Here is a 43,828-nt window from a genome sequence, read left to right as displayed (position 1 = left end):
ATTCAATAAAAACTCTACTTTTAAGTGTTCATAACAAGGGGAAGATTACAGATGCTGCCCCCAAACAATCCCACTAATCATCAACAATAAAAAGTAAAATATCTTTTTCATACGTCTTTCGTCAACTATTTTTAGAATAACGCAATTTACTTTAGAATATTCTATCAACCATAATGTTTCTAATTTTCGTGAGATAAACTATCTTTGCAACCTGAAAATTTGATTAAGATGTCTTTAGAACAAGAAATAAATAAAAGAAAAACCTTTGGAATTATCGCCCATCCCGATGCTGGTAAAACAACTTTAACAGAGAAGTTATTACTTTTTGGAGGCGCAATTCAAGAAGCTGGTGCCGTAAAAAGTAACAAAATTAAAAAAGGAGCAACTTCCGATTTTATGGAAATTGAACGCCAACGTGGTATTTCGGTTGCTACTTCAGTTTTAGCATTCGAATATAAAGGAAAAAAGATTAATATCTTAGATACGCCTGGTCACAAGGATTTCGCCGAAGACACTTTCCGTACACTAACTGCCGTAGATTCTGCGATTGTGGTAATCGACGTTGCAAAAGGGGTTGAGGAACAAACAATCAAATTGGTAGAAGTTTGTCGTATGCGCAAAATTCCGATGTTGGTTTTCATTAACAAAATGGACCGCGAAGGAAAAGATGCGTTTGATTTAATGGACGAAGTAGAACAAAAACTAGACTTACAAGTTACACCACTTTCTTGGCCGATTGGTATTGGAGCAACTTTCAAAGGAATTTATAATATTTGGGAGAAAAACATCAATATTTTTTCTGGAGATAATAAACAAAAAATTTCTGAAACAACGAAAGTTGAGGATTTATCAAGTCCAGATTTAGACACATTAATTGGAACAACTTACGCCGAAAATCTTCGTAATGAGATTGATTTAATTGACGGAGTTTATCCAGAATTTGATATGCAAGAATATATGGACGGAAATTTACAACCTGTATTTTTCGGTTCTGCTCTTAATAATTTTGGTGTTCGCGAATTGTTAGACGCTTTCGTTGATATTGCACCAACTCCACAATCTAAAGAAACAGATTTGAGAATTGTCGAACCTTATGAAAATAAATTTTCTGGCTTCGTGTTCAAAATTCATGCGAATATGGATCCGAAACACCGCGACCGTTTAGCCTTTATCAAAATCGTTTCTGGTAAATTTGAACGTAATACCAACTATTTCCACGTTCGCCAAGGTAAAAACATAAAATTCGCTGCGCCAAATGCTTTCTTTGCTGATAAAAAAGAAGTGGTTGATGAATCGTTTGCGGGTGATATCGTTGGTTTACACGATACAGGAAACTTTAGAATTGGTGATACGTTGACAGAAGGTGAAAAATTTTCTTTCAAAGGAATTCCAGCTTTCTCCCCAGAACATTTCCGTTACATCAACAATGCTGATCCAATGAAAGCAAAACAATTGGAAAAAGGAATTGATCAATTAATGGACGAAGGTGTTGCGCAGTTATTTACATTAGAAATGAATAATCGTAAAGTTATCGGAACCGTTGGTGCACTGCAATATGAGGTTATCCAATATCGTTTGGAGCACGAATATGGTGCAAAAGCAACGTACGAACCTTTCTCTGTTCACAAAGCGTGTTGGGTAGAAGTTGAAGATGAAAAATCAGAAGAATTCTTAGAATTCAAACGTGTTAAACAACGTTATTTAGCAAGAGATAAATTCAATCAATTGGTATTTTTAGCAGATTCTGCTTTTACAATTCAAATGACGCAAGATAAATTTCCGTCAGTGAAATTACATTTTGTAAGTGAGTTTTAAATTTTGGTCAGATAATTGAATTAACCAACTGAAATATTTTTTAGAAAAAATCTAAATGAAAAAGATCATATTAAGTTTAACATTGATTTCAGCGTTTGCAGTAAATTCAAAAGCACAAGATTTGAAATCAATTTTTGGAACATTAAAAAAAGAAGTCGAAAAAGTAAACACTCAAACGACAACACAAAATAATTCAACAGTAAAAGTTGATTCAATAAAAGTTGTAAATGGTTCAACAGAATCTAAAACAATTTCTGCAGAATCCTTAACAAAGTTAAATGGTTTATCTAACGCAACTGTTGCCTCTGGATTGAAAGAAGCTTTGTCATTAGGATTAACGGACGGAATAAAATCATTGGGTCAAAAGAATGGTTTTTATAATAATTCAGTTGCAAAAATCTTGATGCCAGAAGAATTACAAAATGTAGAAAAAACTTTGCGTTCTTTAGGAATGGGAAGTTTGGCGGATAAAGGAATCAAATTATTGAATTCTGCTGCTGAAGATGCTGTTTCTGAAGCTGCTCCTATTTTCGTAAACGCTGTGACATCAATGACAATTACAGATGCGAAAGATATTTTATTAGGAGGAAATAATTCGGCTACCAATTATTTAAAACTAAAAACAACATCTGATTTAACAAAGGCTTTTCAACCAAAAGTGGAAGCGTCTTTAGGTAAAGTTAGTGCGGATAAAGTTTGGAATAATTTGATTACAAAATACAATACGTTAACTGGAAATCAAATTGATCCAAACCTGAATGCTTATGTAACACAACAAACAATAAATGGTGTGTTTAACATGGTTGCAGAAAAAGAAGAAGGAATTCGCGGGAATAAAGCTTTGCGTACAACATCGTTGTTACAACAGGTTTTCGGAGCGCAAGATAGTAAGAAGTAAAATACTTCTATTCAATCAAAAAAACTCGTTACAATTTGTAACGAGTCTTTTAGATGATAATTACTCTATAAAATAAGACCAAGGTATATCAAATCTTCCTCGTCTTTCTGCTACTTTAAGCTTTTCTCCTTCAAAACTTGAGTAATACTTTTTATAATCTACTTTTATCTCTTTTTCTATAAATGTATTGTTCCAATCTTCAATTATTAAATAATAACTACTACCTCCTTTACTATTTTTCTTAATTTTTTTCAAAATCTGAGTTTCATAAATTTGAGGAGTAGATTGATCATACTTACAATTAATGAATATAACAGAATAAATAGAAAATACTTCAATTAATATTATGATAAAAACATTATAAACAAAATTTTTCTTGTTGTAAATCAATATTTTAAATTGATTAAAATAATAGATTATTAAGATTAATAACGCTATAACACTCGAAGGAACCCATACATTTTTATAATCTAAGACATTGTAATCCATAGCAGTTCTAATGATTAATCCAAAACAAGATAACATAAAACCTATAGAAATTGTTGGAAGATTTGGTCTAATTTCAGGCTCAATTGAGATCAAACCTCGATAATATCTAACTAAAATGATGCAAAAAATAGGATAAACAAAAGATAAATAAATTAAAATTTCATTAAAAAACTGAAAAACTAATGTACTCAAACCTAAAATGCATCCAATAATATTAATTAATAAAGCCGTTCTTTTCAACGACTTTAAATCAGTAAATTTTTGTTCAATAATAACTAAATCTAAAAAATTCATAAAATCTAAAAATCCGCTCAATGAGCGGATTTTCTATTTGTAATAAAATATATCATTTCCTATTAAGCTTCACAAGAAGAACAAGAAACTAAGTTTGCAACTAATTCCTTAGAAACTGATTGTGAACGCTGATAGTACAATGTTTTTACACCTAATTGCCAAGCTTCGATCATCAAACGGTTAACTTCTTTCACAGGTAAATCTGGTGGAATATTTAGGTTTAATGACTGCGATTGATCTACATATTTTTGACGAATCGCTGCTTGTTGAACAATTTCTAATTGAGAAATTTCTTTGAATGTTTTGAACACATCTTTTTCCTCTTTTGTCAATTGTTCTAAATGTTGCACAGAGCCACCATTCAACATGATTTCGCGCCAAATATCTTCGTTATCAATTCCTTTTTCTTGTAATAATTTAGTCAAATATTTATTCTTACGCATAAAGTTTCCTTTCGATAAACCTGCTTTGTAATAATTTGAAGCAAACGGCTCAATTCCTGGAGAAGTTTGTCCTAAAATCGCAGAAGAAGACGTAGTTGGTGCAATTGCACAAGTTGTTGTATTACGACGTCCGTAGCCTTTTAAAACCTCTGGTTCACCATAAATACGAGCTAATTCTTCCGAAGCTTTATCTGCTTTAGATTGAATATGCTTGAAAATTTCTGTTGTACGTAATTTCGCTTCCATTCCTTCAAAAGGAATCATGTTGCGTTGTAAGTAAGAGTGCCACCCTAATACACCTAAACCTAATGCACGGTGACGTTTTGCAAAACGATTAGCTGATGCTAAATAATGATTTCCTTCTGTTTTTTCGATGAATTCTTGTAAAACTGCATCTAAAAAGAAAATTGCTAAACGTACTGCCTCAGTATCTTTCCATTCATCGTATAGCTCTAAGTTCATAGAAGATAAACAACAAATAAATGATTCATCAGCAGATGAAGGCAACATAATTTCTGAACAAAGATTAGAAGCATTAATTGACATTCCTAAATCTTTGTAAACCTGTGGTTTATTTTTATTTACGTTATCTGTAAAGAATAAATATGGTAATCCTTTTTCTTGACGTGATTCTAAAACTTTCGCCCAAATTTGACGTTTATCCGCATCTCCATCAATCATTTCTTGCATCCAATAATCTGGCACACAAACACCATAAAATAAATTCTGAATTGAACTTCCTATCGATTTAATTTTCAAAAATTCTTCGATATCATCATGATCAATATCCAAATAAGCCGCAAAAGCTCCACGACGTGTAGAACCTTGAGAAACCACATTCATCGCAGAATTGAACAATTCCATAAACGAAACAGCACCACTACTCTTTCCGTTATCTGTAATCGCCGCTCCACGCTCACGCAATTCACCAAAATAACCAGAAGTACCACCACCGATTTTAGTTTGCATAATAACTTCTCCTAATTTATGCGTAATTCCTTCAATACTATCTGGAATATGAACATTGAAACAAGAAATTGGTAAACCACGCTCTGTTCCCATATTTGCCCAAATTGGAGATGATAAACTCATCCAACCTCTTTCTATCATTTCTTTGAAAGATTCTTGCAATTCTGGTTTGTATAAACGTTTTGCAGCCGCAGCCGTGATACGATCTATAGCTCCTTCAACTGTTTCCCCTTTCAATAAATAACCTCTATTCAAAATTTGTTCAGATTCAGAGTTTTTCCACCATAATTTTGGTGCTTCACCGTCAAAAAATATATTTTGAATGTCGTCGTGTGGTATTGGATTGTCCATAGCTTTAGAATTTATAATGATGTGATATTGTTAAATAATTTTATTTATAGTTGTGTTTTTGATAAAAAGTTTTGGCGGTTTAAAATAAATCGTCTGCCGAAATACTTTTGTCATGTTTAGTATAATCTACTGGTCTTTTTGCGAAAAAATCGTCTAAACTACTCGCAAAAACTTCTTCCTCAAACCAAGCCATCGGTTTATACTGTTCTTGGGAAATATGAAATATTTTTTTGTATCCAATTTTAGCAATTGCTTCATCAATACGGTATTTCATATAGTTTAATAAATCTGCTTTTGAGTAATAACCAAATTCTCCTTTCTCGAAAATCCAATCTAACATCATTTCTTCTTGGTCAATATAACCACGAACAGCAGTTTCTACCCAATTTTGATCTAATTCCTCTGGTAATAAACCTTCTTCACGAATTTTATTAATCAAATAAATCCCAGCATTTGCGTGAATTTGCTCATCTGTAGATGTCCAAGCAATGATGTTTGCTGTATTTTTCATTAAACCATCAAAACGTGTAAATGCCAAAATATTTGCAAATTTCGAGAATAACGAACTATCTTCGATTACCAATGCAAAGAACAATAATTTCTCTACAATTGATTTGTTCTCGTCACGCATAATTTCTCCAACAAACGTATTATAACTTTTGAAAATTGGATTTTGTAAGGCTACATTAAACTCATCTAAATAACCATTTACCTCCAAAATACGCGAATACGCTTCACTATGTCTAAACTCACATTCTGCAAAAGTAGCACCTAATCCATTCAATTCTGGCTTTGGAAAATAATGATACAAATCTCCCCAGAATCCTTTTACCGTTACCTCTACTTGCGCAATTGATAAAATAGAACGTTTGTGAATTTCGCGTTTCGCATCATCTAAATTGGCATGATAGTCTTGGATATCTGAAGTAAAATCTACTTCTCCGTGTACCCAATATGCTTTTTGGATTGCTTCTGTAAAGGTTAAAATTTCAGGATATTCAAATGGTTTATAATTTACCCTTTTATCAAAAATAGACATAGTTTTTTGGACTTTTTAGATTAATAAACTTTGGTAAAAACGAATTCTTTCATCAAAATAAATGAAGTTGGTTCTTTTATTTTATTTAGAAATTTGAACCTCAATAGGGTTACATTTTCGTTTCAATTACTCATCGATTCTTTCAAAATTAAGATAAGATTTTACAATTAAAAATTTTGTAATCTTAAAAAATAAAAAGGTTATCAACAAGTTGTTAATTATTTGATTATTAATTAATTATTTTTGAATTTTTATTCGTTATAATTTAATAATTTTTATCAAAACAACAACTATAACTTGGATTAATTTTCTATAATTTAACAAAAAAATAGGCAAGCCTTGTTATAGACTTGCCTAAAGAATATGATTAAATTCTAAATTTTATCTTGCAATATTTACTGCACGTGTTTCACGAATTACAGTTACACGAACTTGACCTGGATAAGTCATTTCGTTTTGAATTTTATCCGAAATTAAGAACGATAATTCAGCTGCTTTTGTGTCATCAACTTTATCACTTTCTACAATCACACGCAACTCACGACCAGCTTGGATAGCGTATGCTTTTTCCACACCATCAAAGTTAAGAGCCGTAGCTTCTAAATCTTTCAGACGTTGCATATACGATTCCACAACTTGACGACGAGCCCCTGGACGAGCACCAGAAATTGCATCGGCAACTTGTATAAGTGGCGAAATTAAAGAAGTCATCTCTATTTCATCGTGGTGAGCTCCAATTGCATTAATTACGTCTGGATGTTCTCCATATTTCTCTGCCCATTGCATCCCCAAAATTGCGTGAGGCAATTCAGATTCTTGCTCCGGAACTTTACCAATATCGTGTAATAAACCTGCACGTTTCGCTAACTTAGGATTTAATCCTAATTCTGCAGCCAAGGTTCCTGCCAAATTTGCCACCTCGCGAGAGTGTTGTAACAGGTTTTGACCATAAGAAGAACGATATTTCATTCGTCCAACAATACGAACCAAATCTTTGTGTAAACCGTGAATTCCCAAATCTAAAATTGTTTTCTTACCAACTTCGATAATTTCATCCTCAATTTGTTTTGTTGTTTTTGCCACAACTTCCTCAATACGTGCTGGGTGAATACGCCCATCCGTTACTAAACGGTGCAAAGATAAACGAGCAATTTCACGACGAACAGGATCAAAACATGAAAGAATAATCGCTTCTGGCGTATCATCAACAATCACTTCAACTCCTGTAGCAGCTTCTATTGCACGAATATTACGTCCTTCACGACCAATGATACGTCCTTTGATTTCATCAGATTCAATGTTAAACACAGAAACTGCATTCTCTATCGCTTGCTCTGTTCCGATTCGTTGAATAGAAGAAATCACAATTTTACGCGCTTCATTTTTCGCATCCAATTCAGCCTCTTCCATAATTTCTTGGATATGAGCTTGTGCTTTCGTTCTTGCTTCGTCTTTCAAGACTTCAATCAATTCAGCACGTGCTTCATCAGCAGAATAGTTTGAAATTTTCTCAAGGATTTCTACTTGTTTTTTGTGCATCGTATCCACTTCTTTTTGCTTAATGTTAAGCTTCTCTGTACGTGCTTGTATATTTCCTTTCTCAGATTTAATCTGATCTTTTTGTTTCTGAATTTCTGCTAAGTCCGTTTTGATTCTCTCTTCACGTTCTTTTACTTTAAGCTCAGCATCAGCTACTTTTCTTTCACGTTGATTAACAACTTCTTCGTGTTTAGATTTTAATTCTAAAAATTTTTCTTTGGCTTGAAAAATTTTCTCTTTTTTAATGGCTTCACCATCTTTCTCAGCATCATTAATCAAATTTTGTGCTTTGCGAGTTGCTTCGTCAATCAGTTCTTGATTCTGTTTATCAACTGATTTTTTTGATAAGAAATATCCCACCGCTGCACCTATGATTAATGTAACAATTGCAATAATTATTGTCATAATTGGGTCCATAGATTATGTAATGTTTATATATAAAAAAACCTACATTAGTAAAGTATGTTTTGAGTTAACTCCTGTAAACAGGATTTGAGTTAGTCCGTCAGTCAAGTATCCGCTGTCAAATAAATGAACCTAAAAGGTTGCGGCCCGCTTTCCGAACGGTGTTCACTCGGTAACAAAACTAGTGTTGAGTTAACCAAAATAGCTAGAACTAATGTAGGAATATTGTTTAGTGGACAGTTTCACAACTGTCAGAACTTCTCTTATTTTGCGATTGACTGATCAATCAATTCTAATAACTTCGAAATGCGCTCTGTTGTCATTTCTTCGTTATCTTTCACTTGCTTTTTCAGCTTTGCTTCACGTAAAGCTAACTGAATTGTCACCATTGCAAGCGCGTCTTGTTTGTCAGAAACAGCGTACTTTTGTTCAAATTGTTTCAAAATACCATTTATTTCTTCTGCACAAGAAAGTAACATTTCTTCCTCGTCAGAATTAATCGTCATTGGGTAATGACGTGAAGCAATTTTTATCTCAATTCGTTGAGTTGACATTCTTTTATTAATTATTAGTTTTAATTTGAGCGATGCACGTATCGACTTCTTTTATTAATTTGTTCATTCTTTGCTTCATCATTTGTTTGTACTCCTGATTTCCGCTCATTGCATTAACGACTTTTAATCGTTTTACTTCCTCATTTAAATTTAAGTTATTCGCTTGCGAATCTCTCAATTTATTTTTCAATCGGGCATTTTCTTCTTTTAGAGAATTGATTTCATTTTGCAATTTTTCCAATTCTTGTATCGAGTTTTCAGCGCCCTTCAATATATCTTTATAATTCCCTAGTTGGCCTAAAACACTTAAAACTTTGTTTTCAAGTTCATTAAATTTTACCATTTTTTCCATCTCCTGAGAATTTCAATTATTCTAGCTTCTATTGCAAAAATAGTATTTTTTTACTTCTAATCAATACAATAACCTAAATATTATCAGTTTTTTCTTATTCATTTGACAAATAGAGATTTACTTACATTTTTTGTTTCGTTTCTCTATTCTTCACTACTTTCACAACATACTTGATACTAAAAAACAAAAACAATACCGAAAGAATAGTTGGCAGAAATTGACAGAAAATAATCAAAATTGATTTGAAATAATACATTCCATCTTTCCAACTTTGTTTTAACTCATATCCTAAGTTGATTTCTCTATAAGCTTTCAAATCAGTTTGTGGTAAAATATTCGTTACAACTCGTGGTTCTTCTGATAATTGATACGCAATAGTCGCATAAGAAGTAGCATCATTTATCAACGCTTTATTCACTTTATTTTCGATTTGTTTCGAGATTTTCATTGCTTTATTGTTTTCATTTTTCAACTCATTTTCATATTTCTCAAAGGTCATTTCTTCATTATTAATCAAAATATGATCGATAATAATTCCTTTCTCCACTGCAAATTTGACATGCTCACGCAATTTATTTGACGGAACTTTCAATTCAATCAAATAAGAACGTTGAATTTTGTCTATTTTCTTAACGCTTTCTTCAGATAATTCAACTATATCCAAAGTTTCTTTGAAAAGTCTTTATTTTAGTGGGTTGTTTACTCATTTTATAGCAGTTAGTACAACATAAGTACAACAATTGGAAAAGTATGTTTTAAGTCTTTGTTGAGATTAGATTTTGAGCCATCAAAAACGAAAATTTAACATTTGATCTGGGCTTAAAAATGCGAAATTCGAGCATATATAACGATTTTATTTAGCTGAGCAGTACGGTTCATCAACTGATATTCTGCTAATTTGGAACAATAATAGTCCCTTGATGCTTTGGCATATCCATTTTGAAGCAACAATTCATTCAAACATTCGCCTGATTCCAGGATGACATAACCTAATTGCCTATGATAAAAATCGTAGGCATTTTTTATTTCAGTGAGTATGGTTATTCAATCTCAAATACTCAAAACGTTGGTTAAGTAATTTCTTGCCTCCCATCCCAACTCGATCAACAAACTAGCAGGAAGATGCGTTTTTTCTTCATCTATTTTTAATTTTCTATTCTTTCGGATTTCTGGTGCGTCTATTCCGTATAATCGAATTTCTTTTTCTTCTTTCGAAAAAGCGTGTTTCACAACCTTAGTATCTGCATCTTTGATTTCCAATACATTATAAAATGTTTCCAGGTAACAAGGTTCTTTAGCACTGTATTTCATTGTATTGCAATTAGTTACATATTGTCTATACAAATTTAATTATTCAACTTTGTAATAGTATTATTCTCAAATGTTTAACTAATAAATTTAAAGTTATGGCAAGACAAAAAGGACTAATGAAGTACATCGGAACCATTGGAGATGTACGTCATTTTAAAATTAAAGGACAACCTGGCTTTTATGCTGGTATGGTTGGTGGTCCAACTGCTCAGCAGGTGAAATCTGCACCTGAGTTTGAACGTACTCGTGAAAATATGAATGAGTTTGGTGGTTGTGCAAGAACTGGAAAATCGTTGCGTACCGCTCTTTCTCAAGTCATGAGTAAAATGGCAGATAGTCAAGTTACAGGTCGATTGACTTCAGTTATGAAGAAAATCAACTTAGAAGATGGTACAGAAGCCAGAGGTTATCGTAAAGTTGAAGTTTCTACTCAACGCCAATATTTAATTGGTTTTGAGTTTGACAAAAAGCTTTCGATTAATGGTGTTTTTAATGCGCCTTATGATGTTGAACATAATGTAGATAGAAACGAAGCGGAATTTATTGTTGCAGCATTTAATCCTGCTGAACTGATTTCTGCTCCTGCTGGTACTACACACTTTCGTTTAATTAATGCATTGGCTGTTTTATCGGATTTCTCGTTCAATCCTACAACTGGAAATTATGAGCCTGACGATGCTATTAATAATGAATTAAATGTTGTTGAATACTCGGCTTATATTCCGTTAAATGCTCCGTATACCGGAAGTACGATTTCGGCAGCTTTACCAGGTGCGCCAACTTTAGCAAACAATGTTACGGTTGTGCAATGTATCGGTATTGAATTTTTTCAAGAAGTCAACGGAAATTATTATCCTTTCGCCTCTGGAAACTGTCTGAAAATCGAAGATGCTTTTTAAGCGGTTAGGTTGGTTAAGGAGTCTTTTCGATTTGAAAAGGCTCTTTTTTGTTTGATTTAAAATGATTGATTATGCGTGTTAAAATTGTTCGTGTGGCACAAGGAAAACAAAGTACGTTGAGCCATTTATATATTGATGGAATCTTTCAATGTTATTTGTTAGAAGATAAAATACGAGCCGATAAAATACCTAAGCAAACTGCAATACCTACGGGTGATTTTAAATTGATTGTCAATTCTTGGGGAGGTATGAATACCAAGTATAAAAATCTAATGGGTAAAGTTCACGAAGGTATGATTGAAATTGATCAGCTTCCGAATTTTGATTATGTATATATCCATATCGGAAATACGTATTTACAAACTGCAGGATGTCCGTTGACTGGGTTTGGTTTTGAATTGATCAATGGTGATTATCAAGTTACCCATAGTCGTAAAGCTTATGATATGGTATATCCTAAACTTTTGAAGATTGCCAAAAGCAAAGAAAATCAAATTCGAATCGAGAATAATTTTCAATTCTAAAATCAGAAGCTATGGAAAATGAATTGGTTTTAAATGTCCTTTTCGGTTCAGTTTCAAGTTTATTATTGGCAGTGGTTGCCTACTTTATTAAGCAATTACACGCTGATTTTAAAAAAATGGAAAAGGATATTACAGAAGTAAAAACGATGGCTTTATTAATCAAAACTGAATTTAAAAACAGTTATGATTTACTCAGTCAGCGTGTAGAATATTTAGAATCAAGAATTACAACTCTTGAAATGTTGAATCTTAAAAATAAACGTGATGAAAAAGGATAGTTTAAATTTAGTTGAGCGTGTAACCAATGAAACACCAAAATGGTTTAAAATCGTTCGTAATGTTGGATTAGCTTTAACTGCGATTAGCGGTACTATCTTAGCTGCTCCGGTTGTCCTTCCGGCAACGGTTATTACAGTTGCAGGATATTTGGCTTTAGGTGGTGCAATCGCCAGTGCTGTTGCTCAAACTGCTGTAAAGATTGATGAAGCAGATAATGATCCAAATAAAAAATAGTCTTATAAGACCTTGATAGGACTTTCAGGACTTTTTGAAATCTCATCTTAATAGGTGAGATTTTTTTATGCGTGATAACTGCACCCAATTATCTATAGAGGTGGAATATGTACGCTTTATGTCCTAATCTAAGTTGGAATATTGTCGAAAAAGATGAATCAAAATTATAAAATCGAGGAAGTGGTTTTGGTTCAAATTCAAAATTATCTTCAAAAGAAAAAAGAGAAAAAAAGAAAGTCATTCTTTCAGGATTGGGGGTTCTAAAGGCAAGGTTTACGAGCAAAATACTACCCGAATGGGTGGAGATTTTGTGAGAAACCCGAAGGGCTTGACCTTGACGTAAAACGACCACTAACTAACTTTGCTATCTTTTTTGTGAATTTTGGTGTGTCTATTCCGGAAAGAACGCACTGGGGCAATATGCGCATGTGAAGAAAAGCAATCCAATATCAAAATAAGGTGACGAGGGATTGTAGCGGAACATCCCTTTAGGGTGTTTTGCTACACCGAGCCAATTGGTGTGGGCTAATAAGCTATCAAGCAGCACAAAAGTGAGGGGTTACGGAACACGTTAGTGTGTATTACCGAACGATGTGCTGCGACTAGCGGTTTAGCGCAATACACCAATGAACCTTACTTAAAACTTTTGCTTTTTCTGAATCTGCAACCGCTTTCTTGGGTGGCGGGGTGCGTGGAATAATTAGAAATTATGAATGATGAATTATTGGAAATGCGTTGTGGTAAATGGAATAGCGTTCGGCACTTATGATACACATCTATTCATTATCACTTTTTTGCTTGATCAAAAAAGTAATCAAAAAAATCAAGACTTAGATTTTCGTCGGTCAATCATCATCTCTCGCCACTAAAATGCTCGATCATTCGCTATCGCTCAGCGATCATTTTTACGTTTCACTCAATGTATTGACACTCGTCTGCTAATCGAAATGCCATTTATTTAGCCTTGTTTTTTTGGTGGGTTTGAATGATGGTTATTGTAAAGAGATGAAGTTGCGCATTATTGGAGTAAATTATACACGAAGCTTCTCCTCTTAATCTCAAATGCCTAACGAGCATTTTTGTGTGTAACGAAAAGCCGTTCAAAAATAGGCTTGACTGAAAGGAAAGCTTATTTTAGGCTTGGTTTTGCGGAGTTGGGTGAATGAAGCGGAACGCAGTGAAATGAAAGTAAATTTTTTGCTTACTGAAATGGAACGAAGTGAAGCTAAATGAACCTAACGGAGTAAATCGTTGCATAAAAATGATTGTGGCAATACTGCTACTTCAACAAGGGCAAAAAACGACATGAGATACTCTCTGCTTCGGACAGGTAAAGGAAGGGGCTATTTTACATAATATGATTATAGTGGGCTTGTCCCCGAAGCCCGCTAGGCGACTATAATGCCATGTTATGTAAAAATAGCTTTGGTGGGCGGCTGGAGTCGAGTTGTGAGTTTTGAGTGATGAGTTTTGAGTTTTTTTGCTTTTGTTGGCAATTATAGTGATTAGTAGTTAGTAAATAGTGATTAGTAGTTAGTAAATAGTAAATAGTAAATAGTAAATAGTAATTATTGGGTATGATTATAAAACTTATTATTAATGGGTTTTATTATTCATTTTCACCTCTTATTTCTCGATACAATTTTCTTTTGCTAAAGCAACGAAAATCACTAGAAATGACAAAAAAAGCCCCAACTGAATTATTATTGAGTTGGGGGAATTAAAAATTTATTATTTATAGTTATTCTCGGAATATTACCGTAATGGTATTTCGAAATATAGAATTAACCGCAGTTGTTTTTTTGTTGTTACGCTATACACTTACTAACCTTTCAAATAGGCGTATTTGTATTACTAAATATCAATAACTACTTGAGGTAGTATTTTTATTTTGATAACCTTAACTAATTACTAATTAAAATTATATTTTTTCTATTGAAATTACTTTCCATTTATCACCTTTAAAAATAGCTGTAGCATTGATCTTACAATCGTTATAAATTATATGTTTTTCCAATAAATATTTCGGCACATAATAATCTCCTATAAATCCAAAATCTGGAAGTTCAGCTGTATCATTTTCATTATCAAATTCATCAAAATCATAATCATTTTTATAGTTTACAGATAATAGCCCTGAGATGTTTCTTTTTAAACTCGGATTTACCTCTGACGAATTATTTATTTCTAAAACATTTAATCTAAATTTATTACTCTTGTCTTTCTTTTTCGAATAAATTATTTCAATAAAATCACCTTCATTAGGTCGTAAGGATGTCGCTTCATATTTTATAATACCTTCTGTATTTTTATCAATAATAAAATGAAATAACTGCTTCTCATTGTTTACTCCATCTACAAGAGCAATAGATTTATTAAAATTATTAATTGCTAAACTTTTCTCAATTTTTTTAATTTGCCTTATCTCAGTTCGTTTTTCTCCTTTTATAATTTTATTGAATTTCTTAGCTGTGATAAAATCACCTATTTGAAAATTGTTGTTTGATTGAGGAAAAAATATTTCTACATTATCATAAGTAATAGCGTGTACAATTTGTTTTTCCTTGTTGATATATTCAACGTAAGCAAAAGTATTTTCTAATATCTCGTAGGATTGCTTATCTGATAGTTTAACAACCAAAGGAATATATTTAACTTCTTCAATTATTTTTTTTGGTTGCCAAGAATACGTATTCTCTACCTCTTTTTTTATAATTTGTTGATGTAATTTGAAATTAAAAACTTGACCTAAATTTGCATTTTTTAAACTATTGAAACGACTTTTACTTATTACAAATTCAATTTTATCCCCATTAATGAAAAGCATTATATCTTTGCTTTTGTCATTTTTCCATTGATCAACTAAAACAACTTCATACCATTCAAAATCAGCATACGCAAAATCTTCTGCTATTGGGATATAATTAGCATAAACTTTATAATTATGTGTCAAATTAGTTTCAATAACAGCGATACTATTTCTTAAACTAAAATACTCTTCTTTAAAACTTTTACCACTTTTCTCCCTAGAAGATTTATATGTATTTAATTCTACAATTGCATTTTCTGCAAGATTTTCATCGATAAAAAGTTTAGCTAACTGTAAGCGAATTTCTCCTAAAAAATCTTCATTTTTTTCTAAAGATGCAGCTTTAGCTAACAATCCAATTTTTAATTTATTATTGTTTTCAATGCATTTTGCTAATTCGCTCCAGATATAATAACTATTAGCTAATTCAAGAACCAGTTTTTTATAAATAGAAATTGCTTCTTCAAATTGCTTACTTTTTATATGAATTAATGCCTTTTCCCTTAAAAGCCATTCATCATCTGGAAAAAGATTAATTGCTTTATGATAGGCAGGAATTATCCAATTAAGATCTTGGTAATTATTTTGTTTTTTAATGCATTCAAAAGATTTTTTTAGTGCTTTAATCGCTAATGGTTTATATGTATATTCATCTTTTTTCGTTTCTTTCCAATCCTCATCACGTAATTTTTCTGGATTCCATTGCTTAAAAAACTCAAAAAATCGCCACTCCTCATTTTCTTTCATAAATCTTTCTGCTAGATTTAAAATTTCAGAGTGCCATTTAGAAGAATCATAAGATGCATATTTTGTGACATATTCATTAAATAAAGGCCATAATTGGTTAAACTTATTTTCTTTATTCAAATTCATCAACTCCCAAAAATATGGTTCTCTGAAAAAATCAAGAATTCTGTTATTATCCAACTTAATTGAATCAAATAAAAAATTCAAATCAATGTCAGCTTTGGAATTTATAAATTCTCTACATATACGAGAAATAAGTGACGGAATTTTATTACCATCTTTATTGCCATCTTTTAAATCATCTGGTCTTAAATTTGAAGGATCCCATAATTTAAAAAAATTAAAGAATTTAAAATCATTATTCGATTTAGAAAAATTAAGAGCAAAATTTAAAATCATCGAATGTAACATCGAAGGCCTTTCGTTCTTAAGATTCATATAATCTCTTAAAAAAGTTCTAACTTGAACTGAATTTAATTGATTTATATCTGACTTTAAATACCTATATATAATCCAACCATAAGCTTCGTGATGGACTTCTTCTAATTTATTCTGTATTATTAAGTTTTGAAAAATTTGAATTGCTTCAGAATGATTTCCATTTTTACTTAAATCTTCAGCCTTTTGAATTACATTATAATTACTATCAATTTTAGGGCGTAACTGAACAATTTGTGAATATATGATATGATCATCATATTCTTCAATCCCAATATCAACTAACTCCTTATATAATGCAGTTAATTGATTCGTATTATTTATTTGAATAAGATATTTACATAAATCAATTAACACCCAAGCATAAGCTTTTTTAATCCATTCATCATACTTATCCTCTTGATAAAGATCTCTAGCTATATTTAAACCCTCAGATAATTTTATAAATTTATCATTGCCTACTAAATCTTTTGCCTGATTACGAAGTGAAAATATTGTTTTAGTGTCCATATATTATCTCTTTTAAATTTGAAACTAAAGTTTCTGTGTTTTTTTCTAATATCACTATTTTAGAAAAAAAGCCTCTTGTATGATTCTTTACACTTGTTCCATACCATATCTGAAACTTTAATTTATCGTTCATTTTTCTAATAAGAAAAATATCTTGGTTATTACTACTTTTTAATAATTGTATGGTTACACCTTGTTTATCAAACTCTGTTAACCAATGTGAATAAATTTCATTTCTAAAATCAGTAGGGAATTGATTCGTGTTATGATTAGTTTCTTCATCAATTGTAGGAGTTGTATTCAAAACATCATTAACTACATTTTCTAAAAATTCTAATTCAGAAGAATCGGTTGTTTCAACACGTATATTACTAACCGCCCAATTTTTATTTGCCCCTTTATTATCAAAATTAACAACTAAATCTTTGCTGTCTTGATTAAGTCTTTCATAGAACGCTTTATTCAAATAATCTGAAAATGATTTCGTTGATTTTAATATATACCCTTTCTCTTCTATTTTTTTCGAAAATTCAACTATTGCACCAACAACATTATTATTATTTAAAGATGAAACTAGAGGCTTCCATTTCTCTTCAATCATATAATTATTAAAAGTGAGCAAGGCTGGTAATTTTACTTTTTCGTTACCATCTACAACATTTTCAAGATCTTCAAACGAGCAATTCATAAAAGGATTTATATATTGTGGATGTGTAATATAGACCCTTTTATTTGAAGATGAAAAAGCACTATAAAGCCATCTGTAATAGCTTTCATTACTAATTCCATCATCATCCTTACGGTGGCCTTTTACAATAACTTCGTCATAGAAACTCCCAATTGATTTATGAACAGTTATTGCCCAGCCATATGAAGGCATAAGCGCATTGATAAAAGGATCAGTTTCTCTGATATAATTAAAAATTTCTTTTTCAAAAGATTTATAGTAATAACTTAATAATGCTCTTACCTCTTTAGTTGTTTCAACTTTTAATCTACTCTCTTTACTTACAATTTTATTATTGATTAAAGTAGAAATATCATTTTTACCTTTATCATCTAAATTTTTATAAAATTCATTATTCAATAAATCGTTATAAAATTTACTATCTGTGAATTTTTTTTCTTTTTTGACTTCAGCAATTTTTATGTTTATAAAAACTTGAAAAGCAATTTTTTCTTCTTTTGATAAACCGTCAATGCTTTTGAAAAAATTATCTAGTATCCATAATTCTGTTTGAGGTTTACCTAAAACACTAAGACATTGGACTTTCAACTTAACAAACTTCAACTCAATTGGAGTTTTACTTTGTCTAATATCAATAGGATTACAAATTGATTCTAAAACTTCAATTACTTTAAAAAACATTCCATTAATGATTTTTGTTGGAATTTGTAAACCAGTATGATCAGGAATTGTAATGTTATTATTTGCTATTAGCAGGTCGTTTTTCGCAAGATCATTTCCATTATTTAAAAATCGATTTTTAATTAATAAATTCGTTTTTAAACAATCTTTTTTAGAATAAAATAAAAATGCTTGTTGTGGTTCATTTTCTAATGGATATGAAAACCATTGATTTAATTTATGTAGAATATCTGATTGATTTACTTCAAATAAAGTATCGTTATCAAAGAAATAATCTAAATTATTAAACATTATGTCATCTATACCTCTTGCAAGATCAATCCTTGTTTTATCCTTAGCATTATTACATACAAAAGGAATAGGCTTACGGTAAATAGTTATACTTTGACTATATAACTCTTCCAAATTTTTCAATTCTAAAGCAGAATCTTCAGACTTTCCAAAGCTTAAAGAATAAGGATCTCCAATCAATATGATTTTTCTATTGCTATTCGGATCAAGAAATTTCAACATATCTTCTAAAAGACGTCCTGTACCAAATCTTAACAATTCAGACTGATTAAGACTTCTGTTCACTAAATGAGCTTCACTGATAATAACTAAAGCTCTTTCATCAAGTGTAACATTTGATTTTAATGGGATAATCTCTAATAAATTATTGTCTTCATTATTGTTTACATTATCTTCTATACTTTCCTCTTCATAAATTTTAAGTTCATCTTCAACTTTAGACGTACCTCCATATATTACACTATAAATACTATGCGTTTTTACGTTTGTTCTAGCGTAAATTCTATTGGCAATTCTTGAAGAATGTGCCCAAGATTCTATTTCTGGTATATTATTACTGGTTGCTTCAGATAGATATTGTAGCCATTTGTCCCTTTGGCTAATCTCCATTGATTCTAAGACTAAAATACCGCCCGCCTCTTTCTGTAAAAATTCTAAAATTTCTGCTTCTATATCTTCTTTGTATTTTTCAGGCTCGGGATACTCTTGATCTATTGAAATCGCTGGAACAGTAGTTTCACTCCACTCTTTAGCTGGGAAAATCCTTTTTAAGAAATTAGAACTATTTAAATCATAAGAATTATTGCTCGAAAAATCAACTAAAAAATGTTCTAATTTAGATTCATCCAATAACCTATAGAATCTAAACTTCCCTGGCACTTTATTCTTTACTTCTATTGGACCAGAAAAAACATTAATGCTAGCTACTTTATTTGCTTCAATTTTGAGCTGAGGATATTGTTTAACAATATTATAGAATTCTTCTCTGTATTTTTTTAATTGAAAAAAAGGATTAACATAACTTCCTCCTTTAATTCTAACTTTAGATCGTTCTAAAAAATTTTCAATAAACCATTCCTCAGTTTGAAATTTATCCTCCTCTTCTGAAAAATAAATTTCTCCATCGTAATCTTTGAAATCAAAAATTATTAATCCATTGTTATAATATAACAATGCATCTGCTTGAAATTTATAAAATGTATCATTGAAAGGATTCCCAATTAGAGTCCCTTCATAGTTATGTTTATCAAACACTCTTTGAATGATATTAACAATTCTTCTGAACTGCTCATTCTCATGTGTATTTTCAGTTTTATTATTAAGTATTTGTAGCATTTGGTTGGTATGGTTATAAATATCAATTATTTTAATTAGTTTATAGCTTATTATTAAAACTATTCATTAATCAAACATCCAAAATTACTTTCTGTAACAATGTTTGTGCATCCGTGTAGAATGGTACATCTGTCTTTCCAAAAATAGTTGGTGGTAAAGTTCCGAATTCTGACATGTTCAACATTGGAACTAAAACAATTTTAGCACCGTTTTCAGACAAGCTAGAAACGCGATCTGCAAAGTTATTGGCTCTTTCAATGGCTCCACCAATTGATATATTTCCAAGTACTGCTAAACCTCCTTTCAAGTTCTTTTTGTATAAAGCAGAGATGATAGCTACATAAACTGCCGCCCCAATTCCATCCGTTACATTAGACCCTAAAATCGTAGACACTTGAATGTTGATATCAAAATTACTTAACGAATGACGTTCGTTTAAAATAGACTTTTCATTCGCTTTTAGGTAATTGAATGTATTTTTGATGTTCTCTTTTACTAATTGATTCGAAGTACCTGTAATGTTTACTTTTCCATTTCCTGGAATGGCTACTACTTCAATTTTAACTACCGCATTGTTTTCACCATCGTTGGTTGCAGTATAACATGTTCCTGGTGACAATGGATTCGCTTCAATTAACGATGAACCTTTTTCTTCTGGTAAGCCTACAAATACTTCTTCTTGAGTTTCTTTGTCGATGTATGAGAAATTGGTATCCCAGAATTCCATACCTCCAATACGCTTCAATTGCTCTTTTACACGACGACGCATTTCCATCGCAATCGTTAAATATTTACGGATGTCTTCTTTCGTATATTCACCGTGAGGATGTAATAATTTCACGAAACCAGAAACTATACGACGAACCGATTTAGCATCACGTTGTTTCAAATGATTTCCTAATGCAAAGTATTGATCTAAAGCATCGGTGAATGTAATCTTACGCTGTGACTTTAATAGTTCTGAAAAGAAATCTGTACTGAAACCATAATGCTTCGTGAAATTCGAAGGACTAAATTTCACAATTTCCCAGCCTGGTAAAAATAAATTGATACGGTCTAAGAAAGCAGTATCTTCATTTACTTCATCTGATAAAGGACTGAATAAATGTGAGGTTTGTAAAACAGTATCTACGGGCTGATTAATGTTTCCGTTTAAGATAATTGAAGCTGAACCCGAAATTTCACCGTTCTTCGCACGAGAGAATGATCCTGATTCCATATAGTCTTTCATTAATGGAATGGCATCTCTGTCTTTGAAAAGTTTGTCTGTACTCTCATCAAAACAGATGGCATCCCATAAACCTACAGCTCCGACTTTACCCGATGAGTTGTTCACGAATAATTGTGCCACTGTCCCTTGACCACCAGAAACTAAGATGGCATAGGGTGTAATTTCTTTGTAGATGTACGATTTACCTGAAGAACGTGGACCTAATTCTACGATATTAAAGTTTTTCTCTACTAACGGAATTAAACGACACAATAACAAATCTTGCAAACGCTCATCCATTCCTTCGCTTTCTGGTTCGTACCCCGCACTACGCAATAATAATTTTTTCCAATCAGCCGTATCAAAGTTTTTACGCTTCTCAACGATGGTTGAATTATCAAATGAAGACAACTGAATTGGTGTAATTTTACTTACAACGAATGGAAATACTTTTGAACCGATGGTAATTAATGGATCGTATTCAACATCAATAATTGCCCAAATACCACCCAATAAAATCTTTTCGTGCTGTTTTACCAATTCACTACTGATGTTGGCATTCTTGATATTCGAATTGACTAATGTTGCCCAATAGGTATCTTTGGTTGCATCTAATTCTACCGAAATTTTATCGATGATTTTATAACGTCCTTTTTCTCTAATTTTTGATTGGATTAAAGAGCTTTCTTCTGGATTGACATAATGATCTCGTAAGATGGCGCGAACATTTTCCAATCCCTCCTTTATTTTTTCTTCGTCGTCAGTACTGCAACTGTTGGCTAATAAATATTCCAACACAAAGGCTGGTACATTTGCCCCTCCTTTTACAATACCTACTAAATCTTTTTTTACCACGAAACCTCTAAAGTTTTCGATGGCCTGTGTATCTAAATTGTCTAATTGAATCATTTTTCAAAGTTTTTAAGTTAAAACAAACCACCTAAATCTCTTGCTGAAGATTTTTTCACGGTTACTTGATCTAGCTTTTCTTTTGTATTGTTATCTTCGATGATGACAACGATCTCATTTTTCCCATTGAAACCGAATTCTTTATCCCATACTTGGTCTTTCTGAATGTCTATTGCTTCTAAAGTTTGCACTGGCACATTGTTGTGATATAATACAATATTGATGGTACGCTGCACATCGAATAAAGAGTTGCCACTGCTTTGTGTTGCCAACTTCAATTTAAAGTATTCTCCAGACACCTCTTTGAGTTGGTCATTATTGGAAATAAAAATTTGCAAAGCAGGTTGTGTATTTTCTTTACGGGTAAACTTAAAATTAGGAATGATAACTTCCTGTGGTGCAAAACCTCCGTGCGCAAAACCATACACGCCTGGCGTACGGAACGGACGATCGGATTGGGCGACATTCACATATTGATATTGTTCGTATGGTTTTTCAATGCTCCATAAGATATCGTTGTGTTGTTCCTCAACCGAACGAATGTATCGTTCACTCTTGCTGTGATTACCCTCTATATTTACTTCTAATTTATCAGCATCAGATAATAAACCTGTTAGCACAAATCCGTGGTCGGTAACCAAATGTACTTCTTCGTATCCTGCACGCAACATTTCTTCAATCTTCGTGATTAATACTTTTTCAAATTCAGCGAATAGTTTAATGGCATCTAACTGCAATTTTTCTCCTGCACTGTCGATGTCTTTGTACGTTAATACCAAGATTGGATCTTGGGTTGTTGCATTGGTATCCACCAACTTTTTGAAGGTAATTTCTTTCCCAGTTAGCTGCACCAATTCTTTCTCGCGATCGCTTTGTAATTTTAGTACCCGATTATTCCCCATATACAAAGCCGACATATTATGCTCGGTTTCTGACGGTAAATCAGCAAACATCACTTGCTTTTGTACTTCGTACGTACTATCCACAGCTTCTGCTACCGCATTGGCTATTTCCCAACGCACTCCATCACCTACAATTACAGCAATTTTCTTCGTGGTATTCTTAATTAACTCTACTAAAAATCCTTGTTGATTGGTTTTATAATCAGCTTTGTAAGTAAACCATTTATCGATTAACTCTTGGTTGATGCCTTGGTAATATTCTTGAATCGGTTTAATGATATCCGCTTCGTTTAAAAAGGCTTGATACAGATTGCGTATGGAACGGTCTAATTTCTGAAACTCTGACACATAATACGCAATAACATCTTGCAAGTTGTAAAGCTTCGCAATTCTGCTAGGATCAAAACTTAGCACTGTACTGATGTCTTTCCACCACGTTGGCACCAAAGGATTACGGCTATTCATCCCACGTTTATTGATGATACTGTGGTATTTTGTTTTGAATGCTGCATTGTGCAAGTTGGCTACCACATCTCGCAATTGTTTACGATCGATTTCCTCAAAACAATGGTTGCTATCCACTTCCCAATGGTGAATGCCACTCGGTAAAGCGAAATGTTTGCTGCGTTGCTTTAATAAGCCGATGTATTGGTTGCTGTCTAACCAGTTGCTGTACCAAACCTTGTCATCTGCCAATTGATTAAGTGCTACGTTGTGTAGCAATTGTTCTACCACTTCGTTGGCTAACACCGAAACGGCTTTATCCGATTGTGGCTGACCGATGTAAGCAAATAACTTTTGACGTACAAACGCCAATTCTTCTACCGACTTGCTTTTTTCCCAAGCGTCTGGGTTGGCGATAAACGGCAATATTTCTTGTTCCAAATTAACGACATCAGCTAAGCCTTGAATAACGGCTTTCCACCATTTAATGTCTTTGCCTACGCTGGCTTTAGCAGCCGTTAATAGTTCTTCTTTGGTTAATTGAATTTGTAAACCTGTTTCTGCAAAGAGTTTTTGACGTAACCATTCCTCGGCGTTGGAAAAATCCAAGACGCCGTGGGTTTCGGTATAATCGTACAAAAAGCTCAGTTGCTTCTTCGGTCTTTGGGAGTAGATGATGGTCTCTACTTTTGGGGCTTTCTCGATGTCTACGCGTAAAAACAATTCTTCTTTTACCCGTTGCCATTCTTCTGCCAAGCTATGATTTAATTGGTGCAACTGATAACCTGCTTGTTGCCAAGCAGGAACTAATTGCGTTAATTGGCCTTCTGGATCTAGTACCACGACCAACTTTCTGCGGCTCAACTGATGTTGAAGCTCTTGTTGTATCCATTGATCTACCATTACCAGTCTGCGTTTAGATATTTTGTTAATTGAGGTGCTTTTAAAATGTCTGCTTTTATCATACCTTTTTTCTGTAAAGGCGCAATATTTTTCGCTACCCCACTGTCTAAAATAGGATTGTAGTTTTCTGCAATCAAATCGTCTAATTTGGCTTCGAAAGCCTCTAACTCGATTAATTGATTGGCGATTAATTCTTTTTCCGCTTGTGCTGCTGCCGATTCTGCCTCGCGAATATCCGTTTGGCGCAATTGCAACTGCTCTCTGCGTTTGGCTACATACACCGATTTTAGTTTGAAGATACTATCGCGGTTCCATTGGTAAATGGACGTGTACACCTCAAATGCTTTGTACTTGCCTGAAGACAGATGCCAAATGAATGGCGTCTTAGGTAAATTTGGAAATAAATTCAAATGATTGGCCAATTCTTCAAAGAAGTTGTCTTCTAAGTATTTTTCCAACGGTTTGCCTAAAAGTGTATCTAACTCAGCAATTTGTGCCGCTTTAAAACCTTGCTCGTGTAAGTGTGCTACTAAACGATCTAATAAACGTGTTTCTAAGGCTTGTTGGTACAATGGAATAATCCCATCATCGTCTTGTGCCAATAAGGTACGGATATGATCGGTTACAAACTCTAAAGCTATTTCTTTGGCTTTACCCATTGGTAAGATATTGGCTTCTTTGAACCAATACCATACGTTAATTGGATTGACTTGATGACGGATACAGAATTCTTCAAAATCGTTATTGGATTGGTATAAGGTTTTAAAGCTTTCTTTTATCTCCTTCACCAAGCTCTCTTCAAATGTAGTGATATCTAACCCTTTGATGTAATCTACTACTTCTGGTAAAGGATTGTCTAAGCCTGTTAAAAACTCTTTTTGAGCTGCTTCTAAGACAGGTAATGATCCGATGGATTTTCCTAATTTGTATTCTACTTCAATTTTATCTAATTCAGATAAATTATAAATTTTGTATACACATTCATTAATTAAGGCTTCATTTAGAATAATTTCGGAATTTAATCTATTTTCAAAATCTAAATATATTAAAAGATTTCCTTCATATTTTCTTATTGGGGATTCTTTATATAATGGTTCTATTAATTTATATTCATTAATTGATTTTTTATTATTAATATTCTTAATTGCTAAATTTTCAAGTAATCTATTTGTATCTGAATCTGGAAGTACAAAAGGAATTCTCTTCAAATCACCAGCTTGTTTATTAACTGTTGGATTTAGACAATTTAGAATATATGTTACAAGTTTAGAATTCAAATATGATAAAATTGATAATAGTTCATTTTCATTATTGGCAAATAAATTCATTGTACCATTATCAACAAACTCAATATCTGATTTAATTCTAAATGAAGCTCCCTTTGTAGATTGTCTTCCAGATGTTATACCAAAAAGTTTTTGTCTATTTTTTTCGACATCAGAAATTTGTAAACATGATTTATTTATTATTAACCATTTATTGCCATACCATTTATTAAATGCTCCACCTTTAAGATAAACTGCATAGTTATCTTTGTTATCAACCTCCCAATGAAAAAGTGTAGTATCATTATTTTTCAATTGAATACCAACCGCAACGCCTTTTCCAACATCAGATAATACTTTGAGATCAAACTTCTCTCTAAACTCATCGGAAATCCAATAGATAAACGGCCAAGAATCAATAATTTTTAGTTTTTCTTGGTCGAGGAAGTAAACACGATCGTTCGCAACATCATTTATAACATCATCATAAACTTCAACAAATTTCGCATAACGATGCCCTTCATAAATATCATTTAATTTAATAAACTGAGCAGGTTTTTCTGTTTTCTTTTTGTTTAGAATATACATTGAAGCATCCACACGCGCAGACTGGTGGAACATCCCTAAATATCCCCATTCAACAAAGAAATCAATAGAAGTTTTCTCAATGATATATTTACGTACATCTTCAAATGTTTTGATATACATAAATGTTGGAGGGTGAACCATTGCCACATTACCATCTTCTGTGGTTAGCTCGCAACAACGCTTGATAAACGTTGCGTATAAATTGGTATGAAACTTATAGGGTTTCTTGTAATGTTTTTCTACAAATTCTTTTAATTCAGGCCCAAAATCTGCCGAGTCGGTATACGGTGGGTTGGCCACCGCTACATCGTATTTATTGGTCAACACATCCAAATAGGTTACGGCATTGGATGCTTGTACATCCATAAAATTATGGTTACCTGAGCTAGCGTGCTCTGCAATGGCTTTCTTTAAATTATCAATAAATGTCTTGCGGAATTCTTGATAAGTATGTTGTTCTTGGGATGTAAATAGATCAACCATACGATTGTCAAATACCGAAAGTTGGCTTTCTACAATTTCTTCAATACGAATTAAAGCCCCAAACTTATGTGCTTGTTGCAAATCGTCCCATAAACTGATAACTACTTTTTCTATTGCTTGTTCAGCACCCGTCTTTTTCTCGTCAGAAGGGAAGAAAATGTGTTTTACCTTTTGGTATTCAGGTAAGAAAAAATCCGAACTTACTAAGTTAAAATGGTTGATTTTGATGTTACGCTTTTTACGTCTTGCCTTAATGTAAAGTCCTAATTGCGCAATTTGAGCGGCACGGTTGTCTAAATCTACCCCGAATAAATTGTGTTCTAAAATTAATTTCGGAATATCGCGTTCCTCGTAATCGGCACCATAATTATCAATCTGATCTTGGTACAAATCGTAGAATACATCGAAGGCATACAATAAGAAATTTCCCGATCCCATGGCAGGATCGATTAATTTGATGTCGTGTAATGGTTTGATGTCACGCACACGCTCGGTTGGTGCATTGGCAATGGCGTATTTGTTTTTGATGTCCGAATGTGGATAGATCTCCAAATACTGTTTCCCCAAACTGTTATCGACTAAGAATTTCACCACCCATTTTGGTGTATATACCTGTGATTGAATAGATACTTTGTCGTATTCTGTTTTGGTTTTCGAGTCTTTGTGGGCTACTTTTTTGTAATTGTTGTAACTTTCGTACAACCAACCCAACACATCATCCGATTTCCAAATTTCAGGATCGATGTCTTTTTCGTCTGCTTCTACGGCATTAAATGCATCAATGATGGCTTTCAGTTCGATGGCCGTTGGCAACAAATGGTAATAATGCGAAAGACTGTATAACGGTAAATTTTCAGCCAAATTTTGGAATTCGTACTGGATGAAATCCACTAATCCTTCTTGCTCTTCGTTGCGTTTTTCTGGATATTGCTCCAAATAAGCCGAATGGGCAAATGAACGATTTCCGTTTTCAGGACGTTGGGTGATGGTTTCAGGAATTAGGGTAAAAGCTTCTAAAACCTTTAAAGCAGCGATACGGTTGAATAAGGTAAACGTTAATTCGTCTACCAACTTCTCGTAGGCTTTTTCTGTTGTTCCTGTTTCTTCTTTTAGTGATTGGAATACTTCTAGTAAGCGTTCCTTTTCTTTTTGTTGTTCTGATGAAAGGTTAACTTCTACAGCATTTATAGCAATGCCTAAGCGGCCCAATCTGTTTTCTACAGCAGACTGAACCGTTTGGCGTATATGATTTGTATGATCCGATAGTTTCATTAATTCTAGCGTTTTCTATATGGTTTTTAGTTTTCGAATTCAATCTCATCGTCCGGCTTCGCATTGGCTACTTTTTGTAACTCTTTGGTCAACCATTCTTTATATGCTACTACCGTTAAGTTTTTAGCAGGAAGTTGCGCTTTAATTTTACGAATAACTGGTTTAGCAGGTTCTTGTACTACTCCAGAAGGTGCTTCACCATCTGTTGCTGGTGCAGGTGTTGGCTTAGGAATTGTTGTTAAAATCGATGCTTTTTGAATGTCTAAATCCACATCCTTTTGATTGATTAAAGCTGTTGCCGTTGCATACTCAGAATACGAGAACCCCGATTTTTTATTGACGATAGAAAAATCTAAATCTAACTCCGTAACCGCACGTTGCGCTGCAAACTGTAGATGTTGTTTTACAATTTGCAAAATCCCTGCATTTTGGTTGTTTGGCAAGGCTTCAATATCCAATTGAATGGCTTCTGCTTTGGTTTGTAGTTTTTTAAATTCTACCGCATATTGCTCTATTAAGGCTTTAAACTTCGCGTGGTATTTATCCTTAATTTCCTGTGCCAATTGTTGCAATTGAGGAAATGCCTTGGTAATGTCCGTTTTTAAAATAGATTCGTATTCTTCCATTTTATCGGCTAAAGAAGTATCCAACGCATTGGCTTTGTTTAAATCTGTTTTTACCTCTTGGATGTACGTTGCCCACGTTTGTAGTTTGCTTAAATTATTTTTCACAAACTTCTCCATTTTATCTACCTTAAGAATAGCACTTTCTAGCTCTTCTTTTTGGCTGATAAAATCGTTAGCATGACTAATGTAATTATCCGGCGTTACATTGCTTGTAAATGCATTGATGTAATCTTTGTATTCTTTCGCTTTTGGGAAGTACACCGCAAAATCTTTAACGTTGTCCGTCAGATTTTGAATTTTATGGATGTAGATCTTGGCTAAATCTTTAATGGCCGTAGCCAATTGAAAATCGTTGGTATTATAATCTATTTTGTATCCTTCTTGCTTTTGAATAACGTATTCTAACTCATTATTCAAGAAGAATTCTACTATTTGCTTTTTCTGATGAGCTGTTAAAGATTGGGTATTGGCTTTGAAAGACGCTTTCTTAAATTCATTGGCTTTTGAGAAAACATCTAATGCACCTTTATCTGTAACCGCATAAATTGGATTGGTTTGCGTAGGCGTTTTTACCGCCAAACGACCAGCGCGTAACAAGGCAGCTAAAGTTACTAGAATGGTACCGTAAGCGTATCCTGTTGGTGCGCCAGCTAATTTAGCTTCGATGTCTGTCCCTGCTACAAACGAATTGCGAATGATGTGAGTTACTTCTTCTACCACACTTAAATTTTCGCCAATAAAGTTGCCGTTCGCATCGAAAAATGCAAACTCTTTACTGTTGAATAATGTTTGTAAGCGACTTGGGCTTTGTTCTTTAATGACCTGTAGCGCAATCGCTTCTGGCATCTGACTTTGTAAACGCTTATTGTACACGTTAGAAACCATTTTCTTCTGTAAGCTTTGCACTTCCGAAGCGTAATTGCTGTCGTTTAAGATCGACGTATTGAAACAATAAATCAAGGTTGAAGAAGCCAAGGCTTTATCAATCGCATTTTTTAAAGTGTGTTCCTTGTCTTCTTTATTACGTAATAAATTTTGAACTACTTTCCCTTCTTCAGTACCTTTGTTCGGGTACTTTTGCTCCACTTGCTCAATACGAATAATGCCATCAATCAGTTTATCAATCTCAATAAAATGATCATTCTCTGGATACAATACCGCTAAGCCTTTATGCTCGTCGTATTGGGTTTTCAACTCATTGATTTCAGCTACACGATTTTCGGACATCGTGTATAAGCTTTTCACTTGAATGGCTAGTTCTTTTACATTTGGATTCAATAAATCATCCTTATCGTCTGAATGTACATTAAAGTTGAATTTAATACCATCCGTAACACTTCCCAGTTGTTGAATTAAACTTGATTTTTTATAGTAATCGATTAAACGTCCTTTCTTTAAATAGCCTTGTACTGCATAGCTATTCATTTCATCCAAAATCTTTTGCTCTACATCAGAGGTAATTTTGAATGCGTTATCACTTTCTATTACAATTTTAGCATCTACTAAAACTTGTAAAGCTTCTTTAATTTCGTTTTGCTTCTTAATAACATCATCTGCATTATTGAAATACGCTTTCGAAATATTTAGCACCGAGGTTTTTACCACTTCCGATTCACTCAAGAAGTTGATCGTTTCTAAAAGTTTGCGGCCATTGATGCTATTATTATCTAATACTTTTTCGGCTGCGCTGTAACGACTTGACAAACGAATATCGGGTTGGTTATTCGCTTCACGAGCAATTTGCCATCCCGTTACGGTGTTATATAGTTCATCTTCTTTTACTAACTTTCTTACAATATCAAAAGTCGTGATAATCATACCACGAGCCGCTACTTTGGTAGAAGCATAACCTTTGGTACCAAATAAGAAGTTTTGTAACAGACTGAATTGATTTTCGTAAAACGGGTAATATGAAGTATACGAATCAACTGTAGCCGTATTGGAAATACCATAGCCGTTTAAATTAGAATGGTCTCCAATTTTACCCGAATTCGATTGATAATAATCGTTTAATAAATTTACGCCTTCTGTTGTTTTTTTAAGGATTCTGCTTTTAATAATCGTATCAACCTCTGTTGCTTCTAAGTGAATTTTCTCCACAAAACGGTCAGTTACTTTAACCAAACTTGCTTTAGAAATATTAGCGTTAGAAATCACATCGTCTAATTTTTCTTGTGCAATAGCAATAGTCCAAACTTTACCGCCTAATGTATTTAATGCTTCAGATACTCCTTCTAAATCAAGTAAGGTAATTTTACGCTGATTGATGGCTTCCGAAGTTTCATCAAACATAAATACAAGAGATGTATCGGATTTGATTTGAATATATGATTTCAGTTCTCGTGCTAAATCAGCAGGAGAAAATACATCAATAGCAGAACGTACAGAAACCAATAATTGATCGTATTCTTTTTCAGAAAGACCAGATTTGATGTGAATGTCTTTACAAGCTGTAAAATACGTACGCATATTGCCTTTAAGTTCTGTCCAATCTTTACCCAAAACTTCTTTTACATAAGAAAAAATATCAGTCTTCCCTGCCGCAATCATCGAGTTGAATAGCATATATCCGTATTCATCTTGTGGTAAGTGGATAGACTTTAAAAAGTTTTTGAATAAGGTATAGCTGAATCCTTTTGAGGTATCTTGTTTTGCAATATCTAAAAAGACAACCAAGTTTTGGTAACGATCTAATTTCGCAATCTTATTTTTGAAGAACATTTCATCTTCAATCCCCGTAAAACGATTTAATAATCGTTCACGCGAAGGTGTACCGTTAATGTTTTGATTGGCCAATAAATACCCAATCATTTTAGCGAAATATGATTTTCCTGATCCATAGAAACCAGAAATCCAAACACCAGTTTCTACGGCATTGGAAGTAAATTTATCCAAGAATTGCTCAAAATCTTTCGCTAAACCATCGGTTACGATATAGTCTTCAATCTCTTTTTGAATTTCGTTTTCTGAAATATCTTCAATATTGATTACATTCTTAATATCTACGTTTAAGTCTATAGATAGTAAATCTTTTATTTTCATATGCAATGGCCTATATAATTTTGCATCTGTATTCGGATGCAATTCTTGTATTTAAATATTCTAATTGGTTGTTTTGATTGTATTCTGCTGGATATAAAAATACAGCAGGTAAAGCAGCATCCATAATGGTTTTACTTTCCATTAAAGATAACATATCAAAGTGTGTCGCATAGATAACCCCTGTATTGATAATAACAGGAATTTTTTTATCCTGGAATACTTGCTCAACTTTATCTATAATCAAGTGAAACAAGTCTGGTTGTGCCTCTAAGTCATTCTTGAATATACGATCCAACGAAGCTTGTAGATGTTCTAAATAGAACTCAACATCTTCTCTGTTATTCTCCACAAATTCCACCAAAATTTGGTTCAAATCAATGATTTGATATTTTGATGCTTCTAATTGATGTAACTCTGAAATAAAATTAATTTCTTCTGAAGGCTTACAAACCAATAAAATAGAGTTTCCCCCATTTGCTTGTAATTTAATTTCAGAATCATTAGACGACACTAAGCGTTCTAATTCTAAAATTGCATTATGAGGATTTAAGTGTTTCATAAAGTTTATCGTAGTTAATCATTGGTTTTATTTTTAAATTATCTCCGTTGTATTGTACCTCTACATAACGGATCAGTTGTTTTTCCAACACTTTTTGAAGGAAAAACTCGTTTTCATAAAATGAATATTTAATCCATTCGGAATGAATCTTATTCGAATTTTCTTCTGTTATAGACAAAAAATAAACGAATACAAGAAATTCTTCAGATGATAGATTCTTATAAACTATTTCCTTCTTCTGCGCTCCAGATAAAAGCCCAAATTTCTTTAAAAGCGTTAAATATTTAGAAGCAGTTGTCGTGATTGTAGATTCGGACCAACTTGCTAGTGTTTCATTAGTTTTTTGAAGATCTTTTAAACAAACTTCAACCTCTTCCTTTTTGATGATTCTTCTCCCAGAATAATAAACAGGAAAGAAAATATTTTCGTTTAAATAATTGAATAAATCATTGTTGAATGCGAATAGTAGAAACAAAAAATACAAATTCTCGTTGATACTCTTTTCTTTTAAAAATGGTAAAAACAAATGATTGATATCCACCTTTTCAGAAACAAATGATTCTTGAATCGCTTTTTTGAAACGATTCACTGCTTTTAAGGTTCTAATGTCTGAATATTCTAAATGGCTTTTCCCTTGATTATCAGAATCCATCAAAAAAGTTTTGATTAATTCCAGTTCCGGCAAGCCTCCTAATATATTTATATTTGAATTGATGTTCATTACTCGTTTTGTGTAATGGGTAAATATAGGATTTTAATGTTAAAAATGAAACTAGAAAATCTCAATCTATTTATATCAATAATTACAATTATTAATAAAAAAGTAACCTAAGTAACCAAATATCGGCAAAAACATTTTTTTGTTTTTTGAGTTTCTGAAAAAACTGTTTCAAACGAAGAATAGAATGCAATAAGGAGAACCAATGGTTCTCCTTTGCTTTGATATTAGCTTATGTTTCTAGAATTTTATTTTGAGGAATTTACAATTTTTTCTTTTGGTCAAATTTGGTTACTTTCCTTACTCGGTGAAATAAGGTGTATATTTGAGTATTACAATGAAATTTTAACGTTTTTTGAGTACTTAAAAAGTAAGGAAAAGTAAGGGGATTTTTGCACTTAGTATTGAGATTTTTGATGTTAGATTTTAGACTTATTTGTTTTATAATGTTCATTTTGGCTTGATCCAAAACGAACCAAAAGATCAAGGCTTCAATTCTCGACGGTCAATCTTCATTTCGCTTCACTAAAATGTTTAAATCACTCCTTTCAGTCGGTAAACATTTTCACGTTTCACTTAATGGATTGACACTCGTCTGCGAATTGTTATGCCAATTTTAATTTATTTCTACCCTAACTCTTTGTTCATTTTTTGTACTTGATCATATTCTAATTCTTTGACTGCATAGACATACGAACCATTTTTTGAAATTCTCATAAAACCGTGTTTCTTTAATGCTTTACCCAATTGGTTTACTGTACCGCTATTGATATTGATGTTACTGAAAAAAGCTAACCTTGTGGCTATTTGAGTTGTGTTTAAAAAGGCATTGGCTGTTTCTTTATCTGCTTTCTCGAACCAAGTTAATAGCAATTCTTCTTCTGGTGATTTGATTTGGTATTGCTCGTTGTTTTGGTTGATATTTTTAATTTCTTCATTATTGAACCAATATCTGAATCCTTCATCTATTAGATACAATGCTTGTTTGTAACAGTTATCGAGGTTTACATTGTGATGGTATTCGATGTATTCTACTTCGAAACATAGGAAACGACGAGAACCTGTGGTATCATTTAGGAATTGTGCTGTATTTACCGAACCTGCAAATGAAGCTCTACGAGGTAATGTTTCGTTGTTGTGTCCGTACGCTTTTCTCATTCTGATATGGGATTTTGTAATGATTTCTTTTAATGATCCTATTTCAGTTTTGTTTAGGTTTTCTAACTCGTCTAAGTTAATCAACATACATTCTGCCAAATGGATTAAGGTGTCTTTGTTGTTGGGATTGATTGTTCCAGAAAACAAATAATCCTTTAATGGTTTTGGTACTAATTTTTCCATCCAGGTTGTTTTTCCTATTCCTTGTTTCCCACTGAATACAATTACTGTTTGATTGACTACTTTTTCGTTTGTTACACAAGCTACCATTGCCACAAACCATTTTTTAAAACACTCTAACCATAATTCTTGATTGGTAGTTGTTATGGTGTTAGCTAATTCGGTGATGTAATCGACTTCTTGATTTATCTCTGGTAAGGTTGAAAAATAATCTTTGAATGGATCGAATTGTTCTACATAATCGGACATCAATAAATAGCGTAAACCTTGAATACTGCATTTGACTTTTGCTTTTAATACTTCACGTAATATGGAGTTTTCTACAAAATCGGTAATTGGTTTATACATTTGGTTACGAACCTTTTTGTATTCTAACTTTCCTGTTACTATGTTGTACCTAAAGTTGTACCTTTTGTTTAGGAACATTTCCAGTCGTTCTATGGCAGCAGGTTTTTCTTCGTCATCATCTATTTCTTCCTCGTTTGTTGTACTACTTTTCGGTTTTGTAGTTTCCTTTGTTTTAGGACTTTTATACTCTCTATCTGTGGCAAATTCGTGTGTATTGTTGTACGCACTTTTGACTGCATTCATTACTTCGATTTCGTTGTAATTGTAATCGGATAAAATGAATCCTAAGGCTTCTGCATAACCAACACCTTTTCGATTTAAGTTACACGCTAATTGATGTACAAAGTTATTTCGGTTTCCTTCGACGTAATCCATTTTCTGTTTTGTGAATCTGACACAATGTTCAATGAGCGTATTCGTATCTGGTGTAAATGGGTTTTGATACGTTTCTGTAAAACTATTCTGTGTATGGTTTCGATGTGTTTCATTGGAATGAGATTGGTTAGTCACTTGATTAGATTCTTCGACAGGCTCAGAATGACAGTTGTATACTTCTGCGTTTGGGTTGAAATAGATTTCAGGATCATAGGAATAAAAACATAAGCGCGTGATGTCTTTTCCGGATTTATCGATTTCGATTTCTAACTCTTTTTCGTAAAATTCTTTGATAATGTTGTACGTGTTTTTGTGTTCGTCTTGATTGGTTGAAACCTTCACAAATAGCTTTAATCCGTTGTTTGATGGACTGATAAATGCAACAAATGTTGTACTTAATTCTGTCGCTTTTTGTTTGATTTCTGCTAACTTATTTTTCTCAACTTTATCAATATCCAGTACGATTAGTTGATTGTAATTTTGGAGGTAGTCTAATTTTCTACCTCCCTTGAATGTTGCACTTGGTGTAAAAGCAAGTAATGATTTCTTTGCTTTTTCGTAAGGTTCCATTTTTCCTTGTTCTAAGGATTTACGCAAATACAAAATTTGACTTTTGTATGTTCCTTCTTTGATTTCTGTTACGATTTGCTCAACTGGTATGGTGTTGATGACTTCGTTGAAGTTTTGGAATAAGGTGAATTTCATATTTTGTTGTATTATGTATTATGTAAAAAGTAAAATGAATTGTTCTTTACTTTCATTTTTGTCTTGACACAAAAACGAAACAAAAAAATCAAGGCTTCAATTCTCGACGGTCAATCATCATTTCGTTTCACTAAAATGTTTAAATCACTCCCGATGGTCGGTAAACATTTTTGCGCTTCTCTCAATGGATTGACGCTCGTCTGCGAATTGTAATGCCAATTTGATTTAGATGCCGATACTCTAATTTTTAGCGTTTGTTAGAGAATGATTTGTTGTAATGTTCGTTCAATAACTTTTCGACGTCAGACATTTTGTAGTAGATTTTGTTTCCTACTTGACAGAATGAAACCTTTCCTTCATCTCTCCACGTTTGAGCTGTACGTTTTGAGATTTTCATTAGCATTAGAAACTCTTGGTTGTCCATAAATGTTTCTTGTTTAGCAGCTAATGCTTTGTTTAATTTTTTAGTGATTTCTTCTAATTGGAATACGATCGCATCGTATTGTTCCTTTGTTAAAATGATTGCTTCCATTTTCTGAATTATTTAAGATTATGGAACAAATGAAGTACAGAAAAAAAAGTCGCCAGGTCTTAAGTTGGTCTTATAAGACCAAAATAATTTTGAAACTAACTGTTTATCTATGATTGGTTAAAGACTTGCTATTTTTTGAATAAGACCTTTTTGAGCAAAAAAAATCCTAACTGAGTAAGTTAGGATTGAATGCTTTAAAGCAATTTATCTATATCTATTCGCTTATTTACATTTGGTCGTTTATCTTCTCGTGATGGAGTTAAAATTGTTCGAACGGTTTTTAGGCTTAATTCGTTTCCATCTTTATCAACAAAATTGGACACAATTACTTTTGAGATATCATTGAGATTTCCATCTAAAAATGGTTTTCCATCTACAAAAAGTTCTCTGGACATTTGATAAAATATATCAACCAGTTGATTGACATTTCCATTGAATTGTAATTTGTTGTAATTGCATTTTTCTTCTTTAACTACTTGCAATTCTTCCTTTAATCTTCTAATTTGTTGTAAATGTTCAATTTTCTTGTTGCATTGCTCTGAATATTCTGGAAGCTTTGGATTGATAAAATGAATGTTAGCTTGTTCGTATTCGTATTTCTCATTAGTTAAGAAAAAGATTTGATCGCAATAATCTTCCATCTGTTCCAAATTTTTCTGCGTTTTATAAAAAGAAAAATATCGTTCTTCTGAATCTGCATTGATGTATCTCGGTGCAGGTCTTTCTTCGTCTTTAATCTCTATTGGTTTATATAAACCTAATCGAATTATTTCTGTTGAAGTATAAATTTTCATTAAACGAGTTTTATTTCTTCCTTTTTCAAACAGAAATTCATTTACTGAAACTAACTTTTCAAACTTATTAATCCAATGTAGCTTATCTTTTGCATATAAAAGTTGATGTTTGATAAAATCAGCAATTTCAGAATGAGAAATCTCAAATATTTTGTCAATTAATGCTTGACAATACCCGTCATTTGTAAGAGGTTCTTCCTCTATAATATCAAATTCTTCTGACTTTACATTGTGTAAAGCAACTTGTGTAAACTCTTTGAATTGTACAGTTTCTTTTATCAAATACTTCATCATAAATTAAGTTTTAGCAATTAACCTTTTATAGTGTAATTTGATGTAAATTAAAACTTTAAAAAGACAAAAGGTGTCGCTGGAGAGATTATTTGCTTTCTTATTTTATATATTGCTCTACTGCTTTATCTAATTCGTCGTTTACGATTTTTGCATAGATTTGAGTTGTTCCAATATCTGAGTGATCTAACAATTTTGAAACGTACTCAATACGCATTCCGTTAGCTAAAGCTTGGGTTGCAAATGTATGTCGGCTTAAATGGAATGATAACGAGAATGGAAATTCTAATTCTTTACCGATTCTACGCAATTTCTGACCACATAAAGTATTTTTGGCAGCTATTACTTTTAGTTGGTATTCATTGGATTGGTCAAAGAAATTAGCTTCTGAAATGATTGGAAATATAAAATCATCTGATTCGGAAGTTTCTTTCTTGTATTTGTTTAAAATCTCTAAAGCCGATTGACCTACTTTGAATTGATGTGAACGATGTGTTTTTCGGATATCTAAGCTTATTCTTTGTTCTGCTTCGTTGTAGTTTTTCCATTGTAACGTAACGACATCACCAAAACGTAATCCACCTGCATAACAACTAAAAATAAACATATCTCGGAAAAATACATCGGTTTGAATATGTGGGATTTTATAATTTTTAAGCTGCTCGATTTGTTCTTTATTTAAAAACTGTCTTTTTCCTTTTTCTCGTTTGATTTTTACACTGGCAAATGGATAGGTTTGCAATGTGATGATTTCTTCTCGGATGGCATCTTTAAACATTATCGCTAAAATATTTAAGGCAAAATGCATTGTTGTTGAGCCATTCTTTAAACGATTGCTCATATAATTGATGTAGTCATTTAAAACGGTAACCGTAATATCCTCAAAGTAGATTTCGTTTGTGCCTAAAAACTTCTCGAACTTTTGAATGTTCATTTTATAAGCTCTGTAGGTTTGTGGCGATACATTGTTCTTGATGCGCTCACAACGTTCGTAAGCGTATTCGAAGAAGTTCTTAATATCTTTTCCTTTGATGGCTTCTTTTAATCGCTTAGCGGAGATATTTCCACGTTTACGTTCGTTATCGGCAACCATCGCTTCTGCATCTGCTATCTTCTGAGCTAAGAAAGCATTCATTCTCGTTGAATTGGGATAATTGCGTTTTACTTTTTGTTTGATATCATCCCATTCGTTTTCTTTCAACTTTACTCCAGTTGCTATAAATTTTGTTTTACGATCCTTGATTAACCGGATATACAATGGACTGTGCCCTGTTTTATCTTCTTGGTTGGTGCGAAGTACTAATTTGATTGAAGCCATTGGATTTTGAATTATGGTTTAAAAATCTATTTTTATAAACGAATGCAATCAAGTGAATTTTTTTTGTAACTTGCTGATGCAAACGAATGTAACGTGATTCTAAGGTACAACAATTGGTACAACAAATCAAGGATTTCAATGCGTTAGAGTACTTCAAATTGAAACTTTAACATTCTATAAAACCTTATAAATAGGCAATTTAGAGAAAAATAGTATTGTCATATTATGTTTTCAGATAATTCAACTATATCCGAATCTAAAATTTGATTAATCATTTCACTATTCAAAACAAATCCATTCAACGAAATCGCATTTTCTTCGATTTGAACCGCATCTTTCATCGCATCTTTTACTTTCATTTCGATCAACGCATTCGATTTAAAAACCTTCCCTTCTACTTCTAAATTTGCAGCATTAGAAACCGCAACTTCTTCTTTGCATCAGCAGCCAATTCTGCATTACTTTCTGAACCTTTGTATTCATTACAACTTACGATAGAAGCAACTATAAAAAGTGCTAAAATAATTTTTCTCATGATGATGTTTTTTATGTTTGATTTTAAAATTACTTTCATCATTTCTCAATCATTCACTAAAATCCTTTTCTTTTACTTGTTTATTATTTTACAAATACAAAATATTGATAATCATTTATTTAATTTTATTTTACAAAAATTTATCTCCAAATAATTTTCAGAAATTCAAAAGATTAAGGAGGTTTGTAAAAGATTTAATTTACTTTTAACTGATTTGTTAATTATTGAAAAGAAAAAATGAAAGTGATTAAGCCAATTTTCCTAAACTTATTACTAAGTTCTGTTGTTTTTGGACAACGATCAGAACAACCAAAATCTGAAACATATCCAAAAAACATCTTCCAAAATCCTTTAGAAATTACCAATTATTTAGCTGGTAATTTTGGAGAATTACGTGCCAATCATTTCCACGCTGGGCTTGATATCAAAACTCAACAACGAGAAGGTCTGAAAGTAAAAGCGGTTGGAGACGGTTACATTTCTCGCATTAATATTTCGCCAACAGGTTATGGAAATGCACTTTATATCGATCACCCAAACGGATATACTTCTGTTTATGCCCATTTGAGAGAATTTACGCCCGAATTGCAAGAATATGTGCGCAAACAACAATATGCAAACGAAACGTTTAAGATAGAATTGCATCCAAAACCAAACGAACTTCCTGTAAAAATGGGCGATTTGATTGCTCTTTCTGGAAATTCTGGAGGTTCTGGAGGTCCACATTTACATTTCGAAATTCGTGATACCAAAACAGAAGAACCAATTAATCCTTTTTACTTCGGTTTTGATTTACCTGATACTCGAAAACCATCTATTTTAGGCCTATATGCTTATCCAATTTATGGCGATGTGAATCAAAAAACCAATCGTGTTGTTGTGGTAAATGGAGGTACAATTTCTGCCTCTGGCGCAATAGGTTTTGGTGTAAAAGCCTATGACAAACACAATGGAGCAGAAAATAACAATGGAGTTCATCAAATTAATATTTATGTGAATGATGAACCGATTTATACGTTTACTTCTAATCGTTTTTCGTTTGATGAAGCTCGAGCTATAAATACAGTTTGCGATTATGGCGATATTCAGAAAAATAATAGTTGGGTGTATCAAGGATTTGTGAAAGATGGGAATCCTGTCAGAATGTATTCAAATCTAAAAAACAATGGAATTTTAGAGCTTGAAGAAGGAAAATCGTACAAAGTAAAAATTGACGTTTCTGATTATGCAGGAAATTTATCTTCGCAATCTTTTACAGTTAATGGAAAAGCATTTGTAGATTCTGCAAAACTTACTGAAACAAATCCAATGTTGTGGAACAAAGAAAATCATTTCAAATCTGATGGAATCGAAATATTTTTCCCTAAAAATATTTTTTATGAAGATTTTGATTTAGCTTATAAATTCTCGAATGGTAAACATTGGGTGGGCGATTATTATATACCAGTTCATCAAACTTACACGTTAGCAATAGAACCGACTACTGACATTCCAACAGCGCAATTGGACAAAGCTGTTATTGTACGCGAATATCAAAAAAGAGGTGCTTGGAAAAAAGATTATTTAACAACAGAGCTCAAAAATGGAAAGCTTGTTGCAAATCCAAAAGATTTTGGTGTTTTTTCTATTTTAATTGACAATACTAAACCGACAATTACTCCGTTAAATATCAAATCAGATAGTCAATTTACTCAAGCTAATGCTATTATCAAATTTACAATTGATGATGCACAATCTGGGATAAAAGATTATAAAGCTTATATCGATGGTAAGTGGGTTTTAGCCGAATATGATCAAAAAATTAAACGATTATCAATTAATTTGAACAAAGAACAGATTTCGGTTGGCAACCATCAATTAGAATTAAACGTGAAAGATGAAAAAAACAACACAGCAACATACTCTACAACATTCAAAAAGATTTCTTAGTACCATAAGTTTATCTCTTTTGGGTGGAATTTTATTTGCTCAAACTGCGCAAATTAATGGTAAAGTTGTCGACGAAAATAGAATTCCAATTAGTGAAGCTGAGATTATTGTCAACGATCAATCTTATTTTACAGATCAAAATGGTAATTTCAAAATTGATATTCCATCAAATTCTTCCGTTACCGTAACTTTTAACAACAATGGTTATCATTCGTTTGCACAAACTTTTACGCTAAAAGATAAAAACAAGAAAGAGATTTTTGTTCAATTAGTTCCTGATCAAACCAATGCAATCGAATTAGGTGAAGCAACTATTTCTTTTCAATCCAATAAAAATAAACCTTTGCAAAGTACCGTTTTGAGTGCTGCGCAAATGCAACAAGGACCAAGTTTGACTGGCGGAGTTGCCGATTTATTGAAAACATTGCCTTTCGTAAATTCGAATACAGAATTAAGTTCGCAATATATGGTTCGCGGAGGAAATTATGACGAAAATTTAATTTACGTTAACGGAATCGAAGTTTATAAACCTCAATTGATTCGTTCTGGCGAACAAGAAGGTTTAGGTTTTGTAAATCCTGCGATGACGCAATTTATCAACTTTTCTGCTGGTGGTTGGGAAGCAAAATACGGCGACAAAATGTCTTCTGTTTTAGATGTTACCTACAAACGCCCAACAAAATTTGAAGGACAATTAGAAGCAAGTTTAATGGGCGGAAGTTTGACATTAGGCGGAGGTTCTAAAGACAAAAAACTTTCGGCAATTGTTGGAGCGCGCTATCAAAACAGAAATTTAGTGTTGAATACCTTAAAAGGTGATACCAATTTCAATCCCGAATATTACGATGTACAAGCCAATATCAATTATAAATTAAATGATAAATGGAATGTTGCATTTTTGGGGACAATGTCACGTTCGCGCTACGAAATGTTTCCTGTAAAACGTGATACGTACATCAACACAATGGATACTCCGTTGTTGCTAACTGTTTTTTATGACGGAAAAGAGGATGATAAATTTGCGACAGAAACAGGAAGTTTATCATTTACATATCAACCAAATTCTAAAGTAGATTTAGGGTTAGACCTTTTTGCTTATCATTCGAAAGAGCGCGAATATTTTGATATTCAAGGTTCTTATTTCATTTCCGAAGTAGACGAAAAAGGCCATGCTACTTCTACGAATGATGTTGGTTCGCAAATCGATCATGCACGAAATAATTTTGATGCGTTGGTTGCTGGAATTCAACACAAAGGAAAATATAAAATCAATGGAAACAATGATATTGAGTGGGGTGCAAAATTTCAACAAGAAGATATTCGTGATTTATTAGGTGAATGGCAAGCAATCGATTCGACAGGATATGTTGTGAATCCAAATCCAGGAAATGGTTTGAATTTAAGTTATTATGTGAATTCTAAAAATAATTTAAAAACCAATCGTATTTCAGGTTACGCACAATATACAAGCAAATTTATGTGGAATGATGCGAAAGTAATGTTCAACGCTGGTGTACGTGCAGCTTATTGGGATTTTAACGAAGAAACAACTGTTTCGCCTCGTGCTCAAATCGCTGTTAAACCAGATTGGGAAAGCGATATGTTGTTCCGTTTTTCGACAGGTATTTATTATCAACCTCCCTTCTATCGCGAAATTCGTCGTTTAGATGGTTCTTTGAATAACAAAGTAAAATCGCAACAATCAATTCATTTTATATTTGGAAACGATTACGAATTCAAATGGATGGATCGTCCGTTCAAATTAACAACTGAGGTTTATTACAAAATCTTAAATGATTTGAATCCGTATTATGTAGACAATGTGAGAATTCGTTATACGGCAGATAACAACTCCAAAGGTTATGCGTATGGACTTGATATGCGTTTATTTGGGCAGTTTGTTCCTGGTATAGATTCTTGGTTCTCGGCTTCGTATGCGCGAGCTTATCAAAATATTGATGACAGAGGAAATATTCCATTACCAACAGATCCTCGTTTCAAATTATCTGCATTTTTCCAAGATTATATGGAGTTTTTACCATCTTTCAAAGTGAATGTAAATTTGATTTATGCTTCTGGTTTACCAAACGGAGCACCACAATTTGCAGATCCTTACCAATACCAAACAACGTTGACAGATTACAAACGTGTTGACATTGGTTTTGTGAAAGAATTGATCAATCAAAAAGAATTGAAACCATCAAAAGGAACATTCTGGAGTAATTTCAAAGAAATTTCGATTGGTGTAGATGTTTTCAATGTGTTTGATATTAAAAACGAAATCAGTAATTCATGGATTCGCGACGTAAATTCGAGTGCAGTTTACACAATGCCAAATTATTTGACAGGACGTTTCTTGAATGGAAAGATTAATTTTAAGTTTTAAAACTATTCAAAATTAATATTAGGATAAATTAATTCTTATTAATAATGGATTTTCAAAAATATATCGGTTACATCATCATTCCAATTATATTTATTTTTTCAATTTCACCTATTTTTTTCATGAACAAGAAAATAGGTAAAATAAAATATTTAAAGACTTATAGTTTTATATTTTGGTTATTTTCATTTTTACTATTTTTCATATCATTAAATGAAATCTTTGAAAATCAAAACTTAAAAGGTTTTACTTTTTTCAATTTTTATAAAACTTTAGAATATTATTTTTTATGGATTTTACTTCCATTTTGGATATTTCCAATTTCAATTATATCAGGAATACTAACTCCATTTATTTTATATTTAAAAAGTAAGAATAATAAAAGAAACAAAGTATACTAACCCGTTGTGCATTTTAAATAATTTGAGTTTTTAGCTTATTAATATTTCGATTAAAGTATGTTTT

General features: G+C 32.5%; 31 protein-coding genes. 8 read left to right on the top strand and 23 right to left on the bottom strand.

Translation table 11 applies throughout. The annotated features are described in order from the left end of the window. Positions 1–228: 228 nt before the first annotated feature. Positions 229–1,815, top strand: a complete 1,587-nt coding sequence (locus tag B3792_RS13580) for a peptide chain release factor 3 (protein ID WP_291069903.1) — start codon at positions 229–231, stop codon at positions 1,813–1,815. 55 nt (positions 1,816–1,870) lie between these two features. After that, a complete protein-coding gene (locus tag B3792_RS13575; protein ID WP_280037648.1) occupies positions 1,871–2,713 on the top strand; it encodes a DUF4197 domain-containing protein in 843 nt (280 codons plus the stop codon). 60 nt (positions 2,714–2,773) lie between these two features. On the opposite strand, the gene B3792_RS13570 is transcribed toward B3792_RS13575, so the two are convergent. From B3792_RS13570 to B3792_RS13535, 9 genes are all read right to left on the bottom strand, one after another. Beyond that, the gene (locus tag B3792_RS13570) at positions 2,774–3,496 is read right to left on the bottom strand and encodes a hypothetical protein (protein WP_286496359.1); all 723 of its coding nucleotides are present in this window, start codon (positions 3,494–3,496) and stop codon (positions 2,774–2,776) included. Positions 3,497–3,558: 62 nt separating this feature from the next. After that, positions 3,559–5,259, bottom strand: a complete 1,701-nt coding sequence (locus B3792_RS13565; RefSeq protein WP_115001235.1) for a ribonucleoside-diphosphate reductase subunit alpha — start codon at positions 5,257–5,259, stop codon at positions 3,559–3,561. A gap of 79 nt (positions 5,260–5,338) precedes the next feature. Beyond that, on the bottom strand, positions 5,339–6,298 hold the full coding sequence (locus tag B3792_RS13560) for a ribonucleotide-diphosphate reductase subunit beta (protein ID WP_038335662.1): 960 nt from the start codon (positions 6,296–6,298) through the stop codon (positions 5,339–5,341). A gap of 381 nt (positions 6,299–6,679) precedes the next feature. Then, positions 6,680–8,242, bottom strand: coding sequence for a ribonuclease Y (gene rny / locus B3792_RS13555; protein ID WP_371875740.1), 1,563 nt, complete (start codon positions 8,240–8,242; stop codon positions 6,680–6,682). Between the two features lie 263 nt (positions 8,243–8,505). Further along, positions 8,506–8,796 carry a cell division protein ZapA gene (locus B3792_RS13550; RefSeq protein ID WP_038335658.1) on the bottom strand — a complete coding sequence of 97 codons (291 nt, stop codon included), beginning with the start codon at positions 8,794–8,796 and terminating at the stop codon, positions 8,506–8,508. Positions 8,797–8,803: 7 nt separating this feature from the next. Next, complete coding sequence (locus B3792_RS13545) at positions 8,804–9,148, bottom strand: hypothetical protein (RefSeq protein ID WP_019975371.1); 345 nt, start codon at positions 9,146–9,148, stop codon at positions 8,804–8,806. Between the two features lie 121 nt (positions 9,149–9,269). After that, positions 9,270–9,812, bottom strand: a complete 543-nt coding sequence (locus B3792_RS13540; RefSeq protein WP_219035173.1) for a hypothetical protein — start codon at positions 9,810–9,812, stop codon at positions 9,270–9,272. Positions 9,813–9,967: 155 nt separating this feature from the next. Beyond that, positions 9,968–10,174, bottom strand: a complete 207-nt coding sequence (locus B3792_RS14160) for a thermonuclease family protein (protein WP_414647020.1) — start codon at positions 10,172–10,174, stop codon at positions 9,968–9,970. A 24-nt stretch (positions 10,175–10,198) separates the two neighbouring features. Continuing rightward, on the bottom strand, positions 10,199–10,459 hold the full coding sequence (locus tag B3792_RS13535) for a hypothetical protein (RefSeq protein ID WP_219035174.1): 261 nt from the start codon (positions 10,457–10,459) through the stop codon (positions 10,199–10,201). 95 nt (positions 10,460–10,554) lie between these two features. On the opposite strand from B3792_RS13535, the gene B3792_RS13530 reads away from it, so the two are divergent. From B3792_RS13530 to B3792_RS13515, 4 genes are all read left to right on the top strand, one after another. Further along, the gene (locus tag B3792_RS13530) at positions 10,555–11,358 is read left to right on the top strand and encodes a hypothetical protein (protein WP_052217806.1); all 804 of its coding nucleotides are present in this window, start codon (positions 10,555–10,557) and stop codon (positions 11,356–11,358) included. Positions 11,359–11,429: 71 nt separating this feature from the next. Then, the gene (locus tag B3792_RS13525) at positions 11,430–11,882 is read left to right on the top strand and encodes a DUF5675 family protein (RefSeq protein WP_219035175.1); all 453 of its coding nucleotides are present in this window, start codon (positions 11,430–11,432) and stop codon (positions 11,880–11,882) included. A gap of 11 nt (positions 11,883–11,893) precedes the next feature. After that, the gene (locus tag B3792_RS13520; RefSeq protein WP_038335652.1) at positions 11,894–12,160 is read left to right on the top strand and encodes a hypothetical protein; all 267 of its coding nucleotides are present in this window, start codon (positions 11,894–11,896) and stop codon (positions 12,158–12,160) included. Next, the gene (locus B3792_RS13515; RefSeq protein WP_038335651.1) at positions 12,147–12,395 is read left to right on the top strand and encodes a hypothetical protein; all 249 of its coding nucleotides are present in this window, start codon (positions 12,147–12,149) and stop codon (positions 12,393–12,395) included. Before B3792_RS13520 ends, B3792_RS13515 begins: the two co-directional genes overlap by 14 nt. Before the next feature lie 1,921 nt (positions 12,396–14,316). On the opposite strand, the gene B3792_RS13510 is transcribed toward B3792_RS13515, so the two are convergent. The 14 genes from B3792_RS13510 to B3792_RS13445 form a co-directional block, all read right to left on the bottom strand. Then, entirely contained in the window at positions 14,317–16,899 is a 2,583-nt protein-coding gene (locus B3792_RS13510; RefSeq protein ID WP_291069900.1) for a tetratricopeptide repeat protein, read from the bottom strand. Next, positions 16,889–19,894, bottom strand: a complete 3,006-nt coding sequence (locus B3792_RS13505) for an NERD domain-containing protein (protein ID WP_291069898.1) — start codon at positions 19,892–19,894, stop codon at positions 16,889–16,891. Before B3792_RS13505 ends, B3792_RS13510 begins: the two co-directional genes overlap by 11 nt. Positions 19,895–19,964: 70 nt before the next feature. Beyond that, positions 19,965–22,013: a protease Lon-related BREX system protein BrxL gene (gene brxL, locus B3792_RS13500; protein WP_291069896.1), complete on the bottom strand. Its 2,049-nt coding sequence runs from the start codon at positions 22,011–22,013 to the stop codon at positions 19,965–19,967. Positions 22,014–22,030: 17 nt separating this feature from the next. Continuing rightward, complete coding sequence (locus B3792_RS13495) at positions 22,031–24,262, bottom strand: PglZ domain-containing protein (RefSeq protein WP_291069894.1); 2,232 nt, start codon at positions 24,260–24,262, stop codon at positions 22,031–22,033. Beyond that, positions 24,262–27,870, bottom strand: coding sequence for an Eco57I restriction-modification methylase domain-containing protein (locus B3792_RS13490; protein WP_291069891.1), 3,609 nt, complete (start codon positions 27,868–27,870; stop codon positions 24,262–24,264). The genes B3792_RS13495 and B3792_RS13490 overlap by 1 nt, the downstream gene beginning before the upstream one ends. A gap of 26 nt (positions 27,871–27,896) precedes the next feature. Next, positions 27,897–31,538: a BREX system P-loop protein BrxC gene (gene brxC / locus B3792_RS13485; protein WP_291069889.1), complete on the bottom strand. Its 3,642-nt coding sequence runs from the start codon at positions 31,536–31,538 to the stop codon at positions 27,897–27,899. A gap of 10 nt (positions 31,539–31,548) precedes the next feature. Next, on the bottom strand, positions 31,549–32,097 hold the full coding sequence (locus B3792_RS13480; RefSeq protein WP_291069887.1) for a hypothetical protein: 549 nt from the start codon (positions 32,095–32,097) through the stop codon (positions 31,549–31,551). Beyond that, on the bottom strand, positions 32,075–32,749 hold the full coding sequence (locus B3792_RS13475) for a BrxA family protein (protein ID WP_291069885.1): 675 nt from the start codon (positions 32,747–32,749) through the stop codon (positions 32,075–32,077). The genes B3792_RS13480 and B3792_RS13475 overlap by 23 nt, the downstream gene beginning before the upstream one ends. Before the next feature lie 693 nt (positions 32,750–33,442). Then, complete coding sequence (locus B3792_RS13470; protein WP_291069883.1) at positions 33,443–35,581, bottom strand: VapE domain-containing protein; 2,139 nt, start codon at positions 35,579–35,581, stop codon at positions 33,443–33,445. A gap of 247 nt (positions 35,582–35,828) precedes the next feature. Beyond that, positions 35,829–36,113 (bottom strand): helix-turn-helix domain-containing protein, encoded by a 285-nt coding sequence (locus B3792_RS13465; protein WP_038335637.1) that lies wholly within the window; start codon positions 36,111–36,113, stop codon positions 35,829–35,831. Positions 36,114–36,307: 194 nt separating this feature from the next. Then, positions 36,308–37,201: a hypothetical protein gene (locus tag B3792_RS13460; RefSeq protein ID WP_291069881.1), complete on the bottom strand. Its 894-nt coding sequence runs from the start codon at positions 37,199–37,201 to the stop codon at positions 36,308–36,310. A 97-nt stretch (positions 37,202–37,298) separates the two neighbouring features. Continuing rightward, positions 37,299–38,516 (bottom strand): site-specific integrase, encoded by a 1,218-nt coding sequence (locus tag B3792_RS13455; RefSeq protein WP_291069879.1) that lies wholly within the window; start codon positions 38,514–38,516, stop codon positions 37,299–37,301. Between the two features lie 218 nt (positions 38,517–38,734). Continuing rightward, positions 38,735–38,875, bottom strand: a complete 141-nt coding sequence (locus B3792_RS13450) for a hypothetical protein (protein WP_291046781.1) — start codon at positions 38,873–38,875, stop codon at positions 38,735–38,737. Positions 38,876–38,916: 41 nt separating this feature from the next. Further along, positions 38,917–39,093, bottom strand: a complete 177-nt coding sequence (locus B3792_RS13445; protein WP_291060714.1) for a hypothetical protein — start codon at positions 39,091–39,093, stop codon at positions 38,917–38,919. 195 nt (positions 39,094–39,288) lie between these two features. On the opposite strand from B3792_RS13445, the gene B3792_RS13440 reads away from it, so the two are divergent. Both B3792_RS13440 and B3792_RS13435 read left to right on the top strand, forming a co-directional pair. Next, positions 39,289–40,980, top strand: coding sequence for a M23 family metallopeptidase (locus B3792_RS13440; RefSeq protein ID WP_286496356.1), 1,692 nt, complete (start codon positions 39,289–39,291; stop codon positions 40,978–40,980). Next, positions 40,928–43,366 carry a TonB-dependent receptor gene (locus B3792_RS13435; RefSeq protein ID WP_291046777.1) on the top strand — a complete coding sequence of 813 codons (2,439 nt, stop codon included), beginning with the start codon at positions 40,928–40,930 and terminating at the stop codon, positions 43,364–43,366. The genes B3792_RS13440 and B3792_RS13435 overlap by 53 nt, the downstream gene beginning before the upstream one ends. Positions 43,367–43,828: the final 462 nt, after the last annotated feature.

The organism is Empedobacter sp. UBA5924 (assembly GCF_002431085.1).
Classification (GTDB): domain Bacteria; phylum Bacteroidota; class Bacteroidia; order Flavobacteriales; family Weeksellaceae; genus Empedobacter; species Empedobacter falsenii_B.
This window is presented reverse-complemented; position numbering and strand designations above follow the sequence as displayed.

Bases quoted from the DNA above. Each gene is read 5' to 3' on its own strand.
- B3792_RS13505 (WP_291069898.1), bottom strand. From the start codon at position 19,894: ATGCTACAAATACTTAATAATAAAACTGAAAATACACATGAGAATGAG.
- B3792_RS13545 (WP_019975371.1), bottom strand. From the start codon at position 9,148: ATGGAAAAAATGGTAAAATTTAATGAACTTGAAAACAAAGTTTTAAGT.
- B3792_RS13435 (WP_291046777.1), top strand. From the start codon at position 40,928: ATGAAAAAAACAACACAGCAACATACTCTACAACATTCAAAAAGATTT.
- B3792_RS13510 (WP_291069900.1), bottom strand. From the start codon at position 16,899: ATGGACACTAAAACAATATTTTCACTTCGTAATCAGGCAAAAGATTTA.
- B3792_RS13530 (WP_052217806.1), top strand. From the start codon at position 10,555: ATGGCAAGACAAAAAGGACTAATGAAGTACATCGGAACCATTGGAGAT.
- B3792_RS13450 (WP_291046781.1), bottom strand. From the start codon at position 38,875: ATGAAAGTAAAAGATGCGATGAAAGATGCGGTTCAAATCGAAGAAAAT.
- B3792_RS13535 (WP_219035174.1), bottom strand. From the start codon at position 10,459: ATGAAATACAGTGCTAAAGAACCTTGTTACCTGGAAACATTTTATAAT.
- B3792_RS13525 (WP_219035175.1), top strand. From the start codon at position 11,430: ATGCGTGTTAAAATTGTTCGTGTGGCACAAGGAAAACAAAGTACGTTG.
- B3792_RS13445 (WP_291060714.1), bottom strand. From the start codon at position 39,093: ATGATGAAAGTAATTTTAAAATCAAACATAAAAAACATCATCATGAGA.
- B3792_RS13440 (WP_286496356.1), top strand. From the start codon at position 39,289: ATGAAAGTGATTAAGCCAATTTTCCTAAACTTATTACTAAGTTCTGTT.
- brxC (WP_291069889.1), bottom strand. From the start codon at position 31,538: ATGAAAATAAAAGATTTACTATCTATAGACTTAAACGTAGATATTAAG.
- B3792_RS13495 (WP_291069894.1), bottom strand. From the start codon at position 24,262: ATGGTAGATCAATGGATACAACAAGAGCTTCAACATCAGTTGAGCCGC.
- B3792_RS13480 (WP_291069887.1), bottom strand. From the start codon at position 32,097: ATGAAACACTTAAATCCTCATAATGCAATTTTAGAATTAGAACGCTTA.
- rny (WP_371875740.1), bottom strand. From the start codon at position 8,242: ATGACAATAATTATTGCAATTGTTACATTAATCATAGGTGCAGCGGTG.
- B3792_RS13560 (WP_038335662.1), bottom strand. From the start codon at position 6,298: ATGTCTATTTTTGATAAAAGGGTAAATTATAAACCATTTGAATATCCT.
- B3792_RS13565 (WP_115001235.1), bottom strand. From the start codon at position 5,259: ATGGACAATCCAATACCACACGACGACATTCAAAATATATTTTTTGAC.
- B3792_RS13580 (WP_291069903.1), top strand. From the start codon at position 229: ATGTCTTTAGAACAAGAAATAAATAAAAGAAAAACCTTTGGAATTATC.
- B3792_RS13455 (WP_291069879.1), bottom strand. From the start codon at position 38,516: ATGGCTTCAATCAAATTAGTACTTCGCACCAACCAAGAAGATAAAACA.
- B3792_RS13570 (WP_286496359.1), bottom strand. From the start codon at position 3,496: ATGAATTTTTTAGATTTAGTTATTATTGAACAAAAATTTACTGATTTA.
- B3792_RS13475 (WP_291069885.1), bottom strand. From the start codon at position 32,749: ATGGATTCTGATAATCAAGGGAAAAGCCATTTAGAATATTCAGACATT.
- B3792_RS13515 (WP_038335651.1), top strand. From the start codon at position 12,147: ATGAAAAAGGATAGTTTAAATTTAGTTGAGCGTGTAACCAATGAAACA.
- B3792_RS13465 (WP_038335637.1), bottom strand. From the start codon at position 36,113: ATGGAAGCAATCATTTTAACAAAGGAACAATACGATGCGATCGTATTC.
- B3792_RS13460 (WP_291069881.1), bottom strand. From the start codon at position 37,201: ATGATGAAGTATTTGATAAAAGAAACTGTACAATTCAAAGAGTTTACA.
- B3792_RS13550 (WP_038335658.1), bottom strand. From the start codon at position 8,796: ATGTCAACTCAACGAATTGAGATAAAAATTGCTTCACGTCATTACCCA.
- B3792_RS13575 (WP_280037648.1), top strand. From the start codon at position 1,871: ATGAAAAAGATCATATTAAGTTTAACATTGATTTCAGCGTTTGCAGTA.
- brxL (WP_291069896.1), bottom strand. From the start codon at position 22,013: ATGATTCAATTAGACAATTTAGATACACAGGCCATCGAAAACTTTAGA.
- B3792_RS13490 (WP_291069891.1), bottom strand. From the start codon at position 27,870: ATGAAACTATCGGATCATACAAATCATATACGCCAAACGGTTCAGTCT.
- B3792_RS13520 (WP_038335652.1), top strand. From the start codon at position 11,894: ATGGAAAATGAATTGGTTTTAAATGTCCTTTTCGGTTCAGTTTCAAGT.
- B3792_RS13470 (WP_291069883.1), bottom strand. From the start codon at position 35,581: ATGAAATTCACCTTATTCCAAAACTTCAACGAAGTCATCAACACCATA.